Source organism: Bacillus canaveralius (assembly GCF_002860125.1).
In the GTDB taxonomy this organism is placed as follows: domain Bacteria; phylum Bacillota; class Bacilli; order Bacillales; family Cytobacillaceae; genus Bacillus_BJ; species Bacillus_BJ canaveralius.
Window position 1 is genome coordinate 57,672 of sequence record NZ_PGVA01000026.1, and the last position, 57,671, is coordinate 115,342.

The 57,671-nt window shown below is 43.9% G+C and carries 56 protein-coding genes (2 of these 56 cut by a window edge); 12 read left to right on the plus strand and 44 right to left on the minus strand.

The genetic code is table 11. The annotated features are described in order from the left end of the window. Window positions 1–904, plus strand: the 3' portion of a protein-coding gene (locus tag CU635_RS11620) for a two-component system sensor histidine kinase NtrB (protein ID WP_101577540.1). 215 nt of this gene lie to the left of the window's left edge; the window shows 904 of its 1,119 coding nt (coding positions 216–1,119); its start codon lies beyond the left edge, outside the window; its stop codon occupies window positions 902–904. A 206-nt stretch (window positions 905–1,110) separates the two neighbouring features. Then, window positions 1,111–1,302 carry a hypothetical protein gene (locus CU635_RS11625; protein WP_101577541.1) on the plus strand — a complete coding sequence of 64 codons (192 nt, stop codon included), beginning with the start codon at window positions 1,111–1,113 and terminating at the stop codon, window positions 1,300–1,302. Window positions 1,303–1,428: 126 nt separating this feature from the next. On the opposite strand, the gene CU635_RS24095 is transcribed toward CU635_RS11625, so the two are convergent. Further along, window positions 1,429–1,554, minus strand: a complete 126-nt coding sequence (locus CU635_RS24095; RefSeq protein WP_257985657.1) for a hypothetical protein — start codon at window positions 1,552–1,554, stop codon at window positions 1,429–1,431. A 309-nt stretch (window positions 1,555–1,863) separates the two neighbouring features. Next, entirely contained in the window at window positions 1,864–2,229 is a 366-nt protein-coding gene (locus tag CU635_RS23805) for a hypothetical protein (RefSeq protein ID WP_245917433.1), read from the minus strand. A 92-nt stretch (window positions 2,230–2,321) separates the two neighbouring features. On the opposite strand from CU635_RS23805, the gene CU635_RS11635 reads away from it, so the two are divergent. Next, window positions 2,322–2,612 carry a HesB/YadR/YfhF family protein gene (locus CU635_RS11635; protein ID WP_101577542.1) on the plus strand — a complete coding sequence of 97 codons (291 nt, stop codon included), beginning with the start codon at window positions 2,322–2,324 and terminating at the stop codon, window positions 2,610–2,612. A 56-nt stretch (window positions 2,613–2,668) separates the two neighbouring features. On the opposite strand, the gene CU635_RS11640 is transcribed toward CU635_RS11635, so the two are convergent. The 11 genes from CU635_RS11640 to selA form a co-directional block, all read right to left on the minus strand. Beyond that, a complete protein-coding gene (locus CU635_RS11640; RefSeq protein ID WP_101577543.1) occupies window positions 2,669–2,956 on the minus strand; it encodes a hypothetical protein in 288 nt (95 codons plus the stop codon). A gap of 15 nt (window positions 2,957–2,971) precedes the next feature. Continuing rightward, window positions 2,972–3,406: an acyl-CoA thioesterase gene (locus CU635_RS11645; protein WP_101577544.1), complete on the minus strand. Its 435-nt coding sequence runs from the start codon at window positions 3,404–3,406 to the stop codon at window positions 2,972–2,974. 3 nt (window positions 3,407–3,409) lie between these two features. Continuing rightward, entirely contained in the window at window positions 3,410–5,740 is a 2,331-nt protein-coding gene (locus tag CU635_RS11650) for an AAA family ATPase (RefSeq protein WP_245917435.1), read from the minus strand. A gap of 148 nt (window positions 5,741–5,888) precedes the next feature. Beyond that, a complete protein-coding gene (tlp, locus tag CU635_RS11655; protein ID WP_101577546.1) occupies window positions 5,889–6,116 on the minus strand; it encodes a small acid-soluble spore protein Tlp in 228 nt (75 codons plus the stop codon). A 221-nt stretch (window positions 6,117–6,337) separates the two neighbouring features. Next, window positions 6,338–6,487, minus strand: coding sequence for an acid-soluble spore protein N (locus tag CU635_RS11660; protein WP_101577547.1), 150 nt, complete (start codon window positions 6,485–6,487; stop codon window positions 6,338–6,340). Window positions 6,488–6,554: 67 nt separating this feature from the next. After that, window positions 6,555–6,686 (minus strand): FbpB family small basic protein, encoded by a 132-nt coding sequence (locus CU635_RS11665; protein ID WP_101577548.1) that lies wholly within the window; start codon window positions 6,684–6,686, stop codon window positions 6,555–6,557. 149 nt (window positions 6,687–6,835) lie between these two features. Further along, entirely contained in the window at window positions 6,836–7,342 is a 507-nt protein-coding gene (locus tag CU635_RS11670; protein ID WP_101577549.1) for a redoxin domain-containing protein, read from the minus strand. Between the two features lie 147 nt (window positions 7,343–7,489). Further along, window positions 7,490–8,557 (minus strand): S-methyl-5-thioribose-1-phosphate isomerase, encoded by a 1,068-nt coding sequence (gene mtnA, locus CU635_RS11675; protein WP_101577550.1) that lies wholly within the window; start codon window positions 8,555–8,557, stop codon window positions 7,490–7,492. Between the two features lie 154 nt (window positions 8,558–8,711). Beyond that, window positions 8,712–11,420, minus strand: coding sequence for an aconitate hydratase AcnA (gene acnA, locus CU635_RS11680; protein WP_101577551.1), 2,709 nt, complete (start codon window positions 11,418–11,420; stop codon window positions 8,712–8,714). Between the two features lie 353 nt (window positions 11,421–11,773). Then, the gene (locus tag CU635_RS11685; protein WP_101577552.1) at window positions 11,774–12,034 is read right to left on the minus strand and encodes a hypothetical protein; all 261 of its coding nucleotides are present in this window, start codon (window positions 12,032–12,034) and stop codon (window positions 11,774–11,776) included. A gap of 323 nt (window positions 12,035–12,357) precedes the next feature. Then, window positions 12,358–13,764 carry an L-seryl-tRNA(Sec) selenium transferase gene (selA, locus tag CU635_RS11695; RefSeq protein WP_101577553.1) on the minus strand — a complete coding sequence of 469 codons (1,407 nt, stop codon included), beginning with the start codon at window positions 13,762–13,764 and terminating at the stop codon, window positions 12,358–12,360. A 109-nt stretch (window positions 13,765–13,873) separates the two neighbouring features. Between selA and CU635_RS11700 the strand changes: the two genes are divergently transcribed. Continuing rightward, window positions 13,874–14,263, plus strand: coding sequence for an Hsp20/alpha crystallin family protein (locus CU635_RS11700; RefSeq protein WP_101577554.1), 390 nt, complete (start codon window positions 13,874–13,876; stop codon window positions 14,261–14,263). Between the two features lie 193 nt (window positions 14,264–14,456). Here CU635_RS11700 and CU635_RS23350 read toward each other — a convergent pair whose 3' ends face one another. After that, on the minus strand, window positions 14,457–14,693 hold the full coding sequence (locus tag CU635_RS23350; RefSeq protein WP_342751453.1) for an Rdx family protein: 237 nt from the start codon (window positions 14,691–14,693) through the stop codon (window positions 14,457–14,459). A 151-nt stretch (window positions 14,694–14,844) separates the two neighbouring features. On the opposite strand from CU635_RS23350, the gene selD reads away from it, so the two are divergent. Beyond that, the gene (gene selD, locus CU635_RS11710) at window positions 14,845–15,897 is read left to right on the plus strand and encodes a selenide, water dikinase SelD (protein WP_101577556.1); all 1,053 of its coding nucleotides are present in this window, start codon (window positions 14,845–14,847) and stop codon (window positions 15,895–15,897) included. A gap of 89 nt (window positions 15,898–15,986) precedes the next feature. Here selD and CU635_RS11715 read toward each other — a convergent pair whose 3' ends face one another. The 3 genes from CU635_RS11715 to pdxR all read right to left on the minus strand — a co-directional run bounded on the left by CU635_RS11715 (window position 15,987) and on the right by pdxR (window position 19,932). Then, window positions 15,987–16,934 carry an L-threonine 3-dehydrogenase gene (locus tag CU635_RS11715; RefSeq protein WP_101577557.1) on the minus strand — a complete coding sequence of 316 codons (948 nt, stop codon included), beginning with the start codon at window positions 16,932–16,934 and terminating at the stop codon, window positions 15,987–15,989. Between the two features lie 49 nt (window positions 16,935–16,983). Further along, window positions 16,984–18,174, minus strand: a complete 1,191-nt coding sequence (locus tag CU635_RS11720) for a glycine C-acetyltransferase (RefSeq protein WP_101577558.1) — start codon at window positions 18,172–18,174, stop codon at window positions 16,984–16,986. 363 nt (window positions 18,175–18,537) lie between these two features. Then, a complete protein-coding gene (pdxR, locus tag CU635_RS11725) occupies window positions 18,538–19,932 on the minus strand; it encodes a MocR-like pyridoxine biosynthesis transcription factor PdxR (protein ID WP_101577559.1) in 1,395 nt (464 codons plus the stop codon). A 113-nt stretch (window positions 19,933–20,045) separates the two neighbouring features. Here pdxR and CU635_RS11730 point away from each other — a divergent pair, with 113 nt between their 5' ends. The 5 genes from CU635_RS11730 (at window position 20,046) to CU635_RS11750 (ending at window position 25,648) form a co-directional block, all read left to right on the plus strand. Beyond that, complete coding sequence (locus CU635_RS11730) at window positions 20,046–20,591, plus strand: pyridoxamine 5'-phosphate oxidase family protein (RefSeq protein WP_101577560.1); 546 nt, start codon at window positions 20,046–20,048, stop codon at window positions 20,589–20,591. A gap of 104 nt (window positions 20,592–20,695) precedes the next feature. Continuing rightward, entirely contained in the window at window positions 20,696–22,255 is a 1,560-nt protein-coding gene (locus CU635_RS11735; protein WP_101577561.1) for an ABC-F family ATP-binding cassette domain-containing protein, read from the plus strand. A 132-nt stretch (window positions 22,256–22,387) separates the two neighbouring features. Further along, window positions 22,388–23,254 (plus strand): putative selenate ABC transporter substrate-binding protein, encoded by an 867-nt coding sequence (locus CU635_RS11740; RefSeq protein ID WP_101577562.1) that lies wholly within the window; start codon window positions 22,388–22,390, stop codon window positions 23,252–23,254. A gap of 10 nt (window positions 23,255–23,264) precedes the next feature. After that, complete coding sequence (locus CU635_RS11745) at window positions 23,265–24,017, plus strand: phosphonate ABC transporter ATP-binding protein (protein ID WP_101577563.1); 753 nt, start codon at window positions 23,265–23,267, stop codon at window positions 24,015–24,017. After that, a complete protein-coding gene (locus CU635_RS11750; RefSeq protein ID WP_101577564.1) occupies window positions 24,017–25,648 on the plus strand; it encodes a PhnE/PtxC family ABC transporter permease in 1,632 nt (543 codons plus the stop codon). The genes CU635_RS11745 and CU635_RS11750 overlap by 1 nt, the downstream gene beginning before the upstream one ends. Window positions 25,649–25,954: 306 nt before the next feature. Here the strand turns inward: CU635_RS11750 and CU635_RS11760 are convergent, their stop codons facing one another. The 18 genes from CU635_RS11760 to CU635_RS11850 form a co-directional block, all read right to left on the minus strand. Beyond that, window positions 25,955–27,118, minus strand: coding sequence for a homogentisate 1,2-dioxygenase (locus CU635_RS11760; protein WP_180956547.1), 1,164 nt, complete (start codon window positions 27,116–27,118; stop codon window positions 25,955–25,957). Beyond that, entirely contained in the window at window positions 27,099–28,049 is a 951-nt protein-coding gene (locus tag CU635_RS11765) for a fumarylacetoacetate hydrolase family protein (RefSeq protein ID WP_101577566.1), read from the minus strand. Before CU635_RS11765 ends, CU635_RS11760 begins: the two co-directional genes overlap by 20 nt. Before the next feature lie 9 nt (window positions 28,050–28,058). Beyond that, the gene (locus CU635_RS11770; RefSeq protein WP_101577567.1) at window positions 28,059–28,673 is read right to left on the minus strand and encodes a flavin reductase family protein; all 615 of its coding nucleotides are present in this window, start codon (window positions 28,671–28,673) and stop codon (window positions 28,059–28,061) included. Window position 28,674: 1 nt separating this feature from the next. Next, window positions 28,675–29,769: a histidinol-phosphate transaminase gene (gene hisC, locus CU635_RS11775; protein ID WP_101577568.1), complete on the minus strand. Its 1,095-nt coding sequence runs from the start codon at window positions 29,767–29,769 to the stop codon at window positions 28,675–28,677. A gap of 49 nt (window positions 29,770–29,818) precedes the next feature. Then, on the minus strand, window positions 29,819–30,934 hold the full coding sequence (gene hppD / locus CU635_RS11780; RefSeq protein ID WP_101577569.1) for a 4-hydroxyphenylpyruvate dioxygenase: 1,116 nt from the start codon (window positions 30,932–30,934) through the stop codon (window positions 29,819–29,821). A gap of 114 nt (window positions 30,935–31,048) precedes the next feature. Then, window positions 31,049–32,488 carry a dihydrolipoyl dehydrogenase gene (gene lpdA, locus CU635_RS11785; protein WP_101577570.1) on the minus strand — a complete coding sequence of 480 codons (1,440 nt, stop codon included), beginning with the start codon at window positions 32,486–32,488 and terminating at the stop codon, window positions 31,049–31,051. Continuing rightward, the gene (locus CU635_RS11790) at window positions 32,488–33,672 is read right to left on the minus strand and encodes a dihydrolipoamide acetyltransferase family protein (protein WP_101577571.1); all 1,185 of its coding nucleotides are present in this window, start codon (window positions 33,670–33,672) and stop codon (window positions 32,488–32,490) included. The genes lpdA and CU635_RS11790 overlap by 1 nt, the downstream gene beginning before the upstream one ends. An 11-nt stretch (window positions 33,673–33,683) precedes the next feature. Continuing rightward, window positions 33,684–34,679, minus strand: coding sequence for an alpha-ketoacid dehydrogenase subunit beta (locus tag CU635_RS11795; protein WP_101577572.1), 996 nt, complete (start codon window positions 34,677–34,679; stop codon window positions 33,684–33,686). Continuing rightward, window positions 34,676–35,746: a pyruvate dehydrogenase (acetyl-transferring) E1 component subunit alpha gene (gene pdhA, locus CU635_RS11800; protein WP_101577573.1), complete on the minus strand. Its 1,071-nt coding sequence runs from the start codon at window positions 35,744–35,746 to the stop codon at window positions 34,676–34,678. The genes CU635_RS11795 and pdhA overlap by 4 nt, the downstream gene beginning before the upstream one ends. A 69-nt stretch (window positions 35,747–35,815) precedes the next feature. Further along, window positions 35,816–36,922, minus strand: coding sequence for a Leu/Phe/Val dehydrogenase (locus CU635_RS11805; protein WP_101577574.1), 1,107 nt, complete (start codon window positions 36,920–36,922; stop codon window positions 35,816–35,818). 71 nt (window positions 36,923–36,993) lie between these two features. Beyond that, the gene (locus CU635_RS11810; RefSeq protein WP_101577575.1) at window positions 36,994–37,392 is read right to left on the minus strand and encodes a thioesterase family protein; all 399 of its coding nucleotides are present in this window, start codon (window positions 37,390–37,392) and stop codon (window positions 36,994–36,996) included. A gap of 215 nt (window positions 37,393–37,607) precedes the next feature. Further along, window positions 37,608–38,402, minus strand: a complete 795-nt coding sequence (locus CU635_RS11815) for an ABC transporter ATP-binding protein (RefSeq protein WP_101577576.1) — start codon at window positions 38,400–38,402, stop codon at window positions 37,608–37,610. Next, window positions 38,380–39,408, minus strand: coding sequence for an ABC transporter permease (locus tag CU635_RS11820; protein ID WP_101577577.1), 1,029 nt, complete (start codon window positions 39,406–39,408; stop codon window positions 38,380–38,382). The genes CU635_RS11815 and CU635_RS11820 overlap by 23 nt, the downstream gene beginning before the upstream one ends. Window positions 39,409–39,425: 17 nt before the next feature. Next, window positions 39,426–40,433 carry an ABC transporter substrate-binding protein gene (locus CU635_RS11825; RefSeq protein ID WP_101577578.1) on the minus strand — a complete coding sequence of 336 codons (1,008 nt, stop codon included), beginning with the start codon at window positions 40,431–40,433 and terminating at the stop codon, window positions 39,426–39,428. A gap of 245 nt (window positions 40,434–40,678) precedes the next feature. Beyond that, window positions 40,679–41,626, minus strand: coding sequence for an NAD(P)H-dependent flavin oxidoreductase (locus CU635_RS11830; protein ID WP_101577579.1), 948 nt, complete (start codon window positions 41,624–41,626; stop codon window positions 40,679–40,681). Window positions 41,627–41,664: 38 nt separating this feature from the next. Next, complete coding sequence (gene paaX / locus CU635_RS11835) at window positions 41,665–42,540, minus strand: phenylacetic acid degradation operon negative regulatory protein PaaX (protein WP_101577580.1); 876 nt, start codon at window positions 42,538–42,540, stop codon at window positions 41,665–41,667. 154 nt (window positions 42,541–42,694) lie between these two features. Then, entirely contained in the window at window positions 42,695–43,906 is a 1,212-nt protein-coding gene (locus CU635_RS11840) for an acetyl-CoA C-acyltransferase (protein WP_101577581.1), read from the minus strand. Between the two features lie 958 nt (window positions 43,907–44,864). Then, window positions 44,865–46,049 carry a levoglucosan dehydrogenase gene (locus CU635_RS11850; RefSeq protein WP_101577629.1) on the minus strand — a complete coding sequence of 395 codons (1,185 nt, stop codon included), beginning with the start codon at window positions 46,047–46,049 and terminating at the stop codon, window positions 44,865–44,867. A 299-nt stretch (window positions 46,050–46,348) separates the two neighbouring features. Between CU635_RS11850 and CU635_RS23810 the strand changes: the two genes are divergently transcribed. Together CU635_RS23810 and CU635_RS23815 are read left to right on the plus strand one after the other, a co-directional pair. Continuing rightward, window positions 46,349–46,969 (plus strand): IS110 family transposase, encoded by a 621-nt coding sequence (locus CU635_RS23810; protein WP_245917437.1) that lies wholly within the window; start codon window positions 46,349–46,351, stop codon window positions 46,967–46,969. Window positions 46,970–46,986: 17 nt separating this feature from the next. Then, window positions 46,987–47,604: a transposase gene (locus tag CU635_RS23815; RefSeq protein WP_245917439.1), complete on the plus strand. Its 618-nt coding sequence runs from the start codon at window positions 46,987–46,989 to the stop codon at window positions 47,602–47,604. Between the two features lie 129 nt (window positions 47,605–47,733). Here CU635_RS23815 and CU635_RS11860 read toward each other — a convergent pair whose 3' ends face one another. From CU635_RS11860 to CU635_RS11900, 9 genes are all read right to left on the minus strand, one after another. Further along, a complete protein-coding gene (locus CU635_RS11860; RefSeq protein ID WP_101577582.1) occupies window positions 47,734–48,903 on the minus strand; it encodes a substrate-binding domain-containing protein in 1,170 nt (389 codons plus the stop codon). A gap of 39 nt (window positions 48,904–48,942) precedes the next feature. Beyond that, on the minus strand, window positions 48,943–49,752 hold the full coding sequence (locus CU635_RS11865) for a sugar phosphate isomerase/epimerase family protein (protein WP_101577583.1): 810 nt from the start codon (window positions 49,750–49,752) through the stop codon (window positions 48,943–48,945). 305 nt (window positions 49,753–50,057) lie between these two features. Then, window positions 50,058–50,897 carry a sugar phosphate isomerase/epimerase family protein gene (locus CU635_RS11870; RefSeq protein WP_101577584.1) on the minus strand — a complete coding sequence of 280 codons (840 nt, stop codon included), beginning with the start codon at window positions 50,895–50,897 and terminating at the stop codon, window positions 50,058–50,060. A 60-nt stretch (window positions 50,898–50,957) separates the two neighbouring features. Then, entirely contained in the window at window positions 50,958–51,992 is a 1,035-nt protein-coding gene (locus CU635_RS11875) for a zinc-dependent alcohol dehydrogenase family protein (RefSeq protein ID WP_245917441.1), read from the minus strand. A 43-nt stretch (window positions 51,993–52,035) separates the two neighbouring features. Then, window positions 52,036–53,007, minus strand: a complete 972-nt coding sequence (locus CU635_RS11880; protein WP_101577585.1) for a sugar phosphate isomerase/epimerase family protein — start codon at window positions 53,005–53,007, stop codon at window positions 52,036–52,038. Beyond that, window positions 53,004–54,182 (minus strand): Gfo/Idh/MocA family protein, encoded by a 1,179-nt coding sequence (locus CU635_RS11885; RefSeq protein WP_101577586.1) that lies wholly within the window; start codon window positions 54,180–54,182, stop codon window positions 53,004–53,006. The genes CU635_RS11880 and CU635_RS11885 overlap by 4 nt, the downstream gene beginning before the upstream one ends. A 31-nt stretch (window positions 54,183–54,213) precedes the next feature. After that, entirely contained in the window at window positions 54,214–55,191 is a 978-nt protein-coding gene (locus tag CU635_RS11890; protein WP_101577587.1) for an ABC transporter permease, read from the minus strand. After that, window positions 55,172–56,671: a sugar ABC transporter ATP-binding protein gene (locus tag CU635_RS11895; protein ID WP_180956548.1), complete on the minus strand. Its 1,500-nt coding sequence runs from the start codon at window positions 56,669–56,671 to the stop codon at window positions 55,172–55,174. Before CU635_RS11895 ends, CU635_RS11890 begins: the two co-directional genes overlap by 20 nt. A gap of 76 nt (window positions 56,672–56,747) precedes the next feature. Beyond that, window positions 56,748–57,671, minus strand: partial view of a substrate-binding domain-containing protein gene (locus CU635_RS11900; RefSeq protein WP_180956549.1) — the 3' portion only. It continues 255 nt past the right edge of the window; 924 of the gene's 1,179 nt are visible here — the last part of the coding sequence; its start codon lies beyond the right edge, outside the window; it ends in the stop codon at window positions 56,748–56,750.

Here is a 57,671-nt window from a genome sequence, read left to right on the forward strand (position 1 = left end):
TGTGGATTACGGTTTCATAACTTATACCATTTACAAAGTCGCTTCCGAACCCGGGATCCATCTTTTCTGCTTTCCAACTGAAGCGCATACGGCAGAAATTCAAAGTTTAATCACTACAGTGGAACGTAAACTGACCTTTTTTCACGGACAGCTTGCCGAGAAAAAACAAGCCTTTGAAAAAGCCATACAAGAAATGCACGAAGCAGCGATCGCAACCAGCCATATTACTACTGTAGAAAAGCTTGCGGCCGGGATTGCCCATGAAATACGAAACCCGCTTACGACCGTGAAGGGTTTTATCCAGCTTATCAAACCATATTTAAATGAAATTGGGAAAGAAGAATATGCGAACGTAGCCCTTGAAGAGATTAACAGGGCCAACGATATCATTTACGAATTTTTGAATGCTGCAAAACCGAAGAAAAATAAAACCGAGTATGTTTACTTAAATACGATCATCCGGGAAATTTTCATGCTTTTTGAAAGCGAGGCACACTTACGGAACATCCGTTTTACAGTCGAGTATGACCAGCGAGATGCACTTTTACATATCGATAATAAACAATTGAAACAAGTGTTGGTCAATATGGTCAAAAATGCATTGGAGGCAGTCGATGAATTGGGCTCCGAAAGACAGGGCGACATTCAACTAATAACGCAAGTATGTTCAGGTTGTGCGTTTATTATTATTACAGATAACGGCTGCGGAATCGCTGAGCAAACGGCCGAGAAGCTTTTCAATCCTTTCTATACGACTAAAGAAACAGGAACAGGGATCGGTTTGTCTGTGTGCAAAAAAATTGTTGAAAGTAATGGAGGAAAAATATACGTCGAAAGTACGGTTCCTCAGGGGGCAACATTTAAAATTGCTCTCCCTGTGGCCAGCGAATTAGCCTCCATTTAGCAGCTTTGTCCCTGCTGCAAAGAAGCCGGGTGCTGTTTATATTCTCAAGCAGGGTCTGTTACAACAATCCCTGCTATTTGTCCATTCCCGTTTCCTGCTCTCAGCAAGATAAATTCATTTTTTTGTCAAGAAATAACGCGGGTTGCTTCGGAATATCGTTTAAACTAGTAATAAGAACATTTACTGATTAGGAAGGTGTTTACACAATGAAAGAATTGCACTTGAATACAGGCGAGCTTATATTCGCAACGTCGGTGCAGGAACATGAGGACGAAGAGTTCCATTTAGAATTTTTTCATTTCCAACCTGATTACGATTGCGAAGGAGTCCCACTAAAAACAATCAACAACTTTGATGAATTGATCGATTTTTTAGAGATGATGGATCCGCCTGTTTAGAATTTTTTTTTGAAAAATTGTTGCGATAAAGATTAAAAAGCGGCTGCCCCAAAATAACCGGGGCGCCGCTTTCTTTGCAAACGGGAAAAACCAGGCAATGCCCGGGCGTGATTAGGCATGAAAGTCTCAAATCTTCAGCAATTGAAAACGCCCTGTCCCAAGGACATCTTCGACAAAATCCAGCTTGATGTTGTTAAAATATACAGCATCCCGTTCGTGAATAACGACCTTTAATTCTTCAAATGTAATCACTTCATCAGCTTCTAACGGCCGCTCCTCCAGAGACAGCTTTAATTGGGGACCTCCTCAGCCGATTCCCATCGCAAGCCTTACGAAAAGCTCTTCTTCCTGAAATTTTTTCTCTTTCTCGACAGCTTTATGGATTGCATCATAAGCTTTTTCTGTCATCTTCAACATCGGATCACCCCTTGTATTTTAAATTGCTTTACCCTTCTCCATTCGTTCAAAACTAATGTAGTTTTAGACGGAGATCGGGACTTACGATTAGCCCAAGCCTGGTTAGATAGCATCTTCCCAAAAATTCAAGCAACAAAGTGACGGTTAATGGTAAAAGCGAGGAGTATTATTAACAAGATATGCGGCAATCGTCGGTGAAAAGTGGGCCGTTCTCTTCAATGGAGCTGCATTCGGATTTTCCCATCTTGCATATGGTTTTTCGTTTATTTCTTGCCTTGGAATTGCAATTGGTGGCCTTTTTCTCGCCGGATTAACGATTCGATCAGCGAGCCTGCTTCCGGCTGCCATTTGGCATGTCTGTCTCAATCTGCTCATGATCCTGAGCGGTTTAATTACGATATCGTAATCTTCTCGTAAAAACCAAATCGTCTGGCGCCGTTTCGAGCTTGAAATACCAGTGTTATCGGATATTTGTCTGTAAATTAAACTGATCGTATCGCGAATTTTCATCTGACCATACTATGTAGTGACGTTGATCACTCGCTTCAATGCCGGTTGTATTTTATAATGAAGGTATACAGCAATGGAAGGAGCCGAACCACATGAATATCTTTGTGAGCGATGATGCAGCTGAATGGTATAAACAAGAAATGCTCTTGAAAGACGGTGACTTTGTGCGATTTTTTGCCAGGTATGGCGGATGCAGCACTGTCCAGCAAGGTTTTTCCCTAGGCATTTCAAATGAAAAGCCGCTTGATATCGGGGCGAAAACGAATAAGGACGGCATCACCTATTATATAGAGGAAAAAGACTTATGGTATTTTGATGACCATGATCTCCGCATTGAATACGATTCAGAAGCGGAAGAACCTGAATATCACTACTCTAATTAAGGCAGACGCTGGTGGCGTCTGCTTTCCTTTTAACCTGCATTGAAGTCCTCTATCTTTCACCAAATATGCTCAAACAGCCCTTCTGTCTTCAAAATTTCAACCTGTCTTGAACCAATCAAGTCAAAATGCGGATAGTCTTTCCGATTATGAATCCACTCTGATTTAAGGTCATATTTGGCGCCCCATTCTGCCAATTTTTCAATGTTGCTGCAGCCTACTTTTGTAACAGTATTACAGCCTGGGAAACGTTCATCCAGCCAATAATGTGTTATAAAAGCTATTTCCCCGGCCGAGATTTTCCTTTTCCAATCCTGCAATTCCTGTCTGTTTATTCCGAATGCCAACGATCTCACCTCATGTCAATTTGCAGCTTGTTCCACTTTTTTTGCTTTTTCGTAAGCCTCATGCCAGTCAGGATAACTTCTTTTTATAGAAATTGGCCTGAATGATTCTTTTTTTACACAAACATGCTTGGATAAGCCTGTAACTGCTATGTTGCCGGATTCATCTGCGATCTCATAGGCATACGTGACCCTGAACCCGTCATATTCTTCAATCCACGTCTTAACAAGCGCTTTTTCTCCGTATCGAACCGGCTTTTTATAGGATGCTTGAATATCAATTACAGGGGAAATAATCCCCTCCCCTTCTAGTTTTGCATAGTTGAACCCTAAATCTTCAATCAACTGTGTGCGGCCGAGCTCCATCCAAATAAGATAATTCGCATGGTAGACAACCCCCATTTGATCTGTTTCAGCATAGCGAACTTCAATTTCCTTCACCGCAACATGCATGTTCTATTCCCCTTCACTTACTTTTTTGATTGCTTGTGCAAAATCGGCTTCATTCAGCTGAGCCGCTTTGTCTAAAAGCATTTCTCCTCCATAACTCGACATAAACCTGAGTGCCTGAAATTGAATGGCTTCATCAACAAGATTGGTTGCATATCGGCCATTCCCAAACGTGTCGGCATCTTTAAGAGAAGCACGTATAAACTGTCTGCCTTCTTCAGTTATTTGATATTGATAGGCCGCGGCATATATTTCAATGATTTCAAGTAATTCTTCTGTAGAATAATCGGGAAAATGAAAGAATTTCTTAAACCGTGAGCGGACGCCCGGATTGCTATCAAGCAGCCGTTCCATTTCGTTCGGATAGCCGGCTAAAATGACAACAAGATTTTCATTATGCTTTGTCATTTCATCAACTAGCGTATCGATCACTTCCCTGCCAAAATCACCATGGCCATTTCCGAGCAATGAATAAGCTTCATCAATAAACAGCACTCCCCCGAGAGCCTCCCGGATTTTCTTCTTAGTTTTTATAGCCGTTTGCCCGACATAGCCTGCAACTAAATCTGCCCTGCTTGCTACGACTAAATGACCCCGTTTCAACATTCCGCATTCTTTGAGCAACCGCGCATAAATTTTCGCCACAGTTGTTTTCCCGGTGCCCGGATTTCCGGTAAAAACGGCGTGGAGCTGGATTGTCACAACCGGCATGCCATGGTCTCTGCGGAGCTGCTGCATTTTAACAAATGAAATTAATGATTTCACGTCATTCTTGACTGTCGCTAAGCCGGTTAGCTGTTCCAATCGCTTGAGCGGTTTTTCTTCAAGCTCCCTCGCTCTTTCCGTGAAGTCTTCTTTTTCCAGAAGCGTATATATTAGAAAATCGTTGCGTTTTTCAGTTGAAGACCCTTTTTTAAAAATCGCATCAAGAACGAGGTTGCGGATAGTTCTCGCATTTCCAAACGTATCGTCAACGCGCTCCCTGTCAATCCGTTCGCCGAGTGCTCTCTTCGCATCTTCTGTTAAGATAAAATCATTTTCATAAGCAAGCTTTTCGGCTATCTCAACCAATTCAGTTTCGTTGTAATCCTCCAGGTGAATATGATTGGAACTTGGAAAACGGCTTCTCAAACCAGGATTGGTATCGAGGAAATGTCTCATTTCTTCAGGGTAGCCTGCCAAAATGACCGCAAATCTGCCCTCATACTCGCTGCCGGTCATAAGTGAGACAAGAGTGTCGATCGCTGTTTGGCCATAATCGCTCCCCGATTGTGAGTCCCGCTTTAAGCTATAGGCTTCATCAATAAATAAAACTCCGCCAACTGCCCTTTCGACGATCGCTCTGACGTTTTCTTCAGTCTGGCCCACATAGGCACCGATCAGCTGGGATCGGTCTGCTTCAATGACTTCCTCTCCGGGCAGAACGCCAAGCTCATGGAAAATTTTTGCGAATAGACGCGCTAATGTTGTTTTTCCCGTACCCGGATTTCCCGTTAAGACAATATTAAGGTTCAACGCATCCTTTGTTTGGAATCCAAGCGCTTTGCGTTCTTTTTGGTACTTTAGAAACCGGTAGAGGTTGTTCACTCTTTCCTTTACCGATTCTAAACCAATCATCTCATTTAGTTCTTCTAGAGGGCTTATGTTTTTGCTGTTCGTTGCTTCTTCCGTAAACAGGCTAAGCCATTCCAGTTTTAATCGCTCAATCTCTTCAAGACTCGTTTTCAGATCCTCCACACGGGTCGATGTATAAAAAACACCACTTATCGAAGCCTCATATTCTTCGGCCGCCTTTAACAAGCGGGATGTATAGTCAATCACATCTTGCAAAATTTTTATTAAGTTCGCGTATACCGCTTCAATAGCCGTCTGGTTGAGATCGATTAAAGCTTTTTGCCATTTTTCGAGCTGCTGCAACTGTTCCTCTGCCTCTTCCAAAAAGACTCGGCAAATAGCAATATATTGGTCGGCAATTTTCTGTTTTGTCGTCCGGTTATCGGTTTCTCTAATCGTTGGAAAAACAAGGCGGCTCAAGAGGTCCCGGTTCTTTTTCCATTCAAACTGGGCAAGATACGAGGTTGCCCGTTCATTGGAGGGATGAAACTGAGCGGCTTTTTCCATCCATGCCAAAACAAGTGAATCCTGATGGCTTTTTCGGCTTCTTGATAGTGCTGCCAATGTATATAAAACCGACAATTCTGCCTGGTCCTTATCATCATTTAAATGCGAAATTGTTTTTAACAATTCGCCCTCATTCGAAATACAACCCGTTTCTTTTAGCTCTAGTTCCCAGTTAGTGATTTTATCTTGGTGATTTAGCTGTTTGTGCTGTTTCACAATACCATCTCATTCTGTATGATCATTTTCTCTATCTTACCATAATTTAATGAGCAGCTAAAAAAGAACCGCCTTTTATAACAGGCTTTAAACGGGAAAGACCTGTCCCCGCTGGAACAGATCCTCCTTTAATCATTCCTTAAGTTTTCTATTGGTTTTGCTGCGCCTGTGCCTCATCCCTTACTTCTTGGCGCAAACCATCCAGGCTTTCACGGCGGCGTTCGTTCTTCGCTTCAACTTGGGCACGCGCTTCTGGTCCGGCAAAGTCAAGTGTCGCTTCAGCCTCTTCCATATTTTCAATCGTATTGACTATCATTTCTTGCAGTTTCTCGACATTATCACTGCGATCATCCGGTTTGGGTCTAATGTCAGCCATTGTGTTTTCCTCCTTTGGATTAAGATGCTACACAAATAGTTTGTAACGAATTCGAGAGAAAAATTAAGGGAAAAAGAGGGGAATTCTTATTATCGGAGTTGTTTTGTTGCGATCGAAACATTGATGAAAAAAGAAAACCTCCACCCTGATTGGGGCGGAGGTTTGGGCGGTCAGTATTAAAACCCAAGCCATTGCGAGACAATCCTGATAATGGGTTTTATTTATTCCCCTTTTGTCTGGATAACTTGAGGGTGCTGACCAGAGCGGTCCTGCATCTGTTTCCCTTTATTTCCCCCAAATCCCCGCGGTTGAGTACCTAAATGGTTTGGGACGAATTGTTGCCGGTTTTTTCCATGTATGTTCTTGCTCATGTAATCATCCTCCTTCTTTCATTATTACCATGAGAAGAAGGAACCATGACTGGAAAATAGAGCTGGACTACTCTGCCTTATCGAGTCTTTTTTGTTCAAGGCGGGCTTCTATTTTCTCGATCGCATCACGGTCATTTAGGAGCTGGCGCTTATTTTCCGAAACAAGCTCGGAAAAAGAACGTTTACGAGGCTTTCTCATCACTTTTCACTCTCCTTTAATATTATAGTAACAGTAATTATGCCCAAAAACGCTTTCAATTATTACAACTTTTTGAAAATTAAATATCGTCTTACATCTTATTTGCCATAATAAAAGACACCCTATGTTTGGGTGCCGCTGAGACCGGGTTATTCATTGATGAACTGGTTCATTTGTTCTTGTGTCATCGCGCCAATATGTTTACTTTGGACAATTCCAGCCTCATCTATATAGTAGGTCGTTGGGATTGATATGATTTGATAAATTTTGCTAACCTCTTCTTGATCATCAAGAAGAATCGTAAAAGTAACTCCTTTTTCTTCAGCAAATCCCTTCACATCATTTTTTGGGTCGATGTTCACCGCCAGAACAGCGATTTCATCCTTCATGTCGCGATAAAACTTTTCCATGGCAGGCATTTCTGCTTTACAAGGGGGACACCAAGTCGCCCAAAAATTGAGCATTACTTTCTTTCCTTTATAATCAGAGAGCTGTACTTTTTCCCCTGTCAACGCAGTTAATTCGAAATCGGGAGCTTTTACACCCATTTTCAGTCCCGGCAGATTGTCTGGCTGTTCTTCCTTCTCCATCGCCTGAACGATCGCCACGGTTAGTAAAGCAGTCAATATTACCACAGCGATTATTTTTTTGACCATGCTGTCCCTCTTTTCCCATTTTGTCATCCTCTATTAATAAGTATTTTACCCTAGAAAATGCGAAAAAATAAGGTGGCCAACGGTCAAAAAACAACCAGAAATGTGACGATTCTCGAAACACTCGTTAAAGAAGCTGGCCAATTCAGGTCAGCTTGAACTTGTTAATGATGATTGAAATAATTTAGGAAGTTGTTCCTTAAAGTTTCCTCTTAAAATCCCTTTTTCGGTAATGATCGCCGTAATTAAATGATGTGGCGTTACGTCAAAAGCGGGATTATATACTTTAACACCTTCCGGCGCTGTTTGTTTGCCAAGCCCAGCAGTAATTTCCGCCGCATCCCTTTCTTCAATTGGAATTTCGGCTCCTGTTTTAGTAGCAAGATCGATTGTTGAAATCGGAGCAGCAACATAAAAGGGAATATTATGGGCTTTGGCCAGCAACGCGACACCATAGGTTCCAATTTTATTAGCTGCATCCCCGTTTGCAGCGACACGGTCACATCCAACGATTACTGCTTGGATCCAGCCTTTTTGCATGACGATGGCGGCCATATTGTCAGCAATTAAGGTAACATCGATGCCGGCTTGCATCAATTCCCATGCTGTTAATCTCGCTCCCTGCAGAAGAGGGCGTGTTTCATCCGCAAAAACCTTCATGTCCCAGCCACGTTCTTTGGCGAGATAAAGCGGCGCAAGCGCTGTCCCATATTTTGCTGTGGCAATTCCACCGGCATTGCAATGAGTCAGGATTCCCATTCCATCTTCCAAAAGGGTTATGGCATGTTCACCGATACTCCGGCAAACCTGTTCATCTTCTTCACGAATTTTGTGCGCTTCGTCCTCGAGCGCCGCTTTGATCAACGTGACAGGCTTGCTGCTTTCACTCTGTGCCCGTTCATTCATCCGTCGTAACGCCCAAAATAGATTGACCGCAGTCGGTCGTGAGCCAGCCAGGTAATCTGATTTTTCTTTAAAAACGGTGTAAAAGGAAGAAAAACTGTCTTCAGGAGCTTCTTTGAGCCCGAGAAGCAAGCCGTATGCAGCTGCGATGCCAATCGCCGGGGCACCGCGCACCTTTAATTGCTTGATGGCATTCCAGGTGTCCTCGATAGCGGTTATTTCTAAAAAATCGATGATGGTGGGAAGCTTTGTTTGGTCCAATATATATAATTTTCCGTTTTCGTATGTGACGGATTGGATTGCTGTATTATTCATCAGTAACTCCTCTCACATTGCCATGCATTATTATGAAGAATATTTTAACACGCCGATGTCGAGCTTTTCTATTCCTATTTTCTAAGACAATTTCCAAAACGAGTATAAATGAAAGAACACCATGCAATGATTGCATGGTGCCTGTTGATTTTACCTAGTTTTTCAATTTATCACGCAGTACCATTGGCAGGATACCGCCGTGACGATAGTAATCAATTTCAACTTCAGAGTCAAAGCGAACAAGCACTTCAAATGTTTTCTTGTTGCCGTCTTCATCTGTAGCTGTTACTGTCACAAAGTCACGAGGCCTTACATTTTCATCAATTTGCACATTGATTATTTCTTTACCGGTTAAGCCAAGAACTTCTGCGCTCTCTCCTTGCTTGAACTGAAGTGGAAGTACACCCATCAATACAAGGTTTGAGCGGTGAATACGCTCATAGCTTTCTGCAATAACTGTCTTGATGCCTAGCAAGTTTGTTCCTTTCGCAGCCCAGTCACGGGAAGAACCCATTCCATAGTCTTTTCCGGCAAGAACTACAAGCCCTGTTCCATCTTCTTTATATTTCATACAGGCATCGTAAATGGATGTCACTTCGCCAGTTGGCCAGTATGTTGTGAAGCCGCCTTCTGTACCAGGCGCTACCTGGTTGCGAATTCGGATATTTGCGAATGTTCCGCGCATCATCACTTCATGGTTACCACGGCGTGAACCATAAGAGTTAAAATCACGTGGTTCTACTCCTTTTTCACGAAGGTATTTTCCAGCTGGAGTATCTTTACCGATTGCACCGGCTGGTGAAATATGGTCAGTCGTCACTGAATCACCGAATTTGCCAACAATACGCAATCCTGTTAAAGGCTCCACATGACCAGCATCAGGAGTTAAGCCCTCAAAGAACGGCGGGTTTTGGATATAAGTTGATGTGTCATCAAAAGAATATAATGGTTCGTTGCTCGTTTGAATTTCGTTCCAGCGGGCATTATCGTCAAAAACATGCTCGTATTCTTTACGGAACAAATCAGGCGTAACAGTGCGCTTTACAACTTCGTTCACTTCGGCTGTTGACGGCCAAATGTCTTTGAAGAATACATCGTTGCCTTTTTGATCCTTGCCGAGTGATTCTGTTTGGAGATCAATATCGACGGTTCCCGCTAATGCATATGCCACTACAAGCGGTGGGGATGCCAGGTAATTAGCTTTCACAAGCGGGTGGATCCTTCCCTCGAAGTTTCGGTTGCCGGAAAGGACCGAACCAACAAGAAGATCGTTTTCAGCGATAGCTTTTTCAATTTCCTCGCGTAACGGGCCCGAGTTTCCGATACAGGTTGTACAGCCATAACCAACGAGGTTAAAGCCAAGCTGTTCCAGGTAAGGAAGCAACCCTGAATCGCGCAAATAACCTGTAACAACTTTCGAGCCAGGTGCTAACGAAGTTTTGACGAACTTCGGAACTTCCATACCAAGCTCAACAGCTTTTTTCGCCACTAAACCAGCACCAACAAGCACATACGGATTTGAAGTGTTCGTACAGCTTGTGATGGCTGCAATAGCAACAGCGCCGGTTTTCATTTTCGTGGAATCACCATTGTGAAAATCAACGGTAATTTCTTTATTGATTTCCGTCGGCTCTAGCCCAAATCCCTGGTTTCCCTGCGGTGCGCTCAATGCTTCGTTAAAGGATTGCTTCATCATTGACAGCGGAATTAAATCCTGCGGGCGTTTTGGACCTGAAAGGTTCGCTTCAATTTCAGAAAGATTAATTTGAACAACATTTGTATATACTGGTTCTAGAGATGGATCAAAAAACAGTCCATTTTCCTTGCTGTATGTTTCGACAATTTTGATTTGTTCTTCAGAGCGTCCGGTTAAACGCATATAATCAAGAGACTCGGAATCAACCGGGAAGAATCCGCAAGTTGCTCCGTATTCCGGAGCCATGTTTGCAATCGTCGCCCGGTCAGCTAAAGGAAGTGATGTAACACCAGGACCGAAGAATTCTACAAACTTGCCTACAACCCCTTGGCTGCGAAGAACTTGGGTTACTTTTAATGCCAGGTCGGTAGCTGTTGTACCATTAGGCATTTCACCTACTAATTTCACACCAACCACTTCCGGAACCGGGAAGTAGGATGGCTGGCCAAGCATGCCTGCTTCTGCTTCTATCCCGCCAACGCCCCAACCGAGAACACCAATCCCGTTGATCATCGTCGTATGCGAGTCTGTCCCAACAAGAGTGTCCGGGAACGCTTCAAAATCTCCATCAGGCGTTTCAACTGCATGGACAACGTTTGCAAGAAATTCCAGGTTTACCTGGTGGACAATTCCGGTCGCCGGAGGAACAGCACGGTAGTTATCAAATGCTTTTTGCGCCCAGCTCAAAAATTGGTATCTTTCTGCATTCCGTTCAAATTCCAATTCCATATTAACCTGAAGGGCATCCGGAGTTCCATATTTATCGACCTGCACAGAATGGTCAATAACAAGGTCAACCGGCTTTTCCGGGTTGATTTTATCCGGGTCTCCACCCATATCTGCCATCGCTTTACGCAACGAAGCGAGGTCAACCACTGCTGGCACCCCTGTGAAATCTTGTAGAATTACGCGTGAAGGTTTAAAAGGAACATCTATTTCCTTAACTTCACTTGTTCCCCATTTAGCTAGGTTTTCAACATGTTCTTTCGTAATAACACGACCATCCAATTGGCGAAGTACTGATTCAAGCAGTACTTTAATCGAATATGGCAGCTTGGTAACTTTGCCTATTCCGGCTTTTTCAAGAGCAGTTAATTGATAATAATGATAGCGCTTCCCGCCCAATTCAAAAAATTTACGGGCATTAAAAACATCATTCTTTGCCATATATAGTATCCCCCTCTTTCGTAAACATCATATAACAAATGATATTAATTGTCGAAAAGTTTGAATTTTTTCTCCCATCCACTCTTTTCTCACAATTTTAATGTTAATACAACCTCCTGTATAAGTAAATAACAAGAAAGTTATTGTTTATGATAAGTTTTTCTTATGATTTATACGATTTTTAAAGTGTTATTGATAAAAAACTTGAACATAGCAACAATCATAAAATAATTTTCTAGTCGTTTCTTTTTCTTTATTATTGCAGGAAAGTTTTTTTTGCGCATATAAACACAATAAAAGCCCGGTACATGACAGTATCGGGCTGAAATATGTGAAGGGGTTCATCAGCACGGCTATTCGCCGACCTCTACCCCTTTGATCATTTCCTCTAAATCCTGCTGGTATTTTTCCAGCTGGATGCGCTGATGCTCTGATGCCACTTCCAAGGCATTTTCAATTTGCTGGTATGCCTCATTCACTTCATTTTTTAAATGCTTTAATTGATGCCCGTAGCTTGCGCTGTCCCTGACAATATCCAAATAAAGCTCCATCGCATTTTCCATTCCCTGCTGTGCTGCTTGAAAAGCTTGTTGTTTATCTTTATGGTAAGGCATGAATGTCACTCCTGTTTTAAAAATCTGTAACGTTAAATTGTGCAATCACTATGAATTTATTCAGTATAAATCGGAGGCAATATTTCCATCCTAACAGTAGGAAGGATTGTATGAACAAAAACTTAGAGCAAACATATGCACATAAACGGTCTAAAAGGAGATCAAAACTCTCAGCCGGCTCTGCTCAGCGGATCACATAAAGTTAAACGAAAACCATTCGAGACAACAGCATCACGCACACTAATATATGTAAGTGTAAAAGGCAGACCCCGCCTGAGCTAAGACAAATCACAAAAACGAAAAAGCTCTATCCACACCCTTTTTTATTTAAGCGAATGTAAAGCTTCTATAATAAAATCTTCTTCCTCGACAGCCACCGTTCTTAAGTCTATGTATACTTCATCCTTGTGAATTCTTGTAACGATAGCAGGTGTATAATCCATTCTCAACTTCCGGGCAGCCTGCTCAGCCTGAATGTCTCTAAACTTCAGCACTATAGGAAATGACGGTAATAAAACATCCGGCATAGTTCCCCCGCCTACCTGGCTCACTCCGTCCACTGCTTTCGCCGAAAAAGTAGCGGTTTTTCCAAGCTTTGCAAGAAAGTGCTCGGCACGTTCCATTAATTCTTCCTTTGAGGTGAGCAAGTCCCTGATCGCAGGGATTTTTTTCATTCCCTGTTCCCCTTTTAAATAAGCGATCAGGGTCGCTTCAAGGGCTGCCAGTGTCATTTTGTCAATCCTTAACACCCTGGCGAGCTGATGCTTTTTTAAACTGTCAATGATCGTTTTTTTTCCGGCAATGATTCCTGCCTGCGGACCGCCAAGCAGCTTGTCGCCGCTGAATGAGACAATGTCTGCTCCCATCTTTAGCACTTCGCCGACAACAGGTTCTTCACCAATCCCATGTTTACTGAAATCATACAATGCTCCGCTTCCTAAATCTTCATAGAAAATAATTCCCGGTTGCTTATTTGCAAGGGCTGCCAGATCATTACTATCAACCATTTCGGTAAAACCAATGACCTTAAAATTGCTTGTATGCACTTTTAATAGCATGGCTGTATTTTCATTAATCGCTTTTTCATAATCGCTTAAATGTGTCTTATTCGTCGTTCCTACTTCAACGAGCTTGGCCCCGCTCTCTTCCATAATGGACGACACTCTAAATGAGCCGCCGATTTCGACGAGCTGACCGCGTGAAACAACGACCTCTTTTCCAGATGCCAGGGCACGCAGGATCAAAAAAACGGCTGCAGCATTATTGTTGACGATCATTGCTGCCTCTGCGCCGGTAATTTGTTTTATGAGCGATTCTGCATGGGCATGCCGGGAACCGCGCTCCCCTTCAGGCAATTTGTATTCGAGATTGGAATAATAGCGGGCAGCTTCAAGTGCATGCCGGACTGCATCTTCGCTGAGCCTTGCCCTGCCTAAATTAGTATGTAAAATCGTTCCTGTCGCATTAATGACACGCTTGATTGTATAACCTGTCTGCACTGCAAGCTCTTCAGTTAGCAGCTTGAAAAAATCATCTAAGAACGCTGATGTACCAGGAGCTGCACCTTTCCATGCTTCCTGTAATAATTGCTTCCTGATTGAGTCAACGGTTTTTTTTACGTAAGTGGACATAGTTGAAAAATCTAACCCATGCTCTTCCATCAACAGCTTAAAGCGGCTGTCATTTTGGTATTCATGAACAGGGGGAATTAAACGCAATAACTGGTTCATTTTGAAAACCCCTCCAAATCATTTTGCGCGTTAATTATACCATTTTGATATGTCCAGCACATATCAGAATGTAAGCGAATATAATATAGTAGCAAGGAGGGTCATCATCATGAATGACGAAAGCAAAGAACAACCGCTTGATTTACGGTCACTTGAAAAATGGCTCGAACAATATTTTCTGGATCCGCTCACCAATTATTTGGATGAGACGGCGTTCAGAATTGATATGTTTGAAACAGAGCAAGAGATCATTATTGAAGCACTGTTGGGTGAGTTTCCTTCCTCGCAAATTACCGTCTTTCTTGAAGATAAATCGATTATCATCTCAGCGGTTGATAGCACTTCTGCCACTCCCCAGCTGCGCCAGCGTAAGGTCACTTTTCCTTTTTCAGTTATTCATAAGCATGTCCATGCAACATTTGCTCAAGGCATAGTCGAAATTTTTTTATCAAAAAATAAGGCTGGGTCAGGCCAGAATAGATTTGTGACCCTGCCATAATCAAGAGATTTTCCGTATAATCCCTCTACAAAGAATGCCTCATATACGAGCAGAAGAGGCATTCTCTATTGATATATCTCTATTTAGTTTACATAATAAAATTATCGTATATTATATATTCATGAATTATGCCACCGAAATTTATATCAATCCATTTCAAAACCCCCATCCACAATAGATGGGGGTTAAGGCGTTATGCCTCCATTTTTTCAATGATTTCATTCGCTTTTGGGAATACTCCAGTTTCGAGCTTGGAGTAGACTTTATTGCCATTGACTGTTACTTCAAATGCTCCCCCGGAACTCGGGATCAATTCAAGCTTCCCGATGTTTGCACGGAAATGGGTAAATAGTTCTTCCGCGAGACCCGCGGCTTTAGGTGCATAGTTTCACTGCATGCAAAATTCAACGGTTAACTGATATTTATTCATGATAAATCCTCCTCATGAAGTGTGGTATTCGCGAATGAATTCGCGTTATTAGTGACATTTTAGTACAAACGTTATTTTTCCGCAATTGATGAGTTTTATAATATGCGGTGATCACAATTAAAAGGTATACTGAATATTGGAGGTGGGACAGTTGAACGAGCATGAAAAAATTCGTCTTACATCATTATCAACAAAAGCTGGTTGAGGCTGTAAAATTGGTCCTGAGGACCTGGCGCAAGTTTTGCGTCTTTTACCACAGCAAGAACCAGTTCCAGAATTGCTTGTCGGGCATGAAACCTCTGATGATGCAGGAGTTTACCGCCTGACCGATTCAATTGCTTTAATTCAAACATTAGACTACTTTACACCGATCGTCGATGATCCGTATATGTTTGGTGCAATCGCTGCTGCTAATGCGTTAAGTGACGTATATGCAATGGGCGGTGAACCGAAAACGGTACTTAACATTGTCGGATATCCGGTGAAAAAGCTAGGGGCAGATATGCTTGCGGAAATCCTTAGAGGTGCCGGAGATAAAGTGAAGGAAGCCGGAGCCGTTACGGTCGGAGGCCACTCCATTGATGACCAGGAGCCTAAATTTGGACTTTCCGTTACCGGTATTGTCCATCCGGAGCAAATCTGGAAAAATGTCGGGGCGAGGCCTGGCGATGTTCTCGTGCTAACAAAACCAATCGGTGCCGGAATTTTAACTACAGGCATTAAAAGAGGAAAAGTTACCGCGGAACAAGAACGGAAGGTAACCGAAACAATGGCGATGCTTAACCGCACTGCCGCATCGCTGCTAAAACCGTTCCAGCCTCATGCTGTTACCGATGTAACCGGATTTGGCCTGCTCGGCCACGGCAGCGAAATGGCCGGGGGTAGCGGCGTCAGCTTCGAAATTACTCTATCTGATGTTCCTGTCCTTGACGGTACGTTTGAGCTCGCCGAACAAGGAGTCGTTCCCGGCGGTTCAAAGTCTAACCATGAATGGCTCAGTGACAATGCCGAATATGCGGATATTTCGTTGGAGGAACAGCTTGTCCTTTGTGATGCGATTACTTCTGGTGGCCTGCTTGTTTCGCTCGGAGCAGACGAAGCCAAAGCCTATGTTAAATCGCTGCAAGAAAATGGCCTCACTGATGCTGTGATCATTGGCCGCGTAATTGAAAAACAAGACAAGATGATCTACGTAAAAAGGTGAAATCGATTCTGATTTCACCTTTTTTACGGTGCACCCCTGCAGGGCGCGCCATTAAAACAACGCGTCCAAAATTGGGCGGGTTGGCTAAGCTATGATTGCTTTACAGCTAATTGCTGCAGCATATCCTCTGTCATTTTTGCCAGGTCAAATTCTGTTGTAAAGCCCCACTCTTCTGTAGCTGCTGTTGCATCGATTGAATTTGGCCAGCTGTCCGCAATCCTCTGGCGATCAGGATCAACCTGGTAATGAAGCTTAAACTCAGGGATTGCTTTGCGGATCTCTGCCGCAATCTCCTCCGGCTCAAAGCTCATCGCTGTCACATTAAAGGAATTGCGGTGTTTAAGACGGGCTGGATCAGCTTCCATCAATTCAATAATCGCGTTCAGTGCATCGGGCATATACATCATGTCCATATAAGTACCTTGGGCAATATAACAGGTGTAGCGTTTGTGCTTGACCGCTTCGTAATAAATTTCGACCGCATAATCCGTTGTGCCTCCACCCGGAGGGGTGACATACGAAATAAGGCCTGGAAAACGAAGCCCTCTAGTATCAACACCAAATTTATAAAAATAATAGTCAGCCAGTAATTCACCTGCTACTTTATTGACACCATACATCGTAGTTGGACGTTGCAGCGTGTCTTGCGGCGTATTATCTTTTGGAGTTGTCGGCCCAAAAGCGCCAATTGAACTAGGTGTAAAGAATTGACAATTTAAATCCCTGGCAATTTCAAGGGCATTCATTAAACCGCCCATATTCAAATTCCAGGCAAAGACCGGATTTGCTTCAGCAGTAGCTGACAACACCGCCGCCATGTGAATGATCGTATCTGCACGGTATTTTTTTGCTGTTGCAAGCAGTGCTTTTCCGTTTGTCACATCCAATATTTCAAAAGGGCCGCTTTCGGCTGCCTCGCAGTCTGTCTTGCGGATGTCAGTGGTGACAACATGATCTGCTCCGTATATACTTCGAAGCTTTACCGCCAATTCAGAACCGATTTGGCCTAAAGCTCCGGTAATTAAAATATTTTTCATATCGTGTCCCCCAACTCTATCTGGTCTCGTGTCGATTGCCGAATCAGCGCTAAATCATTCCCATTTCTTTACCGATCTTTTCATAGATTGACAGAGCTTGATCGAGCATTTCTTTTGTGTGGGCAGCTGATGGCATATTGCGGACTCTGCCTGTTCCTTTTGGAACCGTTGGGAAGACAATCGCTTTTGCGTACACTCCTTCATCATTCAATCTTTTGCTAAACAACTGGGTTTTCACTTCATCGCCAATGATGCATGGAGTAATCGGTGTTTCACTAGCGCCAATATCAAAACCAAGTTCTTTCAAGCCGGTTTTTAGATAATTGGCATTATCCCATAGGCGTTTATTTAATTCAGTGCTTTCCATTAATATTTCAATTGACCTGATTGACGCTGCCACATCCGCAGGTGTTAATGACGTTGAGAACAGGAATGGGCGGCTCCGGACCTTTAACCAATCGATTAACTCTTTTTTGCCTGCGACATAGCCGCCCACCACTCCAATCGCTTTTGAGAGCGTGCCAATTTGAAAATCAATTTTCTCGGAGAGGCCGAAATGCTTGACGGTCCCTGCCCCTTCACCAAGCACTCCTGAGCCATGTGCATCGTCAACATAGGTAATCAGATCAAATTCTGCGGCGATTTCAACAATTTCCGGAAGCTTTGCGATATCCCCGTCCATTGAAAAAACTCCGTCCGTAATCACCATCACTTTATTGTACTGGCCTGATTCGATTGCATCTTTCGCCCTTAAACGCAAGTCTTCCATATCGGAATGACGGTAGCGGATAATTTTTGCCCGTGATAAACGGCATCCGTCAATAATCGAGGCATGGTTTAGCTCATCTGACAAAATCGCATCATTTTTGTCCATAACCGCTGATATTGCTGCCATGTTACAATTGAAGCCGGATTGATAGGCAATCGCTGCTTCTGTATGCTTGAATTGCGCGAGCTTTTCTTCAAGTTCGACATGCAATTTCAGTGTTCCATTGATCGTTCGGACCGCCCCGGCCCCCACGCCAAATTGCTCGACTGCTTTAAATGCCGCATCCTTTAATCTTTGGTCCGTAGCAAGGCCGAGGTAATTGTTTGAAGAAAGGTTGACGAGTTCTTTACCAGCAATCTTAATCAATGGACCGTTCGGGCTTTCAAGCGGATCGATGATATTGTATAGTCCCTTTTCCTTTAAGTCCTCAAGATTTTTTCTTAAAAAATGATTTAATACACTGCTTGACATTTAAAATCCTCCCACCTGAGTTTTGTCAATTCAAAACAAACAACTGTCTTTTCCATACGTACATTAACATAGATTTAAAAGTTGATATAAAAGGCTTATCCACTATTAATTTAACATATTTACTAACATTGTACATTTAATAAGGACAGTTAGAAAGGGTTATTTTATTCTTTTTTCAAGCCAATTCAAAACTTCTATTGACAGCCATATGCAAGCTTCTTTTGATAAGGGCCAGAGGAAATTTCTTTTGTTTGAGAAAGGGTAAATAACTCGAGGGGTATATCTTCTGAGCGTGAATACGCGTTCTCTTTATGTACAGTAAAGGAGTTTATGAAATTCATTCAAATCAATGTCCTCATCGATTTAAAACCAGGCCTTGCCCAAACGCTCAATTCCTTCCCTGATTTCCATCTCTGTTAATCCGCCAAACCCAAGCATGACGAGGGACTTCGGACAATCGCCGCGATTAATCCAAAACTTTTCAGGCGAGTGAATTAGTACTTCTTGTTGCAGTCCCCGTTCCTTTAAATCCATAAAGTCACGATTATCGACATTTATCAGAAGATGTAAGCCCGCTTTTTGTCCGATCATTTCGATTCGATTACCCATGTATAAATTAATTGAGGCTGTCAGCATTCTGTGTTTCTGCTGGTATACTTTCCTCATTTTCCGGATATGCCGTTCAAAATCGCCTTGCTTCATAAAAAGCTCGAGGCCGTTTTGGATCAGCGGCGGAGAAGACTGGTTGTAATTGGCGAGCTTTGTTTTAAACAGGGATGAAAGTTGCTGCGGCAGAATGATATAGCTAAGCCTTGCCCCGGGCATAAATGCTTTTGAAAAAGTTCCTAAATAGATGACTTTATCATCATAATCCATTGCTTTTAATGGCGGGATCGGTTGGCTTGAATAACGGAATTCGCTGTCATAATCGTCTTCAATTATAAACCGCTCCCCTGATTCGGCCCACTGCAGCAGTTTTTTTCGCTTTTGAATCGATAACACCATTCCGAGCGGAAACTGATGGGCCGGTGTCACGTAAACAAGATTCGCGCCAGTATTTTCGAGTTCACCGATATTGATGCCATCTTCTTCGAGTGTCACAGGTGAAAGGCTGCAGCCAAGGTTTGCAAATACAGTTCTAACCCCATCATAGCCGGGATTTTCAAACGCAACTCTTTGTCCTGACAGGGACAAAAGCTGGCAAAGTGTACTGATTGCAGGCTGTGTACCCGCCGTAATCACGATTTGCCCCGGGCTGCATGAAATTCCCCGCGATTGGTTCAAATATTTCGCCAGTTCCTCTCTTAAAGCAAGGCTCCCCTGTCTCTCACCATATAAAAGAAGATCAGCTCTGCCCGTTGACAAGGCCTCATTAATCGACCTCTTCCACTTCTTTATCGGAAAGCTTTCAACTGCGATATCACCATACTCAAAGTTATATCGTACGGTTGCTTCATTCACGACTGAAAAATCGTCTTCGTGTTTAATACTCTGTGTGGCCAGCCCTATTTCTTCTTGCGGGGAAACCCAGATCCCGCTTTTCGCCCTGCTTTCCAAATACCCTTCAGCAACCAGCTGTTGGTAAGCCGTTTCAATCGTCGTTTTACTGACGCGTAAATGGATTGCCAATTGGCGAATCGGGGGCATTTTTACTCCCGCAACAAGACTGCCCGCTTCGATCTCCTTTTTTATATAAGAATAAAGCTGGAAATAAAGGGGCTGTTTTAAATTCTTGTTCAGAAAAACAATAAAGTCCATTTCTCTTCCCCCTAATCTGACCTTTTTATATTATTCAAATCTGACACTTTTAAAGGGGTCAATAACCTATTAAAATCATACTATCATAATAAAGCTTGAAGGGAAGCGAGAAAATGAATCATATGAGACAGCAAAAACTAGCGGTGCAAGACGAAGGAAAAAGCAATGAATTTTTATTGAAGAGCCGAATTGGCTACTTGGGATTAAGTGATGGCCAAACTCCATATGTCATTCCACTTAACTTTATCTGGCATGAACAAGCTATTTATTTTCATGGGGCTTCTGAGGGCAGGAAAATTACGATTATAAACAACAACCCGCTTGCCTGTTTCACCGTCTGTGAAGAATATGGAACAATGGTGGATCCTGTACCAGCCAAAACGGACACAGCTTATTTTAGTGTGGTTATACAGGGGAAATTGTCAAAGGTAACCGATCCAGCCGCAGCTACGGCCGTCATGCAGTGCATGCTTCAAAAATATGTCCCCAACTATTATGACCAGCCGCTTGCCGAGGCTCATGTTGTAAAATATCGTTCATCTTTAGGCAGCAAGACAGCGATTTATAAACTTGAACCGGACTTTGTGTCGGCAAAAGCAAATCCATTGAATGAAGATCTGCGGTTTTATCCAGGAAGAAGCGTCCAAAACGACAGCTAAACTGTATAATTTTTCAATCTGAGGCAAAGGTCTAGTGTTCTCACTGATTGTTTAGTATGATTGACATTGAATGATTTTTTTAAAAAGTGAGGCTAGACGAAGAAATGAGCTTATTGACTGTAGATAAATTGAGTCATACATTCGGAGACCGGACCTTGTTTAAGGATGTCTCCTTTCGATTATTGGCAGAGGATCATGTAGGTTTAGTGGGAGCGAACGGTGTTGGCAAATCCACTTTAATGAATATAATCACAGCGCAATTGATTCACGATTCAGGAAAGGTAGAATGGACTCCCGGCGTCCAATACGGATATTTGGACCAGCATACGATACTGACTCCGGGCCGCACGATCCGTGAAGTACTGCGTGATGCCTTTCTTCCGCTCTTTCAAAAAGAACAGGAATTAAACGAAGTCACCGCAAAAATGGCAGATGCTTCACCGGAAGAGCTGGAAATTCTGCTTGAAAAAATGGGTGAAATCCAGGATGAGCTTGATGCTGGCGGGTTTTATTCATTGGAAATAAAAATTGAAGAAGCGGCGCGCGGGCTTGGCCTCGATGCTATCGGAATCGACCGCGATGTTTCGGCACTGAGCGGTGGGCAGCGAACAAAGGTGTTGCTTGCAAAGCTATTGCTTGAGCAGCCGAAGGTCCTATTGCTTGATGAACCGACCAACTATTTGGATGTTGAGCATATCCGCTGGCTCACCGGTTATTTAAAGGAATACCCACACGCTTTCTTGTTAATCTCCCATGATACCGAGTTCATGAATCAAGTTTCCAACGTTATTTTTCATCTCGAATTCTCGAAACTAAGCCGATATACGGCGACCTATGAAAAATTTCTTGAGCTGGCTGAAATCAACAAAAACCAGCATCTCAATGCTTACGAAAAGCAGCAGGATTTCATTAAGAAACAAGAGGATTTTATCTCAAAAAATAAAGCGCGCTATTCGACAACAGGGCGCGCGAAAAGCCGCCAAAAACAACTTGACCGTCTCGAACGAATTGACCGCCCCGAAACGGCAGTTAAACCGACATTCGAATTTAAAGAAGCGCGCGGCAGCAGCAGATATGTATTTGAAGGGACCGATTTTGAAATTGGCTACAGCCATCCCCTGCTTCCCAAAATGTCGATGACAATTGAACGCGGTGATAAAATTGCGATTGTCGGCTGCAATGGTGTCGGCAAGTCGACGCTTTTAAAAACGATGCTCGGAAAAATTGAACCATTGAGCGGCAAAATTGAGCGGGGAGACTTTCTGTTTCCCTCTTATTTTGAGCAGGAAGTGAAAGCCGAAAACTTGACCCCAATCGATGATGTCTGGACTGAATTTCCTGGGTTGGACCAGCATCAGGTCCGGGCGGCTCTCGCCCGCTGCGGTTTGAAAAACGAGCATATTTCCCGCCCTCTAAATCAGCTGAGCGGTGGCGAACAGGCGAAAGTAAGGTTATGTAAGCTGCTCATGCACGAAAGCAATTGGCTATTGTTTGACGAGCCAACCAACCACCTGGATATTACGGCGAAAGCAGAATTAAAACGCGCTCTGCAAGCCTATAAAGGCACAGTTGTTTTAGTTTGCCATGAGCCCGATTTTTATGAGGATTGGGTGACAAAGGTTTGGGATGTCGAAGAATGGTCCCAGCAGGTCAGCAAAGCTTAGCTTACAACCAATCATTCCCCTCCTGTTTCACAAGGAGGGGTTCAATTTTGCTGTTAAAACAGAACCAATGTGAAAAAAGTTACAGTACAATCTTTTATAAAATAATTTTTCATTAATTTTGAGGTGAGTTGATTGAGAAAATGGATAGTGTTACTGTTATCGACTTTTTTATTGGCGGCTTGTTCAAGCAACGGCTCAGAGCAAACGACGGAGGACGTATTCAAGATTGGGGCAATTCCTGACCAGAGTGCCGCTGATTTGAATCGGAGCATGGAAGAAACGGCGAAATATTTACATGACGAAACAGGATTGAAAGTAGAATACGTCCCTTCGGTCGACTACGCCGCCCTCGTGACGGCATTTGAACGCGGAGAAATCCACCTTGCCTGGTTCGGCGGCCTTACTGGTGTCCAGGCCCGCAGCCTTGTTCCCGAATCTGAAGCAATTGCCCAACGCCCGATCGACGAGCAGTTTCACTCAGTGTTTATTGCCCAAAAAGGTTTGAATCTACAAAGCCTCGAAGACTTAAAGTCTTTAAGCTTTACATTTGGCAGTGAGAGTTCCACTTCAGGGCACTTAATGCCGCGCTATTATTTAATGGAAGCGGGAATCGACCCGAACACCGATTTCGACGGAGAACCGAACTTTTCCGGTTCGCATGACAAAACATACAAACTGGTCGAATCTGGGTCCTTCCAGGCTGGAGCTTTAAATGAAGCAGTGTGGACAAGTGCAGTTAAGGAAAACAAGGTTGATACGAGCAAAGTAGACGTTTTTTATACGACTCCCGCTTATTATGATTATAATTGGACGGTTAACGATGTAGACGATCAATTTGGTAAAGGTACGAAAGAAAAAATAACAAATGCTCTTCTTTCAATGGATGAAGAGCAGAAAGAGATTCTTGATCTGTTCTTTACCGATCGATTTATTAAAACAGAAAGCGCCAATTACAAGGCAATCGAAGAAGTTGCCAAAGAATTGGAGATCATCAAGTAGGTGAAGAAAAATGCAATCCGAGACAGTCATCAAGACGAATCAACTCTCCAAAAGCTATGATGGAAAAACGGTATTATCTGCCCTATCACTCTCTGTTACGCGCGGAGAGCTGGTCGCCGTCATCGGACCGAGCGGTGCAGGAAAAACAACCTTGCTCAATTTATTAGCTCTGATTGAGGATCCTGACGGCGGAACCCTTTTAATTGACGGACAAGCTCCAAGTAAAATCAAAGGCCGCAAACAAAGAGCCAAAAAAATCGGCGTCATTCGCCAGCAGTTTGACCTTGTTAACGAACTGGCGGTCATTCATAACACGCTCGCGGGCAAATTGGCCGAATGGGGCTTCTTTAAATCGCTGTTTTCACTCGTTTTTCCTCGAGAAAAAAACCTGGCTAAACAGGCATTAACAAGAGTCGGGCTGCTTGATAAAATGTTTACCCGGACCTCAAAGCTTTCCGGCGGGGAGCAGCAGCGTGTGGCTATGGCGAGGCTGCTCCTGCAAAAACCGGAGATCATCTTGGCGGATGAACCGGTTGCGTCGCTAGACCCGGCTCGCGCCGAAGATGTCCTTTCCATGCTGACAAGCCTTGTCCGGGAAGAACAGCAAACACTGGTGAGCAGTCTCCATTCAGTCGACTATGCCCGAAAATATTTCACCAGGATTATCGGAATCCGTAAAGGGCAGATTCTTTTTGATCGGCCGGCATCTGCAGTAACCGATGCTGAATTAAAGAGCCTTTATGAAATAAAGGAGCTGAGCTGATGCGAAAAATGATTGACAGCTTGCAATTTCATAAAAAGCTGCTGCTTACGCTTCTGCTCAGCTTTATTTTTATTTTGAGCCTGACTGGAGTCAATTGGAATGAAGAGCTCGTTCATCATGGCGGGGCCGCAACATTGGCCCAGCTTTTTGAATCCCTGCTTCAGCCTGACCTATCACCTCAGATATTATTATTGGGGATTTCTTCAACCGGAATAACGCTTGCATATGCAGTAGCGGGGATGACGCTTGCGATTCTTCTCGCTTTTTTGTTTGGAATTTTCGCGTCAGGAGTTCTATCGGACGGCAAAAAGCTGGCTTTCCTTTCAAATGGCTTTTTCAGAGGCATTCTTGGTTTTATGAGGGCGATTCATGAACTGATTTGGGCATGGTTATTTGTTGCGGCCTTTGGCTTGACCCCGTTCAGTGCGATTTTTGCCCTGGCGATTCCTTATGGCGGGATCCTTGGCAAAATCTTTGCTGATATGTTGAATGACGTGCCGCAAAAACCAATCGAAGCACTGAAAGCTGCAGGTGCCTCCAAGCTCCAATGCCTGCTTTATGGTTACTTCCCTGCCGTGCGCTCAAACATGATCAGCTATACGATGTACCGGTTCGAATGTGCGATCCGGTCATCAGCGATTATGAGCTTTGTCGGCCTTGGCGGATTAGGATACCAACTCCAATTATCTCTAGACGATCTAAACTATTCCGAAGTTTGGACGTTTATGTTTTTCCTAATCGCGATTGTTGTGCTAGTTGATCTTTGGAGCAACCAGATCAGGAACAGCTTCTTGGATGATAAAGCACGACCTTATCAAGGGAAGATTTCGCTGCTTTTTGCCGCTCTACTCATGATAGGCTCATGGTTATTTATCACAGTTGTCGAAAAGGCTAGTTTAATTGGGCTTTTCACTGAAAAGAATCTAAACCATGCGGTACAGTTTGTAAGAGGATTGATGGGAATCGGTGAAGAACTTCCTGCCTTTGCAAGCTGGGAAAGCTGGAGCGATGCATTGGCGTTAACCTTTGACACGTTCATGATGAGCATCATGGCGATTGGCTTTGCGACCATCGCCATGTTTTTGACCGTGATCCCGGCTGCAAGCAAAATCGCGAATGGATCACTCACGATGAATAAAGGCTGGTATGGAAGGGTATTCTTTGTGATTGTCCGCAGCATCTATATTTTTAGCAGAGCGGTACCGGAACTTGTTTGGGCAATGATCATTATTTTTATATTTAAACCCGGTATCCTTCCTGGAGCGATCGCGCTTGCTCTCCATAACTTTGGCATTCTTGGCAAATTATGTGCCGAGGTCATTGAGGACATTGACACTGGGCCAATCCGCAATCTCAGCTTAAGCGGAGCGAGCCGCAGCCAGCTTTTCATCTACGGAATCATACCAGCTGTGATGCCGAAATTTCTTACCTTTATCCTCTATCGCTGGGAAGTGATTATGCGGACCACCATCATCGTCGGCTTTGTCGGTGCAGGCGGCCTTGGCCAGCAATTTAAAATGAGCATGAGTTATTTCCATTACTCGGACATTACTTTGATCATTTTTTGTTACCTAATATTAGTTTTTATCGCAGATTCCGTTTCAGAGCTAATGCGGAAAGCAGCAAAATAAGCTAATGTAGCATTTGAAGATGGATGTTGGTCACGTATCTGTGTAAACTTTGCTTCGAACGGCCATCTTATCCGCGAAAAATTTCATATATCCGCGATTTTTCCAATATATCCGCGAAAATGGTTGATATATCCGCGAAAATCTTGATATATCCGCAAAAATGATATATCCGCGAAAATCTTGATATATCCGCGGAAAATTTCATATATCCGCGAAAAGCAAAATCCCGGACCGCGCTCCGGGATTTTGCTTTTTTAATATGCTTCGATACATACACATACCTATTCTAAAGATTGCTATCGATGTTTATTCCTGAATCCACGAAAACATATAATTTTCATCTTCAATCGCGGTCGCCTTTTTTACAACCTTCAATGGCTTAAACGTATCAATCATCACGGCGAGTTCAAGCGTCTCCTTTTTGCCGATGCTTGCTTCCGTTTTTCCTGGATGGGGTCCGTGCGGTATTCCGCTTGGATGTAGGGTAATCGATCCTTCCTTGATCCCTTTTCTGCTCATGAAATTGCCGGCGACGTAATAAAGAAGCTCATCGCTATTTACATTGCTGTGATAATAAGGAGCCGGTATCGCTTCAGGATGGTAATCGTAAAGCCGCGGGACAAATGAGCAGACGACAAAATTATCACCTTCAAATGTTTGGTGAACGGGCGGCGGCTGATGGATCCGGCCGGTTATCGGCTCAAAATCGCTGATGTTAAAAGCCCACGGGTATAAGTATCCGTCCCAGCCGACTACATCAAGCGGATGATGGTAGAGCAGATGGGCATGAAGATAGCCGCGCGATTTTGTCATAACTTGATACTCGCCACGGTCATCATGCGTTTCGAGCACTTCCGGACCGCGGATATCCCGCTCGCAAAACGGACTGTGTTCAAGCAGTTGTCCATATTCATTGCGGTACCGTCGCGGCGTCGTAATTTCGCTGAATGACTCGACCAATAAAATTTTTGTTTCCTGGCCTGCGTCCGGAACCAGCCGGTATATCGTTCCAATCGGAATCACGACATAATCCCCCGGGCGATAAGTAATCGTTCCAAACATCGTCTCCAATTTACCGGAACCATAATGAATATAAAGCATTTCATCGCCATCACCATTTCGATAAAAGCTTTCCATCGGCTTTGAGACGTTGATGGCGCCAATCAACAAATCGTCGTTTCCCAATAAATAGTGTCGACCCGTTAATGCGTCACTGCTTTCTTCCAATTTATCTGTATAAAAATGACGATGGCTTAAAGGATGATCCTCTTCGTATTCAGGCAAATACTTGCCGGCCAGCTCTGACTTTGCCACTTCGGTTGGCATGTAGTGGTGATACAGAGTCGATTGGGTTCCGGAAAACCCTTTTGTGCCCATCACCTGCTCCCTGAAGAGCGAGCCATCTTCTTTTTTAAAAATGGTGTGCCGCTTTGCCGGAATTGTACCCATTTTACGGTAATACATTGTCATCCATCTCCCCCTGATCCGCAATTATATTTCTTAATACGCCGAGCCCCGTTATTTCGAGGGCTACCTCATCTCCGGGCTCAAGCCAGCGGTGGACCTCTTGGCCGAGCTCAAGCAGGCAGCCGCTTCCAACCGTCCCGGAACCAATCACCTCTCCTGCATACAGTGCCACACTGTCAGATGCCCTATGAATCAGTTCGGGAAAAGAAAAATAAAGTTCCTTCATATTCCCTTTTGACAATTCCCTGCCGTTGACGGTCGCTTTCATCTTGAGGTTATAGTTTTTTGCCAGTCTATATGGTTCCAATTCATCCCTGGTCACGATATAAGGCCCAAGTGAGGTCGCGAAATCCTTTCCTTTCGCAGGTCCAAGTCCAACTTTCATTTCCTGGCGCTGCAGATCCCGGGCGCTCCAATCGTTCATGATGCAGTAGCCAAAAATATGTTCCTCTGCTTCCTCAGGCTTAATATTTTTTCCGCCTGTCCCAATCACACAGGCGATTTCAAGCTCATAATCGAGCCATTGGCATTTCGCAGGCTTATGGACCGGCTCATCCGGGCCGATAACGGCAAGATGGTTGGAAAAGTAAAACACGGGAATCTCGTACCACTCAGGAATCATCTCAAGACCGCGGTTGTGCCTTGCATTTTTTACATGGTCTTCAAAAGCATAGAAATCGCGAACGCTGCGTGGATTCGGCAGAGGCGCTTTTAGTGCAACTTCGCCGAGTGGGTATGTTCCCCAATCGGTTTTTGTGAAGCTTGGAAGGGAACGTACATGGTCCATGAAAAGGGAATGGTCCTGAATGAAATCCAGCATATTATTTGGAAGCACACCATTGGAAACCTCATGCATATCGACAACCAGATCTTCTCCCTGCAGCCACCCTGCCCCGACTGCACCATCTTTCTTTTTAAAGGTCACAAATTTCATTCATGTCACCTACTCCCTTTTCCGGATCAGTTCAAACGTCTCTGCAAGTGGCTTCGTATAAATATTGCCGGCCATTCGACCGATTGGGTTTAGCTTATCTGTGCGAATCCGCCCTTTTTCATAAAGTTCGTCAGCTACGCCGACGTGGATCACTTCTCCAATGACAAGGCTGCCGGCTCCTGGCAGCTCTCCAAAATGAAGCAATTGATGGAGCCGGCATTCCATATGAACTTTACTTTCTTTGACGCGGGGCGGCCTGACTGAAAAGCTCGCTTCCTTTGTCAGTTTGGCTGCAATGAATTCGTCGACTTCGGAAGAGAATTCTGTCGCGCAATCATTCATTTGCACGGCCATTTCTTCACTGACAATATTGATCACGAACTGCTTCGTTTCTTCAATATTTACGAGTGTATCCTTTTTCTCTCCATCCGTGCCACGCCTCATCGGCGAAAAGCATATCAGCATCGGCTCGGCACTGATTGCGGTGAAAAAACTGAACGGCGCCAAATTGGCGATTCCTTCTTCACTTACCGTTGAGACAAAAGCAATTGGCCGCGGCAAGATTGAACCGATCAGCAGCTTATACGCTTCCTTCCAGTCGAGATTTCCGGGCATTAACTCCATGTCAGCCCGCCCCCAGTCCTGATATGATACTCAAAACATGTTGATTATCTTCCCGGGTTCCAATCGTCATTCTGAAAGCCTCAACGTTCCCCCCAACGTGAACAGGCCGGACGCTGATGCCATTTTCCAGTAGCGTCATGGCGACATTTGCGCCGCGTACGCTTCTATAAAAAAACAAGAAATTTGTCTCTGACGGGTAGGTTAAAAATCCTGACTTTTCAAGCTCAGTGCGAACAAAGTCGCGCTCGATCCGATTTTTTTCTTTGCTGTCGCTGATAAAAGCTTGATCTTCCAAAGCAGCACAAGCAGCTATCTGGGCAAGCCCATTCACATTAAAAACATCCTTGACCTTTTTCAGCTGAGCTGCGGTCCCGGAATCCATCAAGCCGTAGCCGACCCTGAGTGCAGCAAGCCCGTAAATTTTTGAAAATGTCCTTAAAATAACTAAATTCGGAAAAACATCGAGAAGCGGAACAGTCTCTAAAAATTCCTGTTCTGAAACATATTCATAATACGCTTCATCCAAGACAATCAGTATATGTGCCGGGATGTTTTCGATAAAATCAAGCAATTCATCTTTTTTTACAATCGTGCCGGTTGGGTTGTTTGGATTGCATATGAATACCATCTTGGTACGTTCCGTGCAAGCCTTTATCATCGCTTGTAAATCATGGACACCATCCAACAGGGGAACTTGAACGGGTCTGCCCCCTTCGATCGCTACATTTGTAAAATACCTCGGGAACGTCAGATCAGCCATGACGGCTTCATCACCATTATTTATGTAAGCTCTTGTTAACAGGCGAATCATCTCTTCAGATCCATTTCCAACCACGATATTGTTTGTGGAAATGCTGTAGAGGCTTGCAAGTTTGCCAGTCAGTGTAGCCACCATGCCGTCTGGATAATAATTGAGCGTCTGCAAGCCAGTCGTTATCGCGGCAGGCACAGCGGCTGAGCAGCCGTATACGTTTTCATTATCCGCCATTTTTCTTAATCTGCTTAGCCGATACTGTTCAATCACTTCTTTTTCCGATTTACCAAGCATATAAGGGGCAATGCTTTCAATTTGCGGGCGGATTTTTACTTTGTTCATAAGTGCACCTCTTTAAAAAAAGGGGGATTTCTTTCCCCCGCTATTATTTTTATAAATTTCCGCGTTTTGCCTGCTCGCGTTCAATCGATTCAAACAATGCCTTAAAGTTGCCTTCGCCAAAACCGCGGGCTCCTTTTCGCTGGATAATTTCGATAAATAATGTCGGTCTGTCGACGATCGGTTTTGTAAAGATCTGCAGCAAGTAGCCTTCATCATCGCGATCGACGAGAATGTTAAACTCTCTGAGCTTATCAATCTCCTCATCTATTTTTCCGACTCGTTCTGTCAACATCTCATAATAGGAGTCTGGGGTTGACAGGAATTCCACACCATTGTTGCGGAGAACGCGGACGGTCTCGACGATGTCCTCTGTTAAAATCGCCAGGTGCTGGACGCCCGGCCCATTATAAAACTCGAGGTACTCTTGAATTTGCGATTTTCTTTTTCCTTCTGCCGGCTCATTAATCGGAAACTTAATGCGGCCGCCGTTGTGCATCACTTTTGACATAAGTGCCGAGTATTCCGTACTGATGTCCTTATCGGTAAAATGCGTCATTTCCTTAAAGCCCATCACATTGGCATAATAGCTAACCCACTCTTCCATTCGCTCGACATTTCCGACAACATGGTCAATCCCGATGAAACCCGCATCCTCAAACGGAGTTTTCGTTTCATATCGCTCATAGCCGGGCATAAACACACCGTGATAGTCATTACGTTCAACAAGCGTGTGAATTGTATCGCCATATGTACCGATCACGGCTTTTTTAACAATCCCGTCTTCATCTTTAAGTTCATATGGAGGAGTGATTTCGATCGCCCCGCGTGAGACCGCCTCGCTGTAGGCCTTTTCAACATTATCGACCGTAAGCGCAATATCCTTTACACCATCGCCATGCTTTTTTACAAAGGAGGCAATCCGGCTGTTTTCTGTCAATGCACCTGTGATAACAAGCCTGATTTTTCGCTGCTGAAGCACATATGATACCGTTTCGCGGTTTCCAGTCTCAAGTCCTGAATAAGCAACAGGCTTAAAGCCGAATGCTGTACAGAAGTAATGGCTGGCCTGCTTGGCATTGCCTGAATAGATCTCAAGATAGTCAACCTCTTTTACCGGGAAAAAGTCTTCGATCACTGCTTGCGATTTCAATGTATTTTCTTGCATATCAAAACCTCCTGTTAAAAGTTATTAATATTCAGAATTAATAGTAAAGTATTCTCTATCTTTTTTTCAAGAGCGTCATGTAAAGCTATAATGCTTCTATGCAGTAAAGATCAACTAGCTTTTCACCTTGTCTTTCCGCTGTGGAGGTGCTAAATGAATTGCATTCCCTTTTATGGCTTCAACTGCCTCCAACAGGGCTTCATTGACGCTCGGATGCGGATAGTGCGGGAATATCAAGTCTTCATCCCTTGCCGCCATCTCCATGGCAATCGTTCCTGCTGAAATCAACTCAACTGCTCCAAAACCAAATATATGAACGCCTAGTAGAATATCGTTTTTTTTATCAAAAATTACTTTTACAAAGCCGGCGCGCTGATCGTGAATCACCGCATACCCATTTGCTGCGAGCGGAAATTGACTTGTTACAATCTCATACCCTTCTGTTATCGCATCCGCTTCAGTCAAACCGGCAGCCGCGATCGGCGGAATCGTATGAACAATCATCGGCAGCAGGTTTAAATCAATCTCTGCAGCTTGGCCGGCAATCGTTTCCGCCGCCGTTTTTCCTTGCTTAATCGCTTTGACCGCAAGTGCCGGCCCTGCGGTAACATCACCAATCGCAAAAACATTGCTTTTCGACGTTCGGCATTGTTCATCAATATTCACATAGCCGTCCCCCTCCATCTCCACTCCTATTCTATCAAGCCCCAGTTCTTCAAGATTAGGCTTTGACGCTAAAGAAATGCACAAATGCGATCCTTGCAAATCCAAAGTTTCCTTTTCTGTTTGCAAAATGATTTTCACTTTCGCATTTTCAACAGTCACGTTTTGCAGAGCGACATCTTTGATCACTTTTATGCCGTTCTTTTTCAAAATCCGTTTTAATTCGCGATTAATTGACGCATCAAAAGAAAAATCATGTTTACGCTCTTCGAGAATAATTGTGACATCAGCGCCAAATTGTTTAAAGCTGACTGCGGTTTCAAGCGCGATATAATCGCTGCCGTAAACCAGCAGTTTTTCAGGGACGATTTGGATTGACGTGATGCTTCTTCCCGTAAAAATCCGTTCCCCGTCATATGGAATCACTTCAGGAATGACTGGAGTGCTGCCTGTTGCAATGATCGCGTTTCTATATTGAAAAACCTCATAATGGTCGCCATTTTCGACGGCGATTCTGTCTCCTGGCAAAAAATAAGCGGAGCCGTGTACAATCTCAATTTTGTTGTCTTTACAGAGCGCCGCAACCCCGGCATGAAGCTGGTTGACTACTTTATTTTTATGATTGGTAAGCTCGGCCAAATCGAATTCAGTCTCTCCGGTACGGATTCCAAACAAGGCCGAATTGCCAATCATATGCAGTTGTGCGGCTGCCGCAGCCAGCACCTTTGACGGGATACAGCCACTGTGGAGACAGACACCGCCAAGCTTTTCCTTTTCAATGATCACAACAGACCTGCCGAGCTGCGCTGCCCGAATCGCCGCATTATATCCGCCCGGTCCGCCGCCGATGACGATCACATCACATTCTTGAACAAGTTCGCCAACTACCATTAGACCATCTCCAACACAAGCATTTTCGGATTTTCGATCAGCTCGGCTAATCGATTTGTAAAGCGGACGGCTGTTGCACCATCTGCGACACGATGGTCAAATGACATCGAAATATTCATGATCGATCGAATCGCAATTTCATCGTCACCGATGACAACCGGCATTTTCTTCGTTTTATGAAAAGAAACTAACGCTACTTCGGGGTGCTGAATGATCGGGGTCGCACCCAAGCTGCCGCCAAGAGGCCCGACATTGCTGACGGTAAAACTTCCGCCCGTTATTTCGCTTATCTTCAGTTCATTTTTAAGTGCCTTCTCTGTTAGTTCTTTTACCTCGTCATGAATCGTGCGAATCGTTTTGTTTTTGACATCGCGGATCACTGGGACAATCAAGCCATCTTCTGCATCAATCGCCAAGCCGATATGATGATCCGTTTTGATGTCGATCATTTCTGTCTCTTCATTTAAAACGGCGTTAAAGATCGGAAAATCCTTTAATGCCAGCGATAAAGCTTTGATAAAAAATGACGTCGCCGAAATATATTGCCTGGTGGTTTTTAATTCCTCGCGAAATTTGATCAGTTCAGTTACATCGATTTCTTCAAAATGGGTGCAATGCGGAATGGTATAGATAGATTGGACCATTTTTTTGGCAATTTGTTTTCGTCTGCCGCGGAATGGAATCGATTTTGCAGGTATGGCTTGCGGCCTGTCTGAGGTGTGGCTATCAAATGTAAGATTCGCTTCTTCTTTGTGCGGATGTGCTTTTAGCTTTGCATGCCGGATTACATCCTCATCGGTTATTCTTCCGCCCGGCCCCGAACCGGTAACATCCTCAATCGATACTCCTTGTTCACGCGCGATTTTCCTCGTATAAGGGGCGGCCAAAATTCGTTTCGAAAGCTTGGGCGCAGCAGCAACTGGTTGCTGCTTTTTCGCGTCTGGAAGTGCTGCAGTTTCTAAAATAAACAAGGTGGAGCCGACTTTGACCGTCTGACCTTGTTGTACGAGCAATTCCTTGACAACCCCCGCGCTTGGAGCCGGGATTTCAGCGGTCATTTTATCGGTTTGCACCTCTGCCAGTGCCTCGTCTTCTTTGACCGTATCGCCCGGCTTCACGAACAGGAAGTTGATTTCCGCTTCTGTCATCCCTTCGCCGATATCATGCAGCTTTACTTCGACCATCGTTTCCCCTCCTAAAACTTGATTACTTTTTCGATCGCCTTGATAATGCGCTGTGGGGTCGGCAAATAGTGGTCTTCAAAGCCGAAGTAAGGAACAGGAGCATCGAAACCGGTGACCCGCTCTGCCGGTGCTTTTTGATAGAGGAAAGACGTATCGTTAATGATCGAGATGATATCATTCCCAACCCCGCTCGTCGCATGTGCTTCATGAACGATTACCGTCCGGCCTGTGTTTTGGACAGACTCGGCAATGATTTCTTTATCGAGCGGATAAAGGCTCCGCAAGTCGATGACATCACATCCGACTCCTTTTCCTTCCATTTCTTTCGCCGCCTTCATTGCAACCGGAACCATTGCGCCCCAGGCAATGACAGTCACATCCGCGCCTTCCCTGAGCTTTTTTCCTTTCCCAATTTCAACCCTGTATTTACCTTCAGGGACTTCTTCGCGCACCGAGCGGTAGCTTCGCATCGGTTCTAAAAACAAGACTGGATCCGGATCCTCGATTGCGGCAATAAGCAGACCTTTCGCATCGTATGGATTGGATGGGCAGACAACTTTGATGCCTGGCATATGCGTAAACAAGGCCTCTGTGCTGTCACAATGAATTTCAGGGGCTCTAACTCCTGCTCCATATGGGGCCCTGATCACGATCGGCACGGTAAAATGCCCCATTGTCCGCATTCGCAGCCTGGTCGCATGGGTCATAATTTGCTCATAGGCCGGATAAATAAAACCAAGAAATTGAATTTCGATGACCGGCATGAACCCATTCACTGCCATCCCGATCGCCGCCCCGACAAATCCGGCTTCACTTAGTGGTGTATCCATGACCCTCTCTTCCCCGTATTTTTCCTGGAGCCCATCAGTAGCGCGGAAAACCCCGCCGTTCTTTCCGATATCTTCACCGAGAAGAATGACTTCCTCTCTTTCCTTCAGCATGATATCAAGGCCATCCGTGATCGCTTGAACCATCGTCAGCATGTTTGTTTTTATTGCCGTTGTCATGTTGGTATACCTCCGAGAAGCTTGAGATAGTCATCTTTTTGCTCTTGCAGCGTCCATGTCGGCACAGCAAAAACGTGGTCGAAAATATCGGCAGGATTTGCAGGAGGAAAAGCCTCCATTTCTTTCACTGCCTGGTCGACTTCCCGGGCAGCTTCCTCCTCAGCCTTTTTGACAAAATCCGTATCATAAAATCCTTCGTTTTTCATCCAGCATTCAAGACGCAGAATTGGGTCGTCATAACTTCTTCTTTCCTGACTCTCCTGCTGGTTACGGTATTTGGAAGGATCGTCTGCAGTTGTGTGGGGGCCGTACCGCCACGTTACTGCTTCGATCAGAGTTGGACCATCGCCATTTCTTGCCCTCTGCAGTGCTTTTAAAGTCTGAAAATAGGCCGCGAACACATCGTTGCCATTAATCCTGACTCCCGGGATATCATAGGCAAGCACTTTTTGGGCAATCGTCTTCGTATTCATTTGCTTGTCAAGCGGAACCGAAATCGCATACTGGTTGTTTTGATTAAAAAAGACAACTGGTGCTTTACAAACGCTGGCAAAGTTGAGGCCTTCGTGAAAATCGCCTTCAGAAGTGGCTCCATCGCCAAAATAAACGATTGCTGCATTTTTCGTTCCCTTCAGTTTTTCCGCCAATGCAGCTCCGGCGGCATGGGGAAGCTGGGTGGCAATCGGAATCGCAGGCGGGAAAATTTTCTTTCCCTTTGGAGGAATACAGCCTTCATTCCGGCCATTCCAGAACAACAAAATGCTTTTTAAAGAGTGTCCAAATGTCATTGTGGCCCCATGGTCCCGATAGGTCGGGAAAAGCCAGTCCTCTTCATTCAGCGCATGGACACTGCCAACCTGGGCTGCTTCCTGCCCTTCAAATGGTGCATATGTGCCGATTCGTCCCTGCCGCTGTAAACTGACGGCTTTCCGGTCAAACGTCCTGAGCCGAATCATGTTCTGCAAAAAATCGCAGGCAAGCTCCTTTGTCAGCAATTCCTTGTATTCGGCTGAAACTACATTTCCGTCTTGATCAATCACTTCAAAAATCGGGAATTGGTTTTCCATCCTTCACACCCTCGCCGTGATTATATTTAAGATTAATACTTTAGTAATATTGTTTAATAGCGAAAAAAATTACGTCCTGACAGCCCACTTAGGACGTTTCATGTGGGAGAAAAAGCTATTTCGTCGTGTTCTCGCTTCAATTCGCTGTTCACAGAAATGGTTGGCCGCTTCTACGGTCGTAATGCCTGTTTCTGTGGAATGCTTGTAAATATTTAAAAGAGAATTATAGATTGCTTTCGTTTTTCGGAGCACGCGCTCTTTATTCGGAGTATAGAGCTCATCCGCAACCTGGATGAGGCCGCCTGCATTTACGATATAATCGGGAGCGTATAAGATCCCTTTTTCTTGAAGCATCTGCCCGTGATGGAGCTCGAGAAGCTGGTTATTCGCCGAGCCAACGACTGCTTTAACCTTCATGACCTCAATGGTTTGATCATTGACAATCCCGCCCATTGCACATGGAACAAAGACATCGGCATCCGCCGCATAAATTTCATCACTCTTGATCACTTTTAAGGCAGTGCCAAGCGATTTTGCCTTTAAGATCAATTTCGCAATCGCATTTTCGTTAATGTCAGCAACAAATAAGTCGCACCCTTCCTCCAGGAGACGGTCCGCCACCTTTAGCCCCACCTTGCCAAGACCCTGGATTGCATAGCTTTTTCCTGATAAATCTTCAGTTCCCCACACCGCATGATTGGTTGCCTGCAGCCCGTAGATGACTCCCTGTGCCGTCGGTACCGACGAGTCGCCGCTCCCGCCGTACACTTCATCGGCACCCACAATACAGTTCGTTTCTTTTAAAGCGTGAATAAAGTCCTCCGGGCTTGTTCCCATGTCCGTTCCTGTATAAAATCGCCCATTGAGGGACTCAACAAACTGGCCAAACGCCCTGAAAAGTTCCGGGCTTTTATCCGTTTGTGGATCACCGATAATCACTGCTTTACCGCCGCCAAAATCAACATCAGCGGCAGCACATTTATACGTCATTCCTTTTGACAGACGCAGAACATCCTCCAATGCATCATCGACAGTCCGATAAGGAAACATCCGGCAGCCGCCGAGCGCCGGCCCGAGTCTTGTGCTGTGTATAGCAATGATCGCACGCAATCCGGTCACTTCATCATTGCAAAATACAACCTGCTCGTGCTCGCGAATTTGTTCAAAGATATCCATCTGTGTTCCTCCTAAGCATAAATGATAACGCTTTCATTTTTATAGAAAATAATAACCCTCCAGTTGTGGGCTCAGGCTTGCTCAATGTCTTCAACTAACTCTCTTATTCTATCTTTTGATAAAATAACCTGGGTTACTTCTCCGATCCCGATCAGCTCCTTTTCGTTTCGGGCTGATACTTTTGTGATCACTTTATTATTTTTCAATCCAATCACCTCTGCGGTGATGGTAAGCTGTGACCCTGCCGGACTCGGGGCAAGATGCTTTGCTTTGACCTCCGATCCCATGCCTTCTTCATCTTCTTCAAGAAAGGGCAGAATAATTTGTCTTGAAGCCCACTCCATATGGTAAATCATCGTCACAGTCGAATAAGTGCGATGCACAATTTCCCCAGCAAAACGGGCATACATCTCCGGAGTAACAACAACCTTTATCGTCACCCCGTCTCCGATTCTTAAACCGGGCTTCATCCCATTCCCCCTCGCTTTTTCTCTAAAACAGATAACTATTACTCATTAAATATGTATGACGTATATTTAACGATATAATAACATTGCGTATGTTTAATAGTCAATTAATTATAAATATTTATTAAAATCTGATTTTTATTTACTTTATCTAAAGCATAAGAAAAGAAAAAGGATTAAATTAGGAGCAACCGCTAATCAATCCTTTTTCTTTTCTTTTATGTGAGCAGAGCTCTGTCATTGGCCATTTTTGAACCTTTGATTCTCTGGAATTCGAGCAGCAGGCTTTCAATTGTGAGCTTTTTCTTGTCGCTTTCATCGACCTCAAGGATGATCTCACCATTATCCATCATGATTAGCCGGTTCCCTAAATCGAGAGCCTGCTGCATGTTGTGGGTCACCATTAATGTCGTCAATCCGTATCTCTCCACAATTTCTTTTGTCAAATTCGTAATCAATTCAGCCCGTGACGGATCAAGGGCGGCTGTATGCTCATCCAAAAGTAGGATCGCAGGATCGGTAAAAGTTGCCATTAGCAACGATAAAGCTTGTCGTTCCCCGCCGGAAAGCATACCCACCTTTGCATTTAACCTGTTTTCGAGGCCGAGATGCAGGGATTCGAGAACTTCACGAAAGTACTCTTTCCTTTTTCTCGTCACGCCCCGCTTTAATGTTCTTGATTTATTGCGTGCATAAGCCATTGCCAGATTCTCTTCAATCGTCATGCTTGGAGCTGTTCCTGCCATTGGATCCTGAAAGACCCTGCCGATTAATTTAGCGCGCTGATATTCCGGAATCGACGTGACATTCTCCCCGTCAATATGAACCTCGCCAAGATCGGGGAGAAGAACGCCGGAAATGATATTCATTAAAGTCGACTTTCCTGCGCCATTGCTGCCGATGACCGTGACAAAATCGCCTTTGTTAAGATGCAGGTTCAAATTGTTCAGAGCGATTTTTTCATCGGGGGTGCCTTCATTGAATACCTGGTTAATCTGATTTAAGCGCAGCATTCGCCTCACCCTTCCTTTCAGCACCTACATTAAGCAGTTCGACTCGTTCTGCATGTCTTCGTTTTTTTCTTTTCCGATCACGGTAGCCTTCCATTACTTTCGGAGTGATCAATGCCAAAATGACAATCGCTGCGGTGATCAGCTTCATGTCGCCCGCTTCAAGAAACTCGACTCTCAACGCCAGGGTAACCACAATTCGATAAATAATTGCTCCGCCAATGACAGCGAGTGTTGTTCTCGCAATTGTTTTTGTTCCAAATATCGCCTCACCGATAATGACAGAAGCTAGCCCGATAATGATGATGCCAATTCCCATGCCAACGTCTGCGTATCCTCCCTGCTGGGCGATTAGCGCTCCCGAAAAAGCAACCATCGCATTGGACAGGCCAAGGCCGATAATAACCATTGCATTCGTGTTGGCAGATAAACTGCGGATCATCCTTTTATTATCACCGGTAGCTCTTAAAGCCAGGCCGATCTCCGTTTTTAAAAACCAGTCTGTGAAAAGCTTAAAAGCAAGAGTAACGATCAGCATGAACAATAAAATTCCCCATGTTCGCGGTAAGCTGCCTCCGAGCCCGACTGCAGTCAAAATCCCGTTAATAAAACCATCAAGACCGATTTCGGCGGACGACTCACTGACATTTGTCAGCGCCGTTTCCGTATTTAAGAGCGGAATATTTGATTTACCCATAATCCTCAGATTGATTGAATATAAGGCGATCATCATTAAAATACCGGACAGCAGGGCATTGATCTTCCCGAACGTATGAAGAATTCCTGTCAGGCAGCCAGCCGCAAATCCGGCAAGCAGGGCGATAAATGTGGCCATCAACGGATTTACGCCTGCGACAATCATCGTTGCAGCAACTGCTGCACCGGTTACAAAGCTGCCATCCACCGTCAAATCAGGAAAGTCAAGAATTCGAAAGGATAAATAAACACCTAAAGCCATAATCGCATAAATGATCCCCGATTCAAACGCTCCAAAAATTGCTGTAAACAATGAAAACCATCCTCTCCTTATTCACCTTCATAAAACTCTGCAATCTCTTCCCATTCCGGTTTCAATTCAAGTCCTTGTGCTTCAGCAACTTCCTTATTAATCACAAGCTTCAAACTATCAGGCAGCTCAACTGGAATCTCTGAAGGCTTTTTGTCACCTTTTAAAATCTGTGCTGCCATCAGCCCGGTTTGGTAACCAATATCATAGTATTCAAAGCCGCTCGCTGCGATGGCGCCACGCTTCATCGAATCCAATTCACCAACGAAAAGAGGAATCTTTTCATTGTTTGCGACAGTAATTACGGACTCGAGGGCAGAAACAACTGTATTGTCGGTAGGAATATAAATCGCATCGACACGTCCCACCAATGACTCGGCAGCTTGCTTTACTTCAGCCGAATTGGAAACGGATGCTTCGACTACCTCCGCATCGTTCTTTTCAGCCAACTCTTTCACTTGTGTGACCTGGACTTCGGAATTTTGTTCGCCGGAATTATAGATGACGCCTATTTTCTTGGCGCCTACTTCTTTTGTAATGAAATCAATCGTTTGCTTCGTTGCATCAGGATGATTATCGGTTGTGCCCGTAATATTTTCTCCCGGTTTATCAAACGCTTCAACAAGCCCGGCGCCAACAGGATCCGTAACAGACGTAAATAAAATCGGGATATCCTTTGTTGCATTAAGCGCGCTGACAGCACTCGGGGTTGCGTTGGCAAAAATCAAATCAACACCATCCCCGACAAAGTTGTTGGCAATCGTTTGTGGATTATTCGGGTCACCCTGTGCATTCTGGAAATCAAATTCAACATTTTCTCCTTCTTTAAAGCCTTCATCTTCAAGCGCCTTCTTAAAACCTTCGGTCGCTGCATCCAACGATGGATGTGGTGCATACTGGGTTAAACCAATTTTATACGTTTCTTTTTCTCCCCCAGCAGCAGGCTCCTTTGCTGTTTCATTGCCGCAACCTGCTAGTAAAAGCACCCCTGTAAATAGTAATGAGAAAATTTGTGCCGATTTTTTCATTTTAATCCCCCTTGTTAATAAAAATATTTTTATCCGGCTAACCTGATAAAAGAAGTAAGCCGGTTACCAAAAATATGTAATTGTTTTCAATTTAATATGATATTAACTATAGGTACCGTGAATACAACGTTATATTATCATTATTTTTCTTTATAAGTCAATAATATTCCGAAAATTAAATATAATTAAAAAACTTTTTCTAAAAAAAAAACAGCCAATAAGCTTGGCTGACCATAAATTTTATATTAAACGAGTTGCCTTGCCCTTTTTATAGCTGTTCGGGCCTCACTTACCATTCTTTCTAACAACTCCGAGACAGTCGGGATATCGTTAATTAGACCAGAAATTTGCCCGCCATTCATAAAACCGTTTGCTTCCTTGCCCTCAAGTGCCCCGATTTTATGAAATTCTTCAGATGTGAGCATATTGAATTGTTGAACCGTAATGCCCTTCTTTTCTTCAATCAAAAGTTTGCGGGCATATTCTGTGTCCATGACCCTTCTGATTTTCCCGAAAGTCCGGCCGACAATGAGCGTGTCATGATCCGCAGCTTGCAGGAGCTTTTGCTTATAATTGTCATGAAAAGGGGCTTCCTTTGTGGCAATCAACCTTGTTCCCATTTGCACCCCGCTTGCTCCAAGCGCAAGCATCGCCGCAAGACCATTGCCGTCGCCAATCCCACCAGCAGCAACAACAGGAATTTGGACATTGGCAACGATTTGTGGAATTAGCGTCAGCGTCGTCGTCTCAAGATTTGAGTTAATGCCGGCGGCCTCATAGCCTTCTGCTACAAGTATATCTGCACCAGCCCCTTCCGCTTTCCTGGCATGCTGGACAGACGCAACGACAGAAACCACTTTGATCCCATACTCATGAAATTTTGGAATGAACGGAGTCGGATTTCCTGCGGATAAAGATACCGCATATACTCCGTGCTTGATAAGGAGCGCGCCGATTTCCTTTACATGCTGGGATACGGAAAGAGCAATATTGACCGCAAAAGGCTTTGTCGTTCTATTCTTCGTGTCGATGATAATCTTTTCGAGCTCACCCGGCTCCATCGTGCCGGCACCGATTGTGCCTAGACCGCCTGCTTCAGATACGGCCGCCGTCAACGGCGCATTGCTGATATTGCCCATGCCGCCCTGAATGATTGGATATTTAATGTTCAGGAGTGAAGTTAATTGATTCACATGAAAAACTCCTTTGTCTGATTGTCCGGTCTTGCTCATTAATCAATAATAAAAGGATGATCAAGGACATCATAATCTTCATGGCGGTTCTTTAGTTCGTTCCCTTCCTTAAAAACCGTTTCAAAAAAGCATGATGCAGGTTCGGCCAGTTCCTTATAATAATCGCTGAATAATGCAGCTGCATGGTTGCCGAGCCACCTTTCCGGCAACAACTCCTCAGGCAGTCCCGGGTCAAAGAACAAAAATTTCCGGTATTCGTGCACGAGCTTCGTTCTTTCAACAAAGCATTCGGCATCAGACATTTGCCCTTTGGAAATTTTATTTTTATCAATAATATACTTTTGGCTGTATTCGCTAATAAACTCCTGGTAGCGGTCATTAATTTCCTGCAGGTCCCAGCTTTTTTCGACTAATTTGACGTTTTCGTGGGGGCCGTCATATTCCGCTACAAAAAAGTCGACATACGGTTCAATGCCGTACTTCTCAATCAGATCGTACACTTGTTTTTCAAGATTGTTGGCGGAAATCCAGCAGCTATTGGAAATTGTCCCGAAACCACTCCACACCAACTCTTTTCTTAGTTCATCCCTAACGGCCCTGATTTCTTCCGGGATCGTGTACATCAGGATGCGCCATTTCCCGTCCCACTTTTCCGGCTTTAATTTAAAAATCCGCTTAGCAGCCTCTTCGATCCGCTTTTCACCGCGGGGTGTTAATGAATAGTAGCTTTTATTGCCGATTTTTTCGGCCTGAACCCAGCCTTGCTTGTTCATTCGTGAAATCGCCGCCCTGACAGATTGATCATTATGGCCAAATTCATGCAACAAACGGATCAGGCTTCCGGTCCAAATTTTACTTCCATAGTGGGATATGTAATCTCCATATAAGGTAAAAATCATTGATCTTGTATTCAATGTCTGTTCATCCTCATTTCATCATGCTTCTATATCGGTAAAATTCCGTCATATTGTCATTCTACAAGATTCGTGATTATTTTCAAAATATTTTATTTTTTCGAATGACTGGATAGCGCAATTCTGGATTTCAGAAACTAAATTCCGATTATCATCATTCATTCCCGTCAAGATTTTCGACAATGGTGGCAATCCCCTGGCCAACGCCGACACACATCGTTGCCAGGCCATACTTAATGTTGCGCTTTTTCATTTCATAAAGGAGTGTTGTCATGATCCTTGCCCCGCTTGCGCCAAGGGGGTGTCCAAGTGATATCGCTCCGCCGTTTACATTGACAATTCGCGGATCCAGCTGCAGTTCGCTAATACAGGCCAGCGACTGGGAGGCGAACGCTTCATTCAATTCGACCAGCCCGATATCATGGATAGATAATCCTGCTCTTTGCAATGCTTTTCTGACTGCGGCAACAGGTCCAATGCCCATGACTGACGGGTGGACGCCCGCCACAGCCGAAGCAATATATTTCGCAAGCGGTCTTATTCCTTGGGCTTTTGCCCGCTCGGCAGCCATCAATAATAAAGCAGAAGCACCATCATTGACACCGGACGCATTTCCGGCTGTCACAGTTCCTCCAGGGAATAACGGTTTTAATTTTGCCAGAGCTTCGATTGTCATTCCGGGGCGTGGGTGTTCATCTTCGCTAACCTTTATCTGCCTCCCTTTTCGGTCGACAGAAACAACCGGGATCAACTCATCATTAAACCGGCCGGACTTGATAGCTGATTGTGTTCGCAACTGACTTTCCAAGGCAAATTGATCCTGTTCTTGCCGGGAAATCCCGTATTGCTTTGCGACATTTTCAGCCGTTTCCGGCATGCTCTCAGAACCGTACATGCTTTGAAGCTGCTGATTAATAAAGCGCCAGCCAATCGTCGTATCAAACAACTCGATATTGCCGCGCGGAAAATCATTTTCCGGCTTTGCAGATACATATGGGGCTCTTGTCATGCTTTCTGTCCCGCCGGCTACATAGATGTCACCCTCCCCTGTAATAATCGCCCTGGCAGCATAATTGACAGCATCCAAACCGGAACCGCACAAGCGGTTAATCGTAGTTCCAGCCACTTCTACCGGAAGGCCTGCCAATAAGGCTGACATTTTTGCAACATTACGGTTATCCTCCCCGGCCTGATTGGCATTCCCAAAGACAACTTCTTCAATGTCGCCCGGATTTATGTCCGGATGCCTGGCGGTCAAAGCTTTTATCACAATTGCCCCAAGATCATCCGGCCTGACGCTTTTTAAGGCTCCTTTATATTTTCCGATCGGCGTCCGCACAGCATCAACAATATAAATTTCCCTCACTTAAACTCTCCTTTCCTATTACATAACGTTTTATTATCGAAACAATACAAAATAGTTATATATTATAATAGCACATTAACAACTTAAAAATATAGAAAATTCAAATTGTTTTGGTGGATTTGTTAAAACACTGTCAAAAAGGTTACGAGTTCATCTATCATGGTATATTTGAAAAATCAGGTCTGTTAAACAGAAGAGGGTGTGTCCAGAAAGTCATCTTTATTGACTTTCTGGACACACCCTCGATTGAAACAATTTTAATATCTATAGGCTAAATTCTATTTCTTTTAGTGACAATTAAATTCTTATTTTGCTTATCCACCCGGTAGCAAATGTATTATCCGCTAATCCTTATTATATAAAGCAGTATAATTGATGTACATACCCATCTCCGCGTTCATAAAGCAGGAATCGGTAACTGAAGACATGATTTCAACGAGGGACCTTTGTATGTTGACCATACGTCTTCAATAAAAAAGACCATCATATTTTACGAAGATCATTTGAATAGTTCGAGTTTACTTTTTATCCAGAAGATGATCCGTATCTATAACTGTATCGTGATGTCCTGCATCATTTCATCGATTGTTTCTGAGACCTCATTTGTTCGCCAGGCAATGGAAATACGAAAATCAATAACTCCCTATAAGTTTAATTGGAATTAGATTTCGCGTATTCATTGAGCTGCAAGCCAATATCCTGAACGCATTAAAGCTACCTCTAAAGATCCCATTTTCAATCCCGTACATAAATCTCTCCCTTTTTCTATATGGTCTATATATGGAGGAAATAAAAATATTTTTTAAATGGTAAAATTATTTGTTAATACCTTAATTTTACTCTTTTAATCAAAAGTCATATTGCGTTTTATACAATTTCAATCGGGTAATTAGTAGAAAAAAGGATGAGATTTATAAATAGCACTCATCCTTTAAATAGTTTTTGATGGTTTGTGTGGCTAGGTTATGTTTGCAACAGTCTTTTCAATATTCACCCAAACACCTTTCTCTGCAGATTCAAGAATGGCATCAGCAACGAGTTCTACACGGTAACCATCGTTGAAGTTAGGCGACACCTCAGTATTTTCGACAATCGACTTAAAGAAGTCATACGTTTCTATGATTTTCGTTTCTCCATAGCCGATTCCCAATGCAGGAATTGGCCACAGCCCTTCACCATATGGGTGAGCCGGTCCGGTGTATACGGTTCTGAAACCTTTCGAGTCACCTGGGTCATCAGCAAAACAAACTTGCAATTCATCCCGGCGTTCATAATTAAAGTACAGGGAACCCTTTTCCCCATGAATTTCGAATGTCAGGAAATTGTTTCTGCCCCAGGCATTTCGTGTAGCTTCGATGCTGCCAACAGCCCCACCCTCAAATTTTAGCAGAGAAACAAATTCATCATCTACATCTACTGCCGCTTTTGGAACATCACTGGCGCTTTTAACAGTACCCAATTTATCGACTCCTCCAGTCTGAACAGGTCTTTCTGGAATCCATGTTTTCGTAACAGCATTTACATCGGTGATCTCACCTACAAGATATCGTGCAATATCTACTACGTGAGTTCCGATATCCCCTAACGCCCCGGAACCGGCGATTTTTTTCTGAAAACGCCACGATAGAGGTGAATTTGGATCTGCGGACCAATCCTGGAGGTAAGTACCCCGGAAATTGAGGACCTTGCCAATCTTTCCTTCCTCCAAATACTTTTTGGCTAGGGCAACGGCCGGTGTCCTTCTGTAATTAAATGCAACCATGTGCTTGACGCCTGCTGCTGTCACAGCATCCAGCATAGTTTTTGCTTCTTCTGCACCGAGTGCCAAAGGTTTTTCAGATATTACATGTTTCCCAGCCTTTGCTGCAGCAATTGCAATCTCAGCATGGGTATTGTTGGGAGTGACGATATCAATAATGTCAATGTCGGGATCGTTCACTACCTGTCTCCAGTCGGTTGCGTAGTGATCAAAGCCGTATTTGGCAGCCGCTTCCTTTGCCAATTCTTCCGTTACATCCACTACTGTGTGGCGGTGCGGAATAACTGGTGACGGCCAAAAGAACATCGGCATCCCTGCATACGCAAGGGCATGCGCCTTTCCCATGAATCCTCCGCCAATCATACCAATGTTCAACTTTTTCATAATAAGTTTCATTCCTTTCGCTGTGCTCAAGGCACAAAAATTTAATGAAAGTACTCTCTAACCCTGCTAATGGTTGCTATAATGTATTTGGATAAGCAGATACACTACAGAGCACGGGGAGGTGAGTGGTGCAGTTTCATACTGCCCGCATAATAAGATGTGCCGTTTGCCATTTTCAAGTACAAATAAGTGTGCCATCGAGCACGTAAACTAATCCTTGTATAAACAATTCCCGTTTATTATGTGGCAAACAGTCAATGTCTGCTTTATCCACTATAAATTTTAGTGGGGATGTGTTTATGCTCAAAATTGTTTACCCTATTTGCTGTGGAATTGATGTCCACAAAAAGTTTGTTATTGCAACGGTAGGTACGACGAACCAGTCGGGGGTTACCGAGTACCAAACGAAGCGATTTTCAACTTTTACGGAGGATTTGCACCATCTTCTAGATTGGCTGAAATCCCAATCTTGCAAACATGTCTGTATGGAGTCTACAGGCAAGTATTGGCACCCTGTGTTTAATATTTTGGAGCACGACTGTGAGGTTGTCGTTGCTAACCCAAAATATGTGAAGGGTATTCGCGGCAAGAAAACCGAGAAAAAAGATTCGATTTGGCTTTGCGACCTACACAAACACGGCTTGGTTCCCGGCAGTTTTATACCACCTCTGCCCATTCGTCAAATTCGAGATTTAATGCGGTACCGGTTTGAACTCATCAACTTTAAGTCGAGCGAGAAAAACCGTGTTCAAAACTCTCTTACCGTTTCCAACATTATGATTTCCAGTGTCGTTTCGGATACTTTCGGTGTAAGTTCTATGCGAATTATTCATCATATTCTTGATCACCCTGATGATACGGATTTCGATGTTTCATCGATGCTACACGGAAGGATGAAAAAAAAACAGACACCATTGTAAAATCCATTCATGGGAATTTGACCAAGCCACAAGCCGATAAGATGCGCGTGTGCCTTGACCATATTGACAGCATTGAGAAGCACATCGCCGATATTGAATCCGTTGTTTTAAAATTAGTTCAGCCCTACTTGCCGCAAATCGAATTGATTTTATCCTTACCAGGTATTAAAGATATCTTTACGGCTATTGCTATTCTTGGTGAAATCGGCATGGATATGTCTGTGTTTCTTTCCGATAAACATCTATGTTCCTGGGCGGGGCTTACACCGCAAAACAATGAAAGTGCCGGAAAGAAAAAATCGGTCCGTGTTTCGCGAGCTGGCGTTTGCATCAAGCCTTTGTTGGTCCAATGTGCAAATGCTGTCATTAAAAGTAAAGAGTGTCCTTACTTCAAAATCCGTTATGATCAAATTAAGAAACGTCGAGGTCACAAAAAAGCGATTATTGCGATTGCCCATAAGCTACTCATTTGTATTTACCATATGCTTGATAAAAATGAGCCATTTAATGATGAGTTATACAATACGGACTCCAAACCAACACCTACTTATGCACCTCAGATCACGGAGGAAATGGCTATAAGATATCTGGAAAACTTAGGTTACCAGATCCCCGATAAGCGTATACACGATTGATATTTTTACTTTAATACATTTTTTCCCAAGCCCACTTTTGCAGTAGGCTTATTTTGTTATGCGCACTTTTTACTTATGACATATTTCTGGGTTCTTTCAAACTATATACCTCCTAGAATGATAGTTTAATTACTTGGCTGCATCTTGAATCGTATCCGGTGCGTCCTTATGATAAACAAGCTTCCATGATTCCAAAACATTTTCCTGTGTTACTTTGAGAGCCGGCACAGCTACATAAGCAGGGGCTTCTTTTTCAAGCAATCCGTAGCCGGCAAGGATAGCTTCAGAGATTCCCTGATCATATGGGAGCTGAGCTCCAAGTCCTTTAATGCTGCCACCGGAAGCAATGTCTAAAGCAACTGTTGTACCTAAATCAATCGTTGTGATGACCAGGTCATTGTTTCCTGAATTACGGGCTGCTGCCAATGCACCCTCTGCCGGAACATCCCAAACTACAAACATACCATCCAAGTCAGAATTTTTGGTCAGCATTCCGGAAGCCACTTTCTCTCCATCATTAGGCCCGGTAATTCCGCCTCGCTCAACAATCTTGATATTCGGATATTTTTCCTGGATAGTTGCTTCAAATGCCTCAGTACGCTGTCTTGTTACAAAGTAATCTGCGTCATGATATATAACGCCGATTTCTCCTTTTTCCCCGAGAGCTTCAGCCATAATATCTGCCGCAGCAATCCCGTTTCCATAGTTATCGGCTGAGACAACGCTTACATAATCCTCGCCAGCTGTCAGCCCTTCCGGCTTATTATCCATAAATACTACTTTTACCCCTGCATCTGCAGCTTTTTTGAATGCTCCTGCTGTGGAAACTGGGTCAACAGGAATTCCGACGATAATGTCTGGTGACTTGGCAAGGACTGTTTCTATATCGGACACTTGTTTTTCTGCCTTAAATTGTGCATCTGTTACCGCTACCACTTCTATGCCCATTCTTTTAAAGGTGGCTTCCAAACCGGCTATTTGAGCGGTAGCCCAGTCATTACCCGCATAGTGCATGACGATTGCTGCCGTATAGTCTCCTGCTTTAATCTCTTCAACCTCTTCTTCAGTAAGCTGCAAGGTTTTAGCTGATATTGCCGATTCTCCATCAGGACCTTTACTCAAGATTTCCCGATCGGGAATGTCCTGATTGATTGTGATTGGACCCGAACTGTCTGCTGCTTCCTCTGGTGTTAAATCCTCTGAACCACCGGCAGTCTCTGTGTTGCCCTGGCTGCAGCCGACAAGTGCAATACTGCTGATCAGCAATATCATTAAAAGAAATAAAAAAATTTTTTTCATACATTTTCCCCCTTTTGTCCGTCAGTTTTTACACAGTTCTTAAAGGTAGTCTTGTGAAAGAAATTGCCTGCTGATTTCCGCTCCTTCTTTCGGATTTGGATAGCTGTCCAATTCAACGGTAATCCAGCCATCATATCGAACATCCTCGAGAATCTTGAGCATTTCGGCAAACTTTTGATGTCCTTTTCCCAAAGGCAAAAATTGTCCTTCTGCGTAATCTTTAAAGTGAACATATTTAATTCTATCTGCGTATTTCTTTATAACCTCGACCGGGTCTCCCCCACCCGCTTCAATATGGGCGGTATCCGGGCAGAGATTGATGGATGTTAAAGGCATTAACTTATCCAATTGCTCGGGCGTTTCTACACAAGTTCCAAGATGAGGATGGTAACTTGGGATCAGTTTATACTTTTCAGCTATTTTGGCAGCTCTATTTAGTGCATCCCCCAATTTTATGTAATCGCTTTCCGAGATGCCGCTGGTTCGGACTGCTCCGCCGCCAATAACCAGGTGCTCTGCTCCCAATTCTGCTGCCAGTGCTGACACGCTTTCTATTTTTGATAGCTCTTCTTCTAAGATATCGTCAAAAATAAAATTCCCGCCTGTATAGACTCCGATAAATTCCAATGAACGGCTTGATATGAACTCTTTGAACTCCTGTTCTTTCCCTTTGTATTGCATAAGGTTTCCATCAAAAATTTCAAAGCCTTTGTATCCAGTTTCAGAAATATCCCTCAATGCTTCCTCTGTTGATCCATTCGCAAGATAATAGAGATCCTTTACTGAAGTAACGCCAGCAGGGTGGCCGACAACGCCTCCCCAAGTATTCGTTTGGTAACTAAATTTCATGATTTCACCTCGTCCATTTTTTAGAGTCAACTAAAATTTTTATGTTTTTACAGATCACCTCCTTAAAGTAATCCATTATATTTTTCTTTTTAACAACCAATTAAATGACCGGTTCTAAGCAGGTTTCTGTGGATGAGTTCAAAATTTTTTCGACCAATGTATGATCATAAATGTGTTATATATCCTGTGCTGATTTCTTTAGTTGACTAAGAGGGTAATCAAAGAGTTATGGTCGTATGGTGGAAATCTCAGAAGCATGTTAGGGGCCAGAAGGAACAAATGGCACTGGCCCCATTTTTCAGCTCTTAAAAAATTTCATTTACTTTGTTTTTCAGGAATTGAATCGAAGTTTTGGCATACCAATCCGGTTCAGATTGTCTGGAATGGAAACCAACTTCCATGGATAGATATCCGTCATAATTAATTTCCTTCAACGCTCTTAATACTGCGTCAAAGTCACATCTTCCCTGGCCTGGAGGAAGGCGATCATTGTCTGAAATATGGACATGGTGGAGTTTATCAGCCATGCGATATACATAATCACTAGGGACTTCATTCCGATATAAAGCATGGAAAGTATCAAACATCACTTTGACATTATCCAGGCCTGTTTGCTCAGCTAGAAGCAATGCGTCGTCAGCTGTTTCAATAAGATTGCTATCCGTAGGGGTTGGCTCTACTACCATAGTCACACCAAGTTCCTTTGCATAATTCCCTACTTCAATCAATCCTTCCAGGCTGTAATTCCAGGCATCCTGTTGAGTGGTTCCAAAGACAACCCAGCCGGCAATCCACATCACAGTTGGGCATTCCCATTCATGGGCAAGGCGTACTACTTCTTTATAATGCTTGATCGTAAACTCTCTTTCTTCTTTTGAAGGTGAGCTAGGGTTCATGCCTGGTCCGCCGCCCGGTGCAGGAAGCATGGAAGAAACCTTTAAATTGTTTTCTTTTAATAGCCTTAAAATTTCCTGTCTTCTTTCAGGCGATAAATAGTCCGGCCACGCATGGGGAGCCGCACAGCCAATTTCAATCGCATCATAGCCAAAGGAAGACAATCGTTTGATGACTTCTTCAAGCGGATAAGATGGTACCCAGGATGGGAAACTGCTATAGACCCATGTATTAAATGCAATGCCTTTCATAGTCAATTACCTCTTCTCAAGAAATTTATGATTCTATTACACTAGCTTTTGAACACAAGATCATTCCCAAACAAATACTGCTTTTTCCGTTTTTCTTTCATCAAATAAACGGAAGGCCATTTCTGCTTCATCCAGCTTAAAGCGGTGAGTAACTAATTTTTCAACTGGGAGGTTGTGTCTGACGATAAACTCCGCTATCTCAGGGAATTCCTGAATTGGGAAATACCATGAACCCATTACGGTTACTTGTTTGCGAATTAATTGCGGGCTCGGTTTAATGGTTGTTTCCTTGCTTTCCCCGACAAAGGCTACTCTTCCATGAGGCCTTACACAATCCAGTGCATCATTCTGTGCATATGGACTTCCCGAACAATCAATAGCGGCATCTGCTCCCCGCCCATTCGTAATGCGTACAATTTCGTCTTGTACATTCGCATGTTTGCCGTTGATGATATAATCTGCTCCAAGCTCTTTCGCCATTTCCAAGCGTTCATCCAGCATGTCTACGGCAATAACTGTGGCTCCCAATCCTTTCCCAATCATCACGCCTGCATTGCCCATGGGCCCCAATCCAAACACAACCAGTATGTCTCTTCCTGAGATACCTAATCTCTTTTGTGCGTGATACAGTGTTCCAACTGCATCGGTAGAAACAGCTGCAGTAACAAAGCTCATATCATCCGGAAGCTTCATGCAATTTTCTGCCGGCACCACCATATAGTCGGCATCTCCGCCATGGGAATCAAAACCTACGCATTTAAAGTCCTTACAGAACATTTTGTATCCGCTCTTGCAATGTGCACATTCTCCGCAGCCAATCGCCAAATAAACGGCTACTCTATCGCCCGGCTTGAAAGTGGATACCCCATTGCCTACTTCTGTAATTACTCCGGCTGGCTCATGTCCCGGGATCGTTTTGCCCAGTTCTGTTCCTTCAAAAACAGATGTTCCATAGTACAAACTCATATCACTGCGACAGATTGCCGAAGCTTTAAGCTGTATTAATACTTCTCCCTGCCCTGGTGTTGGAATATCAACCTGGCGTACATCTACTTTTTTATCTCCCGGGAAAAATACTGCTTGCATTGTTGTCATAAAATTACCTCCGTCTACATATTTAGCTGATTCTTTTTAAGGCTTACACCCACCACACTTCCCCTACATCCTCTTTAAACAAAGTTTCTTTCAACAGGGAAATTGCTTTGCTTAAACCTTCATCAGTGGAAGCCAGCATATCTTCATGCTCAATAGACACAACATAATCATAACCAACGGCACGCAGGGTACTGACCATATCCTTCCAAAGCTTTTCGTCATGTCCATAGCCAACAGACCTGAAGGTCCATGATCGGTCAAGAATTTCGCTATAATGCTTGGTATCCAGCACACCATTTAAACTTATATTGGGCTTATCCAAATATACATCCTTGGCATGGAAATGAAAGATGGCTTTTTCCCGGCCAAGCTTTTTGATGGCTTCTACCGGATTAACTCCCTGCCAAATCAGATGGCTCGGATCAAAATTAGCGCCGATAGCCTCACCGGCTTGTTCCCTTAATTTCAAAAGCGTTTCCGGATTGTAAACGACAAAACCCGGGTGCATTTCGAACGCTATCTGGCGAATCCCATGTGCTTCAGCAAATTTTGCTTCCTCTTTCCAATATGGAATCACTACTTCATTCCACTGCCAATCCAGCACTTCCGCGTATTCCGGCGGCCATGAACATGTGACCCAATTAGGGAACTTTGCTCCTGCATGGTCGCCTGGACATCCGGAAAAGCCGTTAACCACTGGCACTTCCAGCCGTTCAGCCAGGCGGACCGTTTTTCGCCAAACCTCATGTGCATCCTTTGCCGTGCCGGAATTGGGGTGCAGCGGATTGCCATGGCAGCTTAGGCCACTTATTAATATCCCTCTGCTTTCAATCGCCTTTTTAAAAGCTTTTAATTTTTCTGGGCTCTCCAGTAATTCATCCGGGTTACAATGGTGGTTTCCCGGAAAATTTCCTGTTCCCAATTCGACAGCTTCAATCCCCATTTCAGCGACTTTATCAAGCATTTCTTCTAAAGCGAAGTTTTGGTAGAGAACAGTAAAAACTCCCAGTTTCATATATTGCCCTCCCTTCTGTTCAGAACCTTCACCCATTTTTGATTTTTGCTGCTTTCCAAAATGGCATCGGTAATACACATTGAAATATGTCCGTCCTCAAAGGTTGCGAAATTGGTTTTATCGTTTGCAGGGTCTTTCCCATCACGAATGAAAGAATAAAAGTTTTTCATCATGTTTTTCAAGGCATCCGGCCAGCCCTCGTTATGCCCTCCTGGATGATGGATGGATTCTTTTGCACCCTGCTCGAACAAAGCTACATCCGCAAGAAGGATTTCATTGGGCTTATCCCGATGTCCAATCCAAAGCTTTTCGGGTTCTTCCTGGTTCCAAAATGCCGCACTTTTGCTCCCTGCGATTTCGAAGCTCAGTCGGTTCTTGCGGCCTGCACTGACCTGGGAAACGGTAAATACTCCCTTTGATCCATCATCGAAGCGTACCAGTACTGAAGCATAATCCTCTGTATTTATAGCCACTTCTTCATAGACCTCACCTTGTGAAGCGCTGGCTCCAAAAGTTGCCGTAGTTTCGCTGGGCTTTTTACGGAATGGTATAACAGTAGCCAGGTCGGCAAAAACCTCCACAATCCTTTTACCGGTCACATATTGGACAGTATCACACCAATGTGACCCAATATCCGCTATAGCCCGTGATTTCCCGCCTGCATCAGGAGCAAGACGCCAGTTGTAATCGGTTTCATATAACAGCCAGTCTTGAAGGTAGCTTCCATAGACAAGATTAACCTTGCCTAAGTCTCCATTCGCGATCTTCTCGCGCAAATTTTGTACGCTGGCGAACTGCCGATAATTGAAATTCACACCGTGGACAACACCATGCTCTTTTGCGAGATTCAGCAATTCTGCAGATTCCCTGTTGTCCATTGCCAGCGGTTTTTCAGAAACAATGTGCTTGCCAGCCTTGATGATCTCTTTATTGATTTCAAAATGAAGATGGTTCGGAGTACAATTGTGTACAACCTGGATTTCGGGATCCTCAAGCATTTCACAGTAATCCCTATATGCTTTCTGAATTCCAAGCTCACGGGCTTTTTTTTCAGAGGCTTCCTGGCTGCTGTCAGCCAGGCCTAACACTTCGACAAAACCGAGTCTTCTAATTGCTTCAATATGAGTTGGCCCGATGAAGCCTGTGCCGATTACACCAACTTTTATTTTTTCCACAAAGCTTCCTCCAGTCACCGATGGTTTCTATTTATCTCTTAATTGCTTTACGTCCAAGTGCAACCGCAAGAATGATGATGATCCCTCTGATGATCATTTGCTGGCTTACATCAAGGCCCATAATAATAAGGCCATTATTGATGACCCCAATCATTAGAGAACCGATTAGAGTCCCAATTACAGTTCCGACACCGCCCGCCAATGCTGTACCCCCGAGAATGACGGCAGCAATAACAGAAAGTTCGTCGCCTTCACCAAAGGAAAATCTTCCTGCGTTCATGCGGCCTGCATACAAAAGACCTGCAAGCCCGGCCATCAGGCCTGTTCCTACGAAAACGAGCAGCTTAATTCTCATTACCTTGACTCCCGAGAACCGTGCAGCGTTTTCATTACCACCCGTTGCAAGAACCTGCCGGCCAAATGACGTTTTCCTGAGCAACACATGGGCAATCACGGTAAATACAAGTGTCCAGATTAACAAAACAGGAATAGGACCGATGTCTCCTGAGCCAAAAATGAAGTTAAAGTTCGCATCAATAATCGGTACTGGAGCAGTATCAGTGATCCACATCGCCATCCCTTTTACAGCTCCCATCGTTCCCAAAGTAACAAGGAATGAAGGAATCGCTACTTTAGTGACCAGCAATCCATTTATTAAGCCTACCGCTAAGCCTGTGCCAACGCCTGCAACCAAGCCGCCGAAGATCCCGTATCCCGCCTGGAGCGCCAGTGCCCCAGTTAAGGAGGATAAAGCTGCAACGGAACCTACGGACAAGTCAATTTCTCCTGTACTGATCACAAATGTCATCGCAAGAGCCATTAAGGAAATTGTGGCTGTCTGACGTACAATGTTTAACAAATTGCCGGATGTCAAAAATCCTTGGTCATAAAGACTTACTGAAAAGTAGATTAATACACCAACGAAAGCGAGATAGACGATATAGTTCCGCCATTCGAATTTTTTTAATGAAAGTGCTGGACCTGTCTGACTAGAAACCTTGGATTGCATATTCCAGTTCCTCCTCTGAATTGATTTCCGTGCGCTTCATCTCCTTTTTAATCTGACCCTCATGCATGACAAGCACCCGATCGCTCAATGCAAGAAGTTCAGGGAGTTCTGAAGAGACAACTAATATGGCTTTGCCGCTATCAGCCATTTCCCGAATAATATCGATTATTTCGGTTTTAGCTCCAATATCTACACCGATGGTAGGTTCATCGAGCAGCAAAACAGTCGGATCATGTGCAAGCCACTTGGCAAGTACAATTTTTTGCTGATTTCCGCCTGATAACAAATTGGATTGTTTAAAAATATCATCCGTCTTAATATTTAACTTTTCGACAAACCGTTTGCTGATGTCATTAGCCCTGCGATTATCTACAAAAAGCCCTTTTTTAAGCTTTGAAAGAATAGGCAGGATCATATTATCCTTGACACTATGCTGGAGAACTAAGCCTTGCATTCGCCTGTCCTCAGGTATTAAAGTAATCCCGGCAGCAATCGCATCCCCTGCATTTTTAATCGTGTGCTTTTTGCCTTCTACAAACACTTCACCGCTGTCTATCCTGTCAATACCGAACAGGCATCGCATTAATTCAGTCCTTCCGCTTCCCATCAAACCCGCGATCCCTACAATTTCTCCAGGCTGGATTTTAAGGTTTACATTCTGGACTTTTTCTCCCGCACTTAAATTTTTCACCTCGAAAACAGGGGGGCCGTCTGCAGAGTATGGGCGTTCTTGCCATTCAAATGCCTGGTCAAACTCTTTGCCGACAATGTGCTTGATCACACTATCCAGGTCTGTTTCACTGCACTTTTCAGTGGTAATATATTTGCCGTCCCGTAAAATTGTAATTCTGTCGCATATTTGAAAGATTTCATCCATCCTGTGAGAAATATAGATGATAGAATAATCTTTTGCTTTCAATTCATTAATGATCGTGAACAGTACTTCTGTTTCGTTTTTCGTTAAGGATGAAGTAGGTTCATCCATTATTAATATTTTTGCATCCTGGGACAGCGCCTTGGCAATTTCAGTCATCTGCCAATAGCCTACTCCTAAATTCTGGACGATATCGGTTGGTTTGATGTTAACTCCTAATTCATTAAGCAATTCTTCTGTTCTTTTCTCGCTCTCTTTGTCATTGAGCAAGCCTAGTGAGTTTTTCTGTTCACGTGCTAGAAAGATGTTCTGTGCAACCGTAAGAGTCGGAATCAAACTAAACTCCTGAAAGATCATCGATATATTATTTACTTTCGCATCATCAAAACTATTTATACTAACCGGTTTTCCTTCGATTATAATTTCGCCTTGATCTGCAGAGTAGACCCCAGTAAGTATCTTCATTAAAGTTGATTTCCCTGCTCCATTCCCTCCCATCAAAGCATGTACTTCACCTTTTCTTAATGAGAAGTCAACCTTGTCGAGCACGGTGATGCCATTAAAAGCTTTACTAATATTTTTCATTTCCAGTATTGGTTGGTCCAAGGGAATTCACCTTCTTTGTCTATAGAGGCTGCAAGCTTATGCTAGCCTCTATAAAATAGTTTGGGCTTAATTTAAATTACTTCATTGCATCCTGAACCGTTGCAGGAGCGTCAATACCATAGATTAATTTCCATGCATCCAATACATTGTCTTTTGTTACTCTAATCGCTGGTGAAGCTACGTATGCCGGTGCTTCTTTTCCAAGAAGTGCATAGCCTGATAGTATCGCTTGGGCAACTCCCTGATCATAAGGTAATTGTGCACCCAGACCTTGAACAATTCCATCTGAAGCAATGGATATTGCCACATTCGTACCTAAATCTACAGTTGTAACTACCAGATCTTCTCTGCCTGCCGTCCGAGCCGCTGACATAACCCCTTCCGCCGGAACGTCCCAAGGAGCAAATATACCGTCAATGTCCGGATTTCTTGTTAGCATTGCAGAAGCAACTTCTTCACCTTTATTCGGATCGGTAATTCCGCCTTGAGCTACAATCTCAATATCAGGATATTTTTCCTTAATCGTTGCTTCAAAAGCGTCTGAGCGGTTCTTCGTTACGAAAAAGTTCACATCATGGTAAACAATCCCGACTTTTCCTTTTTTACCGATCTTCTCAGCCATTATGTCGGCAGCCAGGGCTCCATTCCCATAATTATCACCTGATACAATGCTGATATAGTCTTTGCCCGCTTCAAGACCTTCTGCAGCACCATCCATAAATACTAATTTCACACCTTGCTCCACCGCTTTTTTATAAGCAGGTGCTGTTGAAACTGCGTCTACCGGAACGGAAATCATAATATCCGGCTGCTTTGCCAATACCGTTTCTATATCGTTTACCTGTTTTTCCGCTTTGAACTGGGCATCTGTTACAGCAACGACTTCAATGCCCATTTTCTCGAATGTGTCTTCCATTGCCCCTACTGCAGCATTCATATAATCAGTTCCTGAATAGTGCATTACGATGGCAGCTGTATATTCACCTTCAGCTATTTCTTT

What these genes read in the sequence shown, in the direction of transcription:
- tlp (WP_101577546.1), bottom strand. Translation starts at nt 6,116, where the DNA reads ATGGCTGACATTAGACCCAAACCGGATGATCGCAGTGATAATGTCGAG.
- CU635_RS11765 (WP_101577566.1), bottom strand. Translation starts at nt 28,049, where the DNA reads ATGAAATTTGTGACCTTTAAAAAGAAAGATGGTGCAGTCGGGGCAGGG.
- CU635_RS11860 (WP_101577582.1), bottom strand. Translation starts at nt 48,903, where the DNA reads ATGAAAAAAATTTTTTTATTTCTTTTAATGATATTGCTGATCAGCAGT.
- CU635_RS23810 (WP_245917437.1), top strand. Translation starts at nt 46,349, where the DNA reads ATGCTCAAAATTGTTTACCCTATTTGCTGTGGAATTGATGTCCACAAA.
- pdxR (WP_101577559.1), bottom strand. Translation starts at nt 19,932, where the DNA reads ATGGACTTTATTGTTTTTCTGAACAAGAATTTAAAACAGCCCCTTTAT.
- CU635_RS11810 (WP_101577575.1), bottom strand. Translation starts at nt 37,392, where the DNA reads ATGAAGCCCGGTTTAAGAATCGGAGACGGGGTGACGATAAAGGTTGTT.
- mtnA (WP_101577550.1), bottom strand. Translation starts at nt 8,557, where the DNA reads ATGAATAATACAGCAATCCAATCCGTCACATACGAAAACGGAAAATTA.
- CU635_RS23805 (WP_245917433.1), bottom strand. Translation starts at nt 2,229, where the DNA reads ATGAAAATTCGCGATACGATCAGTTTAATTTACAGACAAATATCCGAT.
- CU635_RS11645 (WP_101577544.1), bottom strand. Translation starts at nt 3,406, where the DNA reads ATGCATGTTGCGGTGAAGGAAATTGAAGTTCGCTATGCTGAAACAGAT.
- CU635_RS11735 (WP_101577561.1), top strand. Translation starts at nt 20,696, where the DNA reads ATGAGCTTATTGACTGTAGATAAATTGAGTCATACATTCGGAGACCGG.
- lpdA (WP_101577570.1), bottom strand. Translation starts at nt 32,488, where the DNA reads ATGGTAGTTGGCGAACTTGTTCAAGAATGTGATGTGATCGTCATCGGC.
- CU635_RS11880 (WP_101577585.1), bottom strand. Translation starts at nt 53,007, where the DNA reads ATGAAACTGGGAGTTTTTACTGTTCTCTACCAAAACTTCGCTTTAGAA.
- CU635_RS11865 (WP_101577583.1), bottom strand. Translation starts at nt 49,752, where the DNA reads ATGAAATTTAGTTACCAAACGAATACTTGGGGAGGCGTTGTCGGCCAC.
- CU635_RS11850 (WP_101577629.1), bottom strand. Translation starts at nt 46,049, where the DNA reads ATGAAAAAGTTGAACATTGGTATGATTGGCGGAGGATTCATGGGAAAG.
- CU635_RS11685 (WP_101577552.1), bottom strand. Translation starts at nt 12,034, where the DNA reads ATGCCTTACCATAAAGATAAACAACAAGCTTTTCAAGCAGCACAGCAG.
- CU635_RS11730 (WP_101577560.1), top strand. Translation starts at nt 20,046, where the DNA reads ATGAATCATATGAGACAGCAAAAACTAGCGGTGCAAGACGAAGGAAAA.
- hisC (WP_101577568.1), bottom strand. Translation starts at nt 29,769, where the DNA reads ATGAACAAAGTAAAAATCCGCCCGCAAATTGAAAGCATTGCCCCTTAT.
- CU635_RS11745 (WP_101577563.1), top strand. Translation starts at nt 23,265, where the DNA reads ATGCAATCCGAGACAGTCATCAAGACGAATCAACTCTCCAAAAGCTAT.
- CU635_RS11790 (WP_101577571.1), bottom strand. Translation starts at nt 33,672, where the DNA reads ATGGTCGAAGTAAAGCTGCATGATATCGGCGAAGGGATGACAGAAGCG.
- pdhA (WP_101577573.1), bottom strand. Translation starts at nt 35,746, where the DNA reads ATGGAAAACCAATTCCCGATTTTTGAAGTGATTGATCAAGACGGAAAT.
- selA (WP_101577553.1), bottom strand. Translation starts at nt 13,764, where the DNA reads ATGAACCAGTTATTGCGTTTAATTCCCCCTGTTCATGAATACCAAAAT.
- CU635_RS11870 (WP_101577584.1), bottom strand. Translation starts at nt 50,897, where the DNA reads ATGAAAGGCATTGCATTTAATACATGGGTCTATAGCAGTTTCCCATCC.
- CU635_RS11700 (WP_101577554.1), top strand. Translation starts at nt 13,874, where the DNA reads ATGAATGACGAAAGCAAAGAACAACCGCTTGATTTACGGTCACTTGAA.
- CU635_RS11635 (WP_101577542.1), top strand. Translation starts at nt 2,322, where the DNA reads ATGAATATCTTTGTGAGCGATGATGCAGCTGAATGGTATAAACAAGAA.
- CU635_RS11890 (WP_101577587.1), bottom strand. Translation starts at nt 55,191, where the DNA reads ATGCAATCCAAGGTTTCTAGTCAGACAGGTCCAGCACTTTCATTAAAA.
- CU635_RS11805 (WP_101577574.1), bottom strand. Translation starts at nt 36,922, where the DNA reads ATGGATATCTTTGAACAAATTCGCGAGCACGAGCAGGTTGTATTTTGC.
- CU635_RS11825 (WP_101577578.1), bottom strand. Translation starts at nt 40,433, where the DNA reads ATGAAAAAATCGGCACAAATTTTCTCATTACTATTTACAGGGGTGCTT.
- CU635_RS11665 (WP_101577548.1), bottom strand. Translation starts at nt 6,686, where the DNA reads ATGAGAAAGCCTCGTAAACGTTCTTTTTCCGAGCTTGTTTCGGAAAAT.
- CU635_RS11625 (WP_101577541.1), top strand. Translation starts at nt 1,111, where the DNA reads ATGAAAGAATTGCACTTGAATACAGGCGAGCTTATATTCGCAACGTCG.
- CU635_RS11670 (WP_101577549.1), bottom strand. Translation starts at nt 7,342, where the DNA reads ATGGTCAAAAAAATAATCGCTGTGGTAATATTGACTGCTTTACTAACC.
- acnA (WP_101577551.1), bottom strand. Translation starts at nt 11,420, where the DNA reads ATGGCAAAGAATGATGTTTTTAATGCCCGTAAATTTTTTGAATTGGGC.
- CU635_RS11720 (WP_101577558.1), bottom strand. Translation starts at nt 18,174, where the DNA reads ATGTCAAGCAGTGTATTAAATCATTTTTTAAGAAAAAATCTTGAGGAC.
- CU635_RS11795 (WP_101577572.1), bottom strand. Translation starts at nt 34,679, where the DNA reads ATGACAACGGCAATAAAAACAAACATGCTGACGATGGTTCAAGCGATC.
- CU635_RS11875 (WP_245917441.1), bottom strand. Translation starts at nt 51,992, where the DNA reads ATGACAACAATGCAAGCAGTATTTTTCCCGGGAGATAAAAAAGTAGAT.
- CU635_RS11815 (WP_101577576.1), bottom strand. Translation starts at nt 38,402, where the DNA reads ATGCTGCGCTTAAATCAGATTAACCAGGTATTCAATGAAGGCACCCCC.
- CU635_RS11750 (WP_101577564.1), top strand. Translation starts at nt 24,017, where the DNA reads ATGCGAAAAATGATTGACAGCTTGCAATTTCATAAAAAGCTGCTGCTT.
- CU635_RS11760 (WP_180956547.1), bottom strand. Translation starts at nt 27,118, where the DNA reads ATGACAATGTATTACCGTAAAATGGGTACAATTCCGGCAAAGCGGCAC.
- CU635_RS11660 (WP_101577547.1), bottom strand. Translation starts at nt 6,487, where the DNA reads ATGAGCAAGAACATACATGGAAAAAACCGGCAACAATTCGTCCCAAAC.
- CU635_RS11770 (WP_101577567.1), bottom strand. Translation starts at nt 28,673, where the DNA reads ATGGAGTTAATGCCCGGAAATCTCGACTGGAAGGAAGCGTATAAGCTG.
- hppD (WP_101577569.1), bottom strand. Translation starts at nt 30,934, where the DNA reads ATGCAAGAAAATACATTGAAATCGCAAGCAGTGATCGAAGACTTTTTC.
- CU635_RS11715 (WP_101577557.1), bottom strand. Translation starts at nt 16,934, where the DNA reads ATGAAAAATATTTTAATTACCGGAGCTTTAGGCCAAATCGGTTCTGAA.